The organism is Actinomycetota bacterium (genome assembly GCA_030774015.1).
Classification (GTDB): domain Bacteria; phylum Actinomycetota; class UBA4738; order UBA4738; family JACQTL01; genus JALYLZ01.
Map to the genome: position 1 here is coordinate 1 of JALYLZ010000075.1, position 56,748 is coordinate 56,748.

Annotated in this window: 52 protein-coding genes, 1 tRNA gene and 4 pseudogenes (1 of these 57 only partly in view); 19 read left to right on the top strand and 38 right to left on the bottom strand. The window is 71.1% G+C overall.

Translation table 11 applies throughout. The annotated features are described in order from the left end of the window. Positions 1–142 precede the first annotated feature (142 nt). The 5 genes and pseudogenes from prfA to rpmE all read right to left on the bottom strand — a co-directional run bounded on the left by prfA (position 143) and on the right by rpmE (position 4,601). The gene (gene prfA, locus M3Q23_07570) at positions 143–1,225 is read right to left on the bottom strand and encodes a peptide chain release factor 1 (protein MDP9341950.1); all 1,083 of its coding nucleotides are present in this window, start codon (positions 1,223–1,225) and stop codon (positions 143–145) included. An 898-nt stretch (positions 1,226–2,123) separates the two neighbouring features. Then, positions 2,124–2,447 (bottom strand): annotated as a pseudogene (locus M3Q23_07575) (DivIVA domain-containing protein). A gap of 113 nt (positions 2,448–2,560) precedes the next feature. After that, a complete protein-coding gene (locus M3Q23_07580; protein ID MDP9341951.1) occupies positions 2,561–3,436 on the bottom strand; it encodes a metallophosphoesterase in 876 nt (291 codons plus the stop codon). Between the two features lie 16 nt (positions 3,437–3,452). Next, positions 3,453–4,373, bottom strand: coding sequence for a DUF1385 domain-containing protein (locus tag M3Q23_07585; protein MDP9341952.1), 921 nt, complete (start codon positions 4,371–4,373; stop codon positions 3,453–3,455). Between the two features lie 21 nt (positions 4,374–4,394). Continuing rightward, complete coding sequence (gene rpmE, locus M3Q23_07590; GenBank protein MDP9341953.1) at positions 4,395–4,601, bottom strand: 50S ribosomal protein L31; 207 nt, start codon at positions 4,599–4,601, stop codon at positions 4,395–4,397. 106 nt (positions 4,602–4,707) lie between these two features. Between rpmE and M3Q23_07595 the strand changes: the two genes are divergently transcribed. Genes M3Q23_07595 through M3Q23_07610 form a run of 4 tightly spaced genes read left to right on the top strand, consistent with a single transcriptional unit; the run spans position 4,708 to position 7,163 of the window. Further along, entirely contained in the window at positions 4,708–4,953 is a 246-nt protein-coding gene (locus M3Q23_07595) for an AbrB/MazE/SpoVT family DNA-binding domain-containing protein (protein ID MDP9341954.1), read from the top strand. After that, positions 4,950–5,354, top strand: a complete 405-nt coding sequence (locus M3Q23_07600; GenBank protein MDP9341955.1) for a PIN domain-containing protein — start codon at positions 4,950–4,952, stop codon at positions 5,352–5,354. The genes M3Q23_07595 and M3Q23_07600 overlap by 4 nt, the downstream gene beginning before the upstream one ends. A gap of 53 nt (positions 5,355–5,407) precedes the next feature. Continuing rightward, positions 5,408–5,953, top strand: a complete 546-nt coding sequence (locus M3Q23_07605; protein MDP9341956.1) for a sigma-70 family RNA polymerase sigma factor — start codon at positions 5,408–5,410, stop codon at positions 5,951–5,953. Continuing rightward, a complete protein-coding gene (locus M3Q23_07610) occupies positions 5,946–7,163 on the top strand; it encodes a hypothetical protein (GenBank protein ID MDP9341957.1) in 1,218 nt (405 codons plus the stop codon). The genes M3Q23_07605 and M3Q23_07610 overlap by 8 nt, the downstream gene beginning before the upstream one ends. Positions 7,164–7,173: 10 nt before the next feature. On the opposite strand, the gene M3Q23_07615 is transcribed toward M3Q23_07610, so the two are convergent. From M3Q23_07615 to M3Q23_07650, 8 genes and pseudogenes are all read right to left on the bottom strand, one after another. Continuing rightward, positions 7,174–7,368 (bottom strand): hypothetical protein, encoded by a 195-nt coding sequence (locus tag M3Q23_07615; GenBank protein ID MDP9341958.1) that lies wholly within the window; start codon positions 7,366–7,368, stop codon positions 7,174–7,176. Positions 7,369–7,394: 26 nt separating this feature from the next. Further along, a complete protein-coding gene (gene rho / locus M3Q23_07620) occupies positions 7,395–9,032 on the bottom strand; it encodes a transcription termination factor Rho (GenBank protein MDP9341959.1) in 1,638 nt (545 codons plus the stop codon). Between the two features lie 4 nt (positions 9,033–9,036). Then, complete coding sequence (gene fsa / locus M3Q23_07625) at positions 9,037–9,720, bottom strand: fructose-6-phosphate aldolase (protein MDP9341960.1); 684 nt, start codon at positions 9,718–9,720, stop codon at positions 9,037–9,039. After that, positions 9,717–10,691 carry a 2-phosphoglycerate kinase gene (locus M3Q23_07630; protein ID MDP9341961.1) on the bottom strand — a complete coding sequence of 325 codons (975 nt, stop codon included), beginning with the start codon at positions 10,689–10,691 and terminating at the stop codon, positions 9,717–9,719. The genes fsa and M3Q23_07630 overlap by 4 nt, the downstream gene beginning before the upstream one ends. After that, positions 10,688–12,034 carry a 2,3-diphosphoglycerate synthetase gene (locus M3Q23_07635; GenBank protein MDP9341962.1) on the bottom strand — a complete coding sequence of 449 codons (1,347 nt, stop codon included), beginning with the start codon at positions 12,032–12,034 and terminating at the stop codon, positions 10,688–10,690. The genes M3Q23_07630 and M3Q23_07635 overlap by 4 nt, the downstream gene beginning before the upstream one ends. Before the next feature lie 60 nt (positions 12,035–12,094). After that, entirely contained in the window at positions 12,095–12,898 is an 804-nt protein-coding gene (locus M3Q23_07640; protein ID MDP9341963.1) for a metallophosphoesterase, read from the bottom strand. A 59-nt stretch (positions 12,899–12,957) separates the two neighbouring features. Then, a complete protein-coding gene (locus M3Q23_07645) occupies positions 12,958–13,497 on the bottom strand; it encodes a hypothetical protein (protein ID MDP9341964.1) in 540 nt (179 codons plus the stop codon). Between the two features lie 2 nt (positions 13,498–13,499). Beyond that, positions 13,500–13,658 (bottom strand): annotated as a pseudogene (locus M3Q23_07650) (ATP-binding cassette domain-containing protein). Positions 13,659–13,806: 148 nt separating this feature from the next. On the opposite strand from M3Q23_07650, the gene M3Q23_07655 reads away from it, so the two are divergent. Continuing rightward, a complete protein-coding gene (locus M3Q23_07655; protein ID MDP9341965.1) occupies positions 13,807–15,759 on the top strand; it encodes a glycoside hydrolase family 15 protein in 1,953 nt (650 codons plus the stop codon). A 397-nt stretch (positions 15,760–16,156) separates the two neighbouring features. Here the strand turns inward: M3Q23_07655 and sthA are convergent, their stop codons facing one another. The 3 genes from sthA to chrA all read right to left on the bottom strand — a co-directional run bounded on the left by sthA (position 16,157) and on the right by chrA (position 19,679). Continuing rightward, entirely contained in the window at positions 16,157–17,560 is a 1,404-nt protein-coding gene (gene sthA, locus M3Q23_07660; protein MDP9341966.1) for a Si-specific NAD(P)(+) transhydrogenase, read from the bottom strand. A gap of 119 nt (positions 17,561–17,679) precedes the next feature. Further along, on the bottom strand, positions 17,680–18,459 hold the full coding sequence (locus M3Q23_07665; protein MDP9341967.1) for a glycoside hydrolase family 15 protein: 780 nt from the start codon (positions 18,457–18,459) through the stop codon (positions 17,680–17,682). Positions 18,460–18,491: 32 nt separating this feature from the next. Next, positions 18,492–19,679, bottom strand: coding sequence for a chromate efflux transporter (gene chrA, locus M3Q23_07670; GenBank protein ID MDP9341968.1), 1,188 nt, complete (start codon positions 19,677–19,679; stop codon positions 18,492–18,494). 73 nt (positions 19,680–19,752) lie between these two features. Here chrA and M3Q23_07675 point away from each other — a divergent pair, with 73 nt between their 5' ends. Continuing rightward, the gene (locus tag M3Q23_07675) at positions 19,753–20,925 is read left to right on the top strand and encodes a MarP family serine protease (protein MDP9341969.1); all 1,173 of its coding nucleotides are present in this window, start codon (positions 19,753–19,755) and stop codon (positions 20,923–20,925) included. A gap of 5 nt (positions 20,926–20,930) precedes the next feature. On the opposite strand, the gene M3Q23_07680 is transcribed toward M3Q23_07675, so the two are convergent. Next, complete coding sequence (locus tag M3Q23_07680; GenBank protein MDP9341970.1) at positions 20,931–21,785, bottom strand: hypothetical protein; 855 nt, start codon at positions 21,783–21,785, stop codon at positions 20,931–20,933. Between the two features lie 19 nt (positions 21,786–21,804). On the opposite strand from M3Q23_07680, the gene M3Q23_07685 reads away from it, so the two are divergent. Then, the gene (locus M3Q23_07685; GenBank protein MDP9341971.1) at positions 21,805–22,449 is read left to right on the top strand and encodes a TetR/AcrR family transcriptional regulator; all 645 of its coding nucleotides are present in this window, start codon (positions 21,805–21,807) and stop codon (positions 22,447–22,449) included. Positions 22,450–22,477: 28 nt separating this feature from the next. On the opposite strand, the gene M3Q23_07690 is transcribed toward M3Q23_07685, so the two are convergent. The 3 genes and pseudogenes from M3Q23_07690 to M3Q23_07700 all read right to left on the bottom strand — a co-directional run bounded on the left by M3Q23_07690 (position 22,478) and on the right by M3Q23_07700 (position 25,797). Then, on the bottom strand, positions 22,478–24,679 hold the full coding sequence (locus M3Q23_07690; protein ID MDP9341972.1) for an amylo-alpha-1,6-glucosidase: 2,202 nt from the start codon (positions 24,677–24,679) through the stop codon (positions 22,478–22,480). A 71-nt stretch (positions 24,680–24,750) separates the two neighbouring features. Further along, positions 24,751–25,020 (bottom strand): Rieske 2Fe-2S domain-containing protein, encoded by a 270-nt coding sequence (locus M3Q23_07695; protein ID MDP9341973.1) that lies wholly within the window; start codon positions 25,018–25,020, stop codon positions 24,751–24,753. A gap of 456 nt (positions 25,021–25,476) precedes the next feature. Continuing rightward, a pseudogene (locus M3Q23_07700) lies at positions 25,477–25,797 on the bottom strand (DoxX family membrane protein). A gap of 104 nt (positions 25,798–25,901) precedes the next feature. On the opposite strand from M3Q23_07700, the gene M3Q23_07705 reads away from it, so the two are divergent. Genes M3Q23_07705 through M3Q23_07715 form a run of 3 tightly spaced genes read left to right on the top strand, consistent with a single transcriptional unit; the run spans position 25,902 to position 28,860 of the window. After that, positions 25,902–26,564: a response regulator transcription factor gene (locus M3Q23_07705; protein MDP9341974.1), complete on the top strand. Its 663-nt coding sequence runs from the start codon at positions 25,902–25,904 to the stop codon at positions 26,562–26,564. Beyond that, positions 26,564–27,811 (top strand): HAMP domain-containing histidine kinase, encoded by a 1,248-nt coding sequence (locus M3Q23_07710; protein MDP9341975.1) that lies wholly within the window; start codon positions 26,564–26,566, stop codon positions 27,809–27,811. The genes M3Q23_07705 and M3Q23_07710 overlap by 1 nt, the downstream gene beginning before the upstream one ends. Further along, positions 27,808–28,860: a DUF2332 domain-containing protein gene (locus M3Q23_07715; GenBank protein MDP9341976.1), complete on the top strand. Its 1,053-nt coding sequence runs from the start codon at positions 27,808–27,810 to the stop codon at positions 28,858–28,860. The genes M3Q23_07710 and M3Q23_07715 overlap by 4 nt, the downstream gene beginning before the upstream one ends. Before the next feature lie 9 nt (positions 28,861–28,869). On the opposite strand, the gene thrB is transcribed toward M3Q23_07715, so the two are convergent. From thrB to M3Q23_07730, 3 genes are read right to left on the bottom strand one after another with little or no spacing between them, the layout of a single operon-like run. Then, positions 28,870–29,739 (bottom strand): homoserine kinase, encoded by an 870-nt coding sequence (gene thrB / locus M3Q23_07720; protein MDP9341977.1) that lies wholly within the window; start codon positions 29,737–29,739, stop codon positions 28,870–28,872. A gap of 43 nt (positions 29,740–29,782) precedes the next feature. Next, positions 29,783–30,826: a threonine synthase gene (gene thrC, locus M3Q23_07725; protein ID MDP9341978.1), complete on the bottom strand. Its 1,044-nt coding sequence runs from the start codon at positions 30,824–30,826 to the stop codon at positions 29,783–29,785. A gap of 11 nt (positions 30,827–30,837) precedes the next feature. Further along, complete coding sequence (locus M3Q23_07730; protein MDP9341979.1) at positions 30,838–32,130, bottom strand: homoserine dehydrogenase; 1,293 nt, start codon at positions 32,128–32,130, stop codon at positions 30,838–30,840. A gap of 106 nt (positions 32,131–32,236) precedes the next feature. Between M3Q23_07730 and M3Q23_07735 the strand changes: the two genes are divergently transcribed. Further along, positions 32,237–33,814: an ATP-binding cassette domain-containing protein gene (locus M3Q23_07735; protein MDP9341980.1), complete on the top strand. Its 1,578-nt coding sequence runs from the start codon at positions 32,237–32,239 to the stop codon at positions 33,812–33,814. Between the two features lie 37 nt (positions 33,815–33,851). On the opposite strand, the gene lysA is transcribed toward M3Q23_07735, so the two are convergent. Both lysA and argS read right to left on the bottom strand, forming a co-directional pair. Further along, entirely contained in the window at positions 33,852–35,720 is a 1,869-nt protein-coding gene (gene lysA / locus M3Q23_07740; protein ID MDP9341981.1) for a diaminopimelate decarboxylase, read from the bottom strand. Then, positions 35,713–37,455: an arginine--tRNA ligase gene (argS, locus tag M3Q23_07745; protein ID MDP9341982.1), complete on the bottom strand. Its 1,743-nt coding sequence runs from the start codon at positions 37,453–37,455 to the stop codon at positions 35,713–35,715. Before argS ends, lysA begins: the two co-directional genes overlap by 8 nt. A gap of 64 nt (positions 37,456–37,519) precedes the next feature. Between argS and M3Q23_07750 the strand changes: the two genes are divergently transcribed. After that, positions 37,520–37,591: transfer RNA gene (locus M3Q23_07750), tRNA-Arg, on the top strand. Between the two features lies 1 nt (position 37,592). Here M3Q23_07750 and M3Q23_07755 read toward each other — a convergent pair. The 5 genes from M3Q23_07755 to M3Q23_07775 all read right to left on the bottom strand — a co-directional run bounded on the left by M3Q23_07755 (position 37,593) and on the right by M3Q23_07775 (position 41,851). After that, positions 37,593–37,784, bottom strand: coding sequence for a hypothetical protein (locus tag M3Q23_07755; protein MDP9341983.1), 192 nt, complete (start codon positions 37,782–37,784; stop codon positions 37,593–37,595). A 214-nt stretch (positions 37,785–37,998) separates the two neighbouring features. Then, positions 37,999–38,748 carry an MGMT family protein gene (locus M3Q23_07760; GenBank protein MDP9341984.1) on the bottom strand — a complete coding sequence of 250 codons (750 nt, stop codon included), beginning with the start codon at positions 38,746–38,748 and terminating at the stop codon, positions 37,999–38,001. Between the two features lie 51 nt (positions 38,749–38,799). Further along, positions 38,800–39,639 carry a hypothetical protein gene (locus M3Q23_07765; protein MDP9341985.1) on the bottom strand — a complete coding sequence of 280 codons (840 nt, stop codon included), beginning with the start codon at positions 39,637–39,639 and terminating at the stop codon, positions 38,800–38,802. Positions 39,640–39,644: 5 nt separating this feature from the next. Further along, positions 39,645–40,622 carry a DNA adenine methylase gene (locus tag M3Q23_07770; protein MDP9341986.1) on the bottom strand — a complete coding sequence of 326 codons (978 nt, stop codon included), beginning with the start codon at positions 40,620–40,622 and terminating at the stop codon, positions 39,645–39,647. A gap of 611 nt (positions 40,623–41,233) precedes the next feature. After that, positions 41,234–41,851 (bottom strand): antibiotic biosynthesis monooxygenase, encoded by a 618-nt coding sequence (locus M3Q23_07775; GenBank protein ID MDP9341987.1) that lies wholly within the window; start codon positions 41,849–41,851, stop codon positions 41,234–41,236. Between the two features lie 68 nt (positions 41,852–41,919). Here M3Q23_07775 and M3Q23_07780 point away from each other — a divergent pair. Further along, positions 41,920–43,230: pseudogene (locus M3Q23_07780) on the top strand (adenylate/guanylate cyclase domain-containing protein). A 45-nt stretch (positions 43,231–43,275) separates the two neighbouring features. Here the strand turns inward: M3Q23_07780 and M3Q23_07785 are convergent. From M3Q23_07785 to M3Q23_07800, 4 genes are all read right to left on the bottom strand, one after another. Then, the gene (locus M3Q23_07785) at positions 43,276–43,617 is read right to left on the bottom strand and encodes a YciI family protein (GenBank protein ID MDP9341988.1); all 342 of its coding nucleotides are present in this window, start codon (positions 43,615–43,617) and stop codon (positions 43,276–43,278) included. A 78-nt stretch (positions 43,618–43,695) separates the two neighbouring features. Continuing rightward, the gene (locus M3Q23_07790) at positions 43,696–43,929 is read right to left on the bottom strand and encodes a hypothetical protein (protein MDP9341989.1); all 234 of its coding nucleotides are present in this window, start codon (positions 43,927–43,929) and stop codon (positions 43,696–43,698) included. 33 nt (positions 43,930–43,962) lie between these two features. Beyond that, positions 43,963–44,148, bottom strand: a complete 186-nt coding sequence (locus tag M3Q23_07795; protein MDP9341990.1) for a hypothetical protein — start codon at positions 44,146–44,148, stop codon at positions 43,963–43,965. 185 nt (positions 44,149–44,333) lie between these two features. Next, positions 44,334–45,527, bottom strand: coding sequence for a DEAD/DEAH box helicase (locus tag M3Q23_07800; protein ID MDP9341991.1), 1,194 nt, complete (start codon positions 45,525–45,527; stop codon positions 44,334–44,336). Between the two features lie 209 nt (positions 45,528–45,736). Here M3Q23_07800 and M3Q23_07805 point away from each other — a divergent pair, with 209 nt between their 5' ends. Further along, positions 45,737–46,225 (top strand): DinB family protein, encoded by a 489-nt coding sequence (locus M3Q23_07805; GenBank protein MDP9341992.1) that lies wholly within the window; start codon positions 45,737–45,739, stop codon positions 46,223–46,225. A 33-nt stretch (positions 46,226–46,258) separates the two neighbouring features. After that, positions 46,259–47,284, top strand: a complete 1,026-nt coding sequence (locus M3Q23_07810; GenBank protein MDP9341993.1) for a flippase-like domain-containing protein — start codon at positions 46,259–46,261, stop codon at positions 47,282–47,284. An 18-nt stretch (positions 47,285–47,302) separates the two neighbouring features. On the opposite strand, the gene M3Q23_07815 is transcribed toward M3Q23_07810, so the two are convergent. The 3 genes from M3Q23_07815 to M3Q23_07825 form a co-directional block, all read right to left on the bottom strand. Further along, a complete protein-coding gene (locus M3Q23_07815) occupies positions 47,303–48,382 on the bottom strand; it encodes a beta-eliminating lyase-related protein (GenBank protein ID MDP9341994.1) in 1,080 nt (359 codons plus the stop codon). Continuing rightward, entirely contained in the window at positions 48,283–49,380 is a 1,098-nt protein-coding gene (locus tag M3Q23_07820; protein ID MDP9341995.1) for a lytic transglycosylase domain-containing protein, read from the bottom strand. Before M3Q23_07820 ends, M3Q23_07815 begins: the two co-directional genes overlap by 100 nt. 74 nt (positions 49,381–49,454) lie before the next feature. After that, a complete protein-coding gene (locus tag M3Q23_07825) occupies positions 49,455–51,251 on the bottom strand; it encodes a D-alanyl-D-alanine carboxypeptidase (protein ID MDP9341996.1) in 1,797 nt (598 codons plus the stop codon). 115 nt (positions 51,252–51,366) lie between these two features. Here M3Q23_07825 and M3Q23_07830 point away from each other — a divergent pair, with 115 nt between their 5' ends. Genes M3Q23_07830 through M3Q23_07840 form a run of 3 tightly spaced genes read left to right on the top strand, consistent with a single transcriptional unit; the run spans position 51,367 to position 54,660 of the window. Then, the gene (locus M3Q23_07830; GenBank protein ID MDP9341997.1) at positions 51,367–52,911 is read left to right on the top strand and encodes an acyl-CoA carboxylase subunit beta; all 1,545 of its coding nucleotides are present in this window, start codon (positions 51,367–51,369) and stop codon (positions 52,909–52,911) included. 40 nt (positions 52,912–52,951) lie between these two features. Further along, positions 52,952–53,728 (top strand): enoyl-CoA hydratase-related protein, encoded by a 777-nt coding sequence (locus M3Q23_07835; protein ID MDP9341998.1) that lies wholly within the window; start codon positions 52,952–52,954, stop codon positions 53,726–53,728. Next, positions 53,728–54,660, top strand: a complete 933-nt coding sequence (locus M3Q23_07840; protein MDP9341999.1) for a hydroxymethylglutaryl-CoA lyase — start codon at positions 53,728–53,730, stop codon at positions 54,658–54,660. Before M3Q23_07835 ends, M3Q23_07840 begins: the two co-directional genes overlap by 1 nt. Here M3Q23_07840 and M3Q23_07845 read toward each other — a convergent pair. After that, a complete protein-coding gene (locus M3Q23_07845) occupies positions 54,627–54,974 on the bottom strand; it encodes an antibiotic biosynthesis monooxygenase (GenBank protein ID MDP9342000.1) in 348 nt (115 codons plus the stop codon). The genes M3Q23_07840 and M3Q23_07845 overlap by 34 nt on opposite strands. A gap of 77 nt (positions 54,975–55,051) precedes the next feature. Here M3Q23_07845 and M3Q23_07850 point away from each other — a divergent pair, with 77 nt between their 5' ends. Continuing rightward, positions 55,052–56,748, top strand: the 5' portion of a protein-coding gene (locus M3Q23_07850) for a biotin/lipoyl-binding protein (protein ID MDP9342001.1). 52 nt of this gene lie beyond the right edge of the window; 1,697 of the gene's 1,749 nt are visible here — the first part of the coding sequence; the start codon lies at positions 55,052–55,054; its stop codon lies off the right edge, out of view.

A 56,748-nucleotide genomic window follows, 5' to 3' on the forward strand; every position in this document is an offset into this window, starting at 1 on the left:
CGCGCGAAGAGCCCCGCGCGGTCGGTTCCCAGCACCGTGGCCAGGAGGACCTCCGCGGAGGTCCGGGGGCTCTCGACCCCGTGCCGTTGCAGGTAGGAGGTGGCGCGATGAAGGACCTCGGATGGACGCATCAGGACACCGGTCAGTCCCGGCGGACCTCTCCGTCCCCCGCCAGCTGCTCGGTCCGGAACTTCGCCGTGAGCGCCTCCACGAACCTGTCGATGTCGCCGGAGAGCACGGCCTGGACGTCGTGCAGCTTCACGTCGACCCGGTGGTCGGCCACCCGGTTGTCGGGGAAGTTGTACGTGCGGATCTTCTCGGCTCGTTCGCCCGACCCCACCTGCTGCCGCCGGTCCTCCGCTTCCTTGCGCTGCTGCTCCTCCTGTTGCATGCGCAGGAGCCGGGCCCGGAGGTAGCGCATGGCCTTCTCCCGGTTCTGGAGCTGGGACCGTTCTTCCTGCATCTCCACCTTGATGCCGGTGGGCTTGTGGACGATCCGGACCGCGGAGTCCGTGGTGTTCACGGACTGGCCGCCGGGCCCACTGGACCGGTACACGGTGGTCTCGAGGTCCTCGGGGCGGATCTCGACCTCCACCTCCTCCGCCTCCGGCAGGACCGCCACCGTCGCCGTGGAGGTGTGGATGCGGCCGCCGGACTCGGTGACCGGGACGCGCTGCACCCGGTGGGTACCGGACTCGTGCTTCAGGCGCGAGTACGCACCCTTCCCGCGGACCTCCAGCACGACCTCCTTGAACCCGCCGAGGTCGGACGGCGACGCCGAAAGCACATCCGTCTTCCAGCCCATGCGCTCGGCGTACCGCCGGTACATCTCGAGCAGGTCGGCGGCCCACAGCGCGGCCTCGTTGCCGCCGGTCCCGGCCCGGATCTCGACGACCACGTCCTTCTCGTCGTTCGGGTCCGTCGGCACCAGCAGCCGCTCGACGCGGCCCCACAGGTCGGCGGCCCGCCGGTCGGCCTCGGCCGCTTCCTCCCGCGCGTAGGCGGCCATCTCCGGGTCGGACTCGTCCCGGGCCATGGCACGGGCCTCCTCGGCCTGCCGCGCCGCCTCCTTGTACTGGCGGTAGGGCAACACGACCTCGCCCAGCTCCGCGAACTGCTTGCCCAGCCGGCGGAGTCGCTCCGGGTCGGCCGCGACGTCGGCGGAGGAGAGCTCCGCCTCGAGCTGGCCGTACCGCGCTTCGATCTCATCCAGACGGGAATTCACGTCATCGATTATCCCGTCTGCGGCGCGCGCCGAACGGGCGCCCGGTCATCGCGTCCCCAGGCCGGGCCTACTCCCGCTCGTCGTCCTCCTCGCCGAACGAGGGGATGTCCGGCAGGGACAGCTCGATGGTCGGCGTGACCTCGGAGTCGTCCTCGGAGTCGTCCTCGGAGTCGTCCTCGGCGTACTCGCCCAGGTCGAGGGCCTCGCCGGCGGGAAGCTCGAAGGAGGCCGGCTCCCCGATGTCCGGGGCGCGCGTCCCGCCGGCCTGGAACCCGTTCGTCCCGAAGCCCGAGGGGGCCTCCACGTCGCCGAAGGTCCGTGGCCGCAGCTCCGTGTCGTCGAACAGCGGCTGGCCCGTCCCGGTTCCCTCGTAGCTCGGCCCGCCGGCGAACTCGGCGAACAGGTCGGTCTCGGCCGAGGGGACCCCGAACGGGTCCTGGCTCTCGAACGGGTCTTCCGGCCCCTGCCATGAGGCCCTTGCCTGGGGCTCGATGGGAGCCGCGGACGGGGGCCCGGTGGGAGCCGCCGACGGCTCCGGGGGCCGAGCCGCGCGCGGTGGTTCGGGCTGCTCGGGTGGCTCCGGCGGAGCCGACCACAGGTCTCGGGAACCACCCAGCGGGAACACCGGCGTGGTCTCCACGGTGGCGTCGATGCCGTCCACCAGCTCCGTGAGCCGGGTGCGGGTGGCCCGGAGCTCGGTCACCAGCATGTCCCGCTGGCCGATCAGGGCCCCGATCACGCTGTTCGCCTCGGTCCGGGCCCGCTCCAGGGTCTGCGCCGCCTCCGCCTGCGCCTGCTCCAGGGTTCGGGCCGCCTCGGTGCGAGCGCGGAGGGACTCCTCCTCCGCCTCGCGCCGCATCCGCTCCGCGCCGGACCGGGCCTCGCTCCGGATCCGATCCACCTCGGTCTCGAGGTCGTCCAGCTTGCGGCTGGCCTCTTCCTCCGCCTCGCGCTGGATGCGCTCGGCCTGCTCCTCGGCCGTTCGCATCAGCTCGGCGACGCGCGCCCCCATCCTCCCGTACGGGTCGATGGGCTGCTCCGCCCGGCGGGCCGCCGCGTCGAGCTCCTCCCGGGCCGTGTGCAGCTCCGCCTCGAGCTGCTCGATCCACCCGGCGATCTGTTCCAGGTAGGCCTGCACCTGGTCGGGATCGAACCCCCGGCGGACCACGGCGAAGCGCCGCTTCCGGACGCCCTGGGGTGTGCGGCGGGCCGAAATGTCCATGTCGAGGACGGACACTGGTGACCTCCTTTGCCGTTGGCCGGCACGTGCCGGACCGCGGTCAGGACAGGCTCAGGGGGCCGCCTGATGCCAATGTATCCCGCTCGTCCCGGATTTCAACGATTTCGGAGCACGAAGGTGTCGAGCACCGTTCCGCCGACGCCGACGGCCTGGCCCGTCAACCGGGACGCCGTGGCGCTCAGGTACAGGAACCCGTGGTCCGTGTCGTTCGCGGCGACCGGGCTCGGCGTCCCGGCCGGGCATGGGCCCACCGGGTAGAAGTCGGCGCCGCCCTCCCCGTCCACGACGTAGGTGACGCCTGACTTCGGAGCGAACCGCTGGTAGTCGTGGTCGTGGCCGTTCACCACCAGGTCGACGTGGTAACGCGCGAACAACGGGACCCACCGGGCGTCGACCTCCGGCGTGGACTGGTGGAAGCCGCAGCTGTACGCGGGCTGGTGGAACACCACCACCGTCCACGGCGCCGTGGCCGCGCCGAGGGTCCGCTCGAGCCATGCCATCTGAGAGGCATCGTCCGGCTGGTTCGCGTCGAGCACCACGAACTCGACAGGCCCGACCGTCCGCTCGTACCACCGCCCCGGCACGTGGAAGGCCCGCAGCTCCGGTGCCCCATCCGCCGTCTCCACGTCGTGGTTCCCGAGCGTCCACACCACCGGCACGCCGAGCCGGTCCACCCACCCATACGGCGCCGTCCACGCCGCGTGGAAGTCGCCGGGGCTTCCCGAGTCGTACACGTTGTCCCCGAGCGTCACCAGCCCGTCGAACGGGCGTCGGCGGACCCACTGGCGCATCGACGCGGCCACGGCGGACTCCGCCGCATCCTGGGTTCCGAAGTCGCCGATCAGGGCGAACCCGTACGCCCCCGAGTGGGGCGACCGAGGTGGGATCGGTGGCGGCGACGCGCCGGTTCCATGCCGTGGCCCGCTGCTCCCGGCGCACGCCACCAGCGCGGCGAAGAGCCCGACCGCCACCAGTCGGGTCGCGCTCCTAGGCGGGCGCACTCGCCGTCTCGGCCTCCCGGCGCAGGACTTCCTGGAACGACGCGATGGCGACCTCGATCTGGTCGTGGTCCGGCGGCTTGGTGGTGATCTTCTGGAGCCACAGGCCCGGAGCCATGAGCGCCCGCATCACCAGCGATCGATGGAACTTCGCCCCCAGGCGGAGCAGCTCGAACGCGATGCCGGCGATGACCGGGATGGCCACGATGCGCGAGAGCACCCGCCACACCAGCGGAGGGTTCCCGAACACCGCGAACACGAAGATCGTGAGGATCATCACGATCAGCAGGAAGTTGGTGCCGCACCGCACGTGCAGCGTGGAGAAGCGGTCCACGGCCTCGGGCTCGAGCGGCGCGTCATGCTCGTACGCGGCGATGGTCTTGTGCTCAGCGCCGTGGTACTGGAAGACGCGCTTCACGTCCTTCATCCGGCCGATCAGGGCCAGGTAGCCCAGGAACAGCGCGACGCGGAACACGCCCTCCAGCGCGTTGACGACGACGCTCGAATGCACCCGGTGCTGGGCGTACCGGAACAGGATCGCCGGCCCCGCGATGAACACCCCCACGAAGAACACGATGGCCACCGTCATCGACACGGCCATCTGGCGGCGGGTGAGCCGCTCCTCCTCCGGCTGCGACTGGTTCGCCGAGATCGTGAGGGCCCGGATCCCGATGGACATGGCCTGCCCCAGGGCCAGGATGCCCCGGAAGCCCGGCGCCTTGAGGAACGGGAACCGGTTGCCGATCGTGCGGACGCCGTGCGATTCCAGGTGCATCTGGCCGTCGGCCCGCCGCACCGCCACGGCCCAGTGGTCGCGGCCGCGCATCATGACGCCTTCGATGACGGCCTGGCCACCGTACAGGTGGTTCTCGCGGACCGGCTTGTCCTGGTCTGGAGCGTCCTCGGGCATGGCTACGGCGACGCCCGCCGCCTAGCCGGGCTTCTTGGCGTAGCGCCGCTGGAACCGCTCCACCCGGCCGCCGGTGTCGACCAGCTTCTGCTTGCCCGTGTAGAACGGGTGGCAGTTCGAGCAGATCTCAACGCGCAGCTCGGACTTGGTGGAACGGGTCTGGAACGTGTTGCCACAGGAGCAGTGCACCGTGGCCAACTGGTAGTCGGGATGGATTCCCTGCTTCATCGTCTCGCCTTTCGGGGTTTGAGGTCTCTATTGTGTCAAACGCCCGGGCATTCCCGCGGGCTCTTGGCCGGGCCGGTCATGGCAATGTGGATGGTACGATGCTGCCATGCGTACCACCATCGATTCGGGCGGGCGGGTCGTGGTCCCGAAGCCGATGCGCGACGCGCTGGGCCTGCGGCCGGGATCGGATGTCGAGGTGTCCATGCGCGACGGCCGCGTTGAGATCGAGCCGGCCATCGTCCCCATGCGCCTGGTGAAGCGACGTGGCGTCACGGTGGCAGAGGCCGGGGTTCCGCTCCCGCCCCTTTCCGCAGCGCAGGTCCGGGAGGTCCAGGAGCAGGCGCGGCGTTGAACGCGGTCGATACCAGCGTGGTGGTGGCTGCGTTCGCAAGCTGGCACGAATCCCACGCCCGCGCTGCGGAGGCCATCGCGGCGCGTCCCCGGTTGATCGCCCACGTGGCCACGGAGTCCTTCGCAGTCCTCACCCGCCTCCCGCCGGCGTATCGGTCCCCCGCCGCGCTCGTGGTGGAGTTCCTGGCCAGCAACTTCCCCCAGAAGGCCGTCGTCCTTCCGGGGACTGAGCACCACGGGTTCCTGAGACGTGCGGCCGATTCGGGGATCAGGGGGGGTGCGATCTATGACGCGCTCGTCGCGGCCGCCGCGAAGCACGAGGGACTCGATCTGCTCACGCTCGACGAGCGTGCCCTGCCCACCTACGAACGTCTGGGCGCCACCATTCGCTTCCTGGGGTGAATCCGCTCGGGCTCTTGAACAATGCGCCCGGCCGCGCGTTCATGTATCGGTCGATGCCATCGGGGAGGAGCGACGCTCGGAACGAAGCCGCCGAGACCGAACCTGCCCCGGCGGGGTCGGCCGACGCCGAGGTGGAGCGGCTGTTCCGCGCCGAGCACCGGCGGCTGCTGCGGGCCCTGTACCTGCTCACCGGCGGCGACCGGGCCGAGGCGGAGGACCTCATGCAGGAGGCGTTCGTGAGGGTGCTGCAGCGGTGGGACCGGATCCGGCGGATGGACGACCCGACCGGCTACCTGTACCGGACGGCGATGAACGCGTTCCGGAGCAGATGGCGGCGCCGCGGGGTGGAACGGCTGCGCCGACCGACGCCGGTGACCCCGCCGGATCCCATCCAGGCGGCCGAGGACCGCGACGCCATCCTGCGGGCCCTCCGGGAAGTGCCTCCCCGGCAGCGCCTGGCCCTGGTGCTGACCGAGTTCCTGGACCTGCGGCCACCCGAAGCGGCCGCCGTCCTCGGCGTCGAGGAGGTCACGGCCCGCAGCCTGGCCTCCCAGGCCCGGGCTCGGATCCGTCGAGCGCTGGAGCTCGCCGATGAGTGACCTCCGAACCCTCCTCGAGCGGGCGACCTCCGGCGTGGAGCCTGGGCCCGACGCGTGGGACGGCATCCGGGCCCGGGAACGCCGGCGCCGCCGGAATGGGAGGCTCGTGGCCGGGACTGTCGCGGTCGTGGTCGCAGCGGGCGGGCTGGCCGCGGCGATCGTCTCGCTTCACCCTTCCTCGCCGCCCGCGGCGACCGCCCCGACGACCGCGCCTCCCTCGCCCGAGTCTCCCCCGCCTTCAGCCACCCCCGTCAGCGTGACCGTGCACGCGCAGGGCTTCCCCGCAACGTGCACGGCGACGCTGGCCAGTTCGCAGGTCCGTCCGGGCGACTCCGTTTCCATCGCCTATTCCGTCCAGAACGGTTCGGACCGGACCCTCTACGCAGGTCGGTTCGACCCGTTCGACGCGACCTTCGGGCGTCTCCGGGTCGAGGACCGTTCTGGAAGCGTCCTATTCGACACGCAGACCCGCCACTTCGGCCAGGAAGGTCCCGGTCCGACGCCACCGCAGCCGCTACAGGCCGGGGACTCCATGGAGCTCAGCAGCGAGTCGGTGGTCGTTCGGTGGGCGGGTCCCCTTCGTCTCCTCGGTTCCTGTCCGGCCGTCGAGCAGAGCACGTCGGGCTCGGACCCACTCATGTGGCCGGCGTTTGCGCCGTTCGATCTCACCGTCATTCCGGAGGGCCCCGCGCCGGAAGCGCATGCGGCAATGGCCCGGGCGGTGGCGGCGACAGGAGGCTTGTTGAACTCCTGCCGACCGGGACCGAATGGCGAGCCTACGGACGGCATCCTGTACGCGCCGGCAATCGGAAGCGGCGCCCCGCTGCGTTTCCAGCCCGTGCCGTTGGAGACGACGTGCTGGGCCGACGTCCGGCCCGGCCCCGGCTTCGTCGACATCACGCTCTTCTTCTCCAGCCCGCGGGGCACACCCCCGCCCGCGCCGTCGGGACCGACGGGAATACCATCGCTGGGTCCCGGACGGCCCGCGGAGGTCGGCCGATGGGAGGTCGTGGTAACCCCCTCTTCTGCGGTCACCGCCGAGTTCCCAAGGTCGATCGGGCGATCGCCCGACGGCGGGGACATCGACTATGCGTTCACCGACGGCAGATGGGAGATCGACGGGACGGGATGCGGCGCCGGCAGCTTCTTCGCCGGGCCGGTGGTGTTCTTCCCGCCGCCAGGGGAACACGCCTGCGACGCGCTGCCGTGAGCATTCCCCTTCAGCTGTAGCTGAGGCCGTAGTCTTCCATCAGCCCTTCGACGTAGCGGTGGAACGCCAGGTGGTCGCTCCGAAATTCCCGCTCCTCCCCGTCCTTGCGGGCGGTGACGACGTCGAAGGACGTCGAGCCCTCGCGCTCCTCGCGGATGGCGACCGGTTCCCAGCCATCGGCTATGGCCGACTGGAGCTCCGCCATCACAGGGTCGTCGCCCCAGCCGGCCACTAGCTCACCGGCGCCTTCGCGATCTCCTTGAGGAACTGCTCGTTGGACTTGGTGGCCCGGATCTTGTCGATGAGCAGCTCCAGCGAGGCGCCCGGGTCCAGCGCGTGCAGCACGCGCCGCAACCGCCACACCAAGGCCAGCTCCTCGGTCGACATGAGCAGCTCCTCCTTGCGGGTGCTGGAGGCCTCCACGTTGATGGCCGGGAAGATGCGCTTCTCCGACAGGCCCCGGTCCAGGCGGATCTCCCAGTTCCCGGTGCCCTTGAACTCCTCGAAGATGCCCTCGTCCATCCGGGAGCCCGTCTCCACCAGCGTCGAGGCGATGATGGTGAGCGAGCCGCCCTCCTCGATGTTCCGCGCCGCCCCGAAGAACCGCCGGGGGGGGTACAGCGCGGTCGAGTCGATGCCGCCGGACAGGATCTTGCCCGACGCCGGCGCGGCCAGGTTGTAGGCCCGGGCCAGCCGGGTGATCGAGTCGAGCAGGATGGCCACGTCCTGGCCCATCTCGGCCAGGCGCTTGGCCCGTTCCAGCACCAGCTCGGTGACCTGGATGTGCTGGTCCGGTGGCTTGTCGAAGGTCGAGTAGACGACCTCGGCCGCCTCCACCGTCCGCTGCCAGTCGGTGACCTCCTCCGGCCGCTCGTCCACCAGAAGGACGATCAGGTGGATGTTGGGGTCGGCGCTCAGGAAGCCGTTCGCGATCTGCTTCAGCACCGTGGTCTTCCCCGCCTTGGGCGGGGACACCACCATGCCGCGCTGGCCCTTCCCGATGGGGGCGATGAGGTCGATGATGCGCTCGCTCACCCCGGTCGGGTTGTGCTCCAAGCGGACCCGCTCGTCGGGGAACAGCGGCGTCAGCTTCTCGAACACCGGCCGCTGCTTCGCCTCCTCGGGGTCCATCCCGTTCACGTTGTCGATGCGAAGCAGCGCGAAGTACTTCTCGTTGTCCTTGGGCTGGCGGATCGCACCCGTGACGGTATCGCCCTTGCGGAGGGCGAACCGGCGGATCTGCGACAGCGACACGTAGACGTCGGTTTGGCCCGGCAGGTAGCCGGAGGTGCGCAGGAAGCCGTAGCCCTCGGGCAGGACGTCGAGGATGCCGGTGCGGACCGGGGCCTCCGCGAGCTCCTGCTCGCGCTGCTCCATCTCCCGCTGCCGGCGCTCCTCGCGCTGACGGCGCCGCTCCTCCCGGGTGGGCCGGCGGTTGCGGGGCCCACCGGGACGCATGTCGCCGTCCTCCGACTGACCTCGCTGCTCGCGCTGCTCCCGAGGTTCACCCTCGCGAGTCTCCGTGTCGACCGACCCGGAGGGCTCCGGCGAGCCGTCGCCGTCCGATTCGGCCTCGAGCGCCCCGCCGGCCTCGCCGTTCGGGCTCTCCGGCCGCTCGGTCGTGTCGACCTCGGTGGCCACGCCGCCCGAGCTCGCCTCGGCAGCGGCGGAAGCCGACGCGGTCGCAGCGCCCTGCCCGTCGCCGTCCTCGGACCCCCCGTCTCGGGAAGCCCGGTCGACGATGGCCTGGATCAGCTCACCCTTGCGCATTCTTTGATGTCCCTCGAGACCGAGGCTCTCCGCGATGGTCTGAAGCTCGGAGATCACCTTCCCCTCGAGGACGGATTTGTCCAGCATGCGGGACTCCACGTTCTTAAGCTCCTTCCTTGGTGCCTGGCGGGACCACCCCGAGCTCCTGATGGAGCTTCTCCCAGTCGGCCGTGAACTTGGCCAGGCCGATGTCGGTGAGCGGGTGGCTCACCAGCTTGGTGAACACGTCATATGGCATGGTCGCGATGTCCGCCCCGGCCAGGGCGGCATCCACGATGTGCATGGGGTGCCGGAGCGAGGCGGCCAGGACCTGCGTCTCGTAGCCCTGGATGTCATAGATGTCGCAGATCTGCCGGAGGGCATGCATCCCGTCGGCGGCGGCGTCGTCGATCCGGCCCAGGAACGGCGACACGATGTACGCCCCGATCTCGGCGGCCAGGATGGCCTGGGCCGGGGAGAACACCAGCGTCACGTTGATGCGGATGCCCTCGCCGCCCAGCCGCTTGCCGGCCTCAAGGCCCGCGGGGGTCATGGGCACCTTCACCACCGCGTTGTCGCCCATCGCCGCAAGCTTCAGGCCCTGCTCGTACATGGGCCCGGCCTCGGGCTCGGTGGTCTCCAGGGACACGTCGCCCTGGACCTCGGCCAGGATCTCCTTCCATACCCGCTCCACGTCCTCGTGCTCGCGGGCCACCAGCGTGGGGTTGGTGGTCACGCCCGAGAGCACCCCCCACCGGTTGATCTCGCGGATCTCCTCGATGTGCGCGGTGTCGAGAAACAGCCTCATCCCGTCCTCCCGTCGAACTCCACGATCCGCCCGGCTCCGTCCCCGGCCGCCGCCTCCTGCGGGGCACGCCGGGCGGCCCGCTGCACCACCAGGTCGATGACCGCCGCGATGGCCTGGTCCAGGTAGTGGTTGGAGATGATCGGCACGCCGTGGGACAGCGCCTGGCTCTTGATGTACTTCTGGACCTTCCTGATCTTGTCGAACCCTCGCTCGTAGCGCTCCACGGGCCGGGTGGGCATCTCGGCCGACCGCACCGCGAAGTGCAGGCGGTGCGTGGGCTCGTCGTCCACCGACACCACGCACTGCACGGCCAGGCACCGGTCGGCGTACGCGTCGATGTCGATGAACCCGGGAACGATGTGGGCACCCTCGAGGATCAGGCTGGTGCGCTCGACGACGGCCCGCTCCATGAGCGCGTTCAGCCCCACCGACACCGTTGCCGTCTGTTCACGAAAACCAACGATCACCTTGTCCGTATTCCGCATCGGGGGTTCCCGCAGCGCCGTGTCGGCGTCGAACGAGGACGTGTGCAGCGTGGGCATGAGCTCCCGGGAGAACATGGCCCGCATGACCTCCCGGATGGCGTCGGTGGCCACCACGCGCACGATCCCCAGCCGGGCCGCCAGTTGCGTGGCGATGGTGGACTTGCCCACGCCGGTCGCTCCCCCGATCAGCAGCACGAGGGGGGTGTCGAGGCGCTCCACCTCCTGCCACCGCAGGTAGTTCTTGGCGTAGCGCTCCCCGGCCACCTCCTCCAGGACGCTGACGGTCACCTGGTTCAGCTCATGGCTGGTCACCGAGGGAACCGGGCGGTCGAGCAGCACCTCCTCGATGCGCTCGGCCACCTGGTAGGCGCGATAGGGCGCCAGCCCGGTGACCATGACCCGCGACGCCATCAGGCCCTTGGAATAGGGCAGGCCCTGTTCACGGTCCGAGATCACGATGTGGGAGCTTCGCTGGTCGTTCTTCATGGATTTCGTCTCGCGTGCCGGGCCACCGCGCGCTCCAGGGTCTCCTCGAGCAGCGCGGGGAGCTCGGGTCCGTCCGAGACCGTCACTGCGCGGTTGTCCACGAACACCACCTCCGCCCCGCGGGCCATGGCTCGCTCGGAGGCCACGTCCACGGCGGCGGCTTTCAATTCGGTCAGCAGCATGTCGTAGCCTTCGGCCCGCTCCAGGTCCTCCACCAGTGCCATCCGGTCGGCGAGGTGGGTGCTGTGTCCCACCACCCGGCACCCGAACTCGGATTCCAGATGGGCGACCTGCCTTGCAGCCACCTCTTCCGGCGCTGTTGTGGTGAAGTACACGGCCCTTCCCCGCACATCTCGGAGCGGCGCCGGTTGGAAGTCCGTGACGACGAACCGGGCATCCCCGTTGAGCCGCTGGACGTGGGATTCGAGAGCGAAGAGTTTCTTCGGCCCGGAACTCGGGCCTGAAGCCATTGTAACCACGAACAGGTCCGATAGCAATATCCGGAACGGGCCCAGGTACCCGCCGATGTATTCCTCGGGAACCTGCGCCGGCGCGACCAGCACGGCGGCATCCCAGGGGATGGGCGGGACGGCGGAACCGCTTCCCTCCAGGATGATCACGCCCGCTCCCAACTCCAGGGCCAGGTCGGCCGCCTCGCGGACGTTGGTGACGAACGGTGCGCCGGCCAGGCCACCGCCGCTCCGCCGCGCCCCCACCGTGGGGACGCCCGTGAACAGCGCGTCCTCCAGGTAGTCGGAGGCTGCGTGCTGGCCCCGGCGCACCAGGTCCAGCAGGGACTCCACGGTCACGCTGCCCGCTTCGGCCACCTGCGGGGCGGCCGGGCCGCCGCGCCCCATGGCCACCACGACCGGATGGAGGCCCGCGGCGTCCGCCACCCGGGCGGCCTCTCCGGCGATGGCGGTCTTGCCGGTGCGCTTCCCGGTGCCGATGACGGCGAGGGTCGGGACCGGGAGCGGGGCCGCCCACACCGGCGGGTCCAGCCGGAAGTCCGGTCCCAGGTAGGGCACACCGCGCGACAGCGCCACCGCCGCCAGCTCCATGCGTTCCCGGTACCCCAGGATCGGTTCGTCCGAGAGGTCGAGCACGGCCTCGGGGCGATCGGGCTCGTCGGTCCCGAGGGCCGCGGCCAGCGAGGCCATCCGGTCGGCGCCGGCGGCCACGGTGGGGACGCCGAGGTCGGGCGGCTCGGCACCGGAGACCTTCTCGGTCCCGCCCAGGAACAGCGCGCCGACCACCTCGTGGCCCATGCTGCGGGCGGCCTGGATGCCCCACCGGGTGACCGGCGGATAGTGCTCACCGTCCACCAGGACCAAGACCTTCATCGGACGATCCCCCGCCCCCGCCTGCGCTGCGCTCGCTCGGGGCGCTCGACCCCGGGTCCGCTACTTCCGCGGACCGCCGCTGCGCGCCTCGACCGGCTCCTGGATGAGCTTCTCGATCTCGCGGTAGTACTGGTGCCCGGTCGACAGGGAGAAGTGCGCCAGCACCGTCTGCCCCCCGAACGGGTACCTCCGGGAGATCTTGACCTCGTCTCCCTCGAACTCCAGGACGTTGTAGCAGGGCTTGGTGTGGCCGCGAAGGCGCAGCGAGGACACCGTGCCCGCGTTCGCGACGTAGATGGTCTCCAGCCGCCACACGTACGGGACATGTTTGTGGCCGGAAAGCACCACGTTCACCCCGGAGGTGATCAGGACCTCCAGCAGGTCGCCCGCATCCATCACCGTGCTGCGCTCCCGCCCCGTCCCCGGGACGGGGAGCAGGTGATGGTGCAGCGCGAAGACCTTGAGGTCGGCCGGGGCGGCGAAGTTCTCCCGGATCCACTCGTAGCGCTCGCGGCCGATCTGGCCCTCGTTCAGGTCCGGCTCCGAGGAATCCGCCCCCACCACCCGGACCCCCCGCACGTCGCGCACCCAGTACCGCTCCCCGATCAGCTCCTCGAAGTGGACATAGCCCACGTTCCGGGCGTCGTGGTTGCCGGGGACGATGTGGACCGGGGCCCGGATCCGGGAGAGGTAGGCGATGCAGTTCTTGTACTCCTGGCGGTAGCCCTCGTTGGTGAGGTCGCCGGTCAGGATCACGGCGTCGGGCTCGAGCTCGTTGAGCTCGACGATGACGCGGTTCATCAGGTTCGGGACGAAGAAGGGCGATCCCACGTGCGGATCGGAGATGTGGGCGATGGTGACCACGCCAACAGTGTATCCGCGGAAGGCCGGGGCCTAACGCGGCCGGGGCGTCCCGCCGGGCCTCAGTTGTCCGGCTTGCGGGGGCGGATCCGCTGGAGGGTCCGCCGGGCCCGGTGCTGGCGATGGCGGATCTCCGCGTCGCGGATGGCCCGGACGTCCTCCTCGAAGGACCGCCGGCCGTGCTCCGCGAACAGCTCCCTCCGGCGCTGCTGCACCCACAGGAACAGGTCGCCCTCCCGGGCTCGGGGAAACAGCTCGAACAGTCCCGCGTTGTGGATGGCGACCACCCCGGCCAGGTAGACCCAGTCGTACCAGTCCGCGGCGATCTCCTCGGGAGGGAGGACCTCGCCCCGTTCCATCATCAGGTGGTAGCCGTGGATCTTGACCTGCTCCAGCAGCTCGACGTACCCGTCGGGCCGGCTGAGGTCGATGTGGGCCTCGGGCCGGGCCCGCTCGAGGCCGCTCTCCTCCATGAACAGCCCCTCCTGCTCCCGGAAGATGATCCGGGCGATGTCGGCGTCCGGAGGGAGGGGGAACCGGGTCCGAAGGCGCGTGACGTCCGCGTCGATGAACTCCGTGCCGAGCTGCTTGGCGATGGCCACCCGAGCCCCGCCACCATGCGTAGGGCGGTGGTCTTGCCGCAGCCGGACGGGCCCACCAGCACCATGAACTCGGCATCCTCGATGCCGAGGCTCATCGAGAAAACGGCCTGTGTGCCGTCCGGGTAGACCTTGTCGATCTTCTCGAGCGCGATCTCTGCCATCGCCCTCCCCGACCCCGCGCGGATTTCGTCATGGAACACCACCGCCCACAGACCGTCAAATCAACGCGGCCGAGAGGAAGCATCGCCTCGGTTCCCTGCCAGACCGGCGCCCCTTCGCGTCCTACAATGGCAAGCGATCACGCCACCCATGGGCGACGACGACTCCCTTCCCCGGAGCACCGCCGTCCCGCCACCGGACGAGCTCTGGCGGGCCGACCTGCCTGTCCGCCGCAGCCCGTTCCCGCCGATCGCCGAGTACGGCTTCCTGGCCGACGGCGAGGCCACAGCGCTGGTGGCCCCGTCCGGGAGCGTGGAGTGGCTGTGCCTCCCCCGGCCCGACAGCCCCAGCGTGTTCGGGGCGATGCTGGACCGCGCGGCGGGGTTCTTCCGCCTGGGCCCGGCCGACCAGATGGTCCCCAACTCGCGCCGGTACCTCCCGGGGACGATGGTGCTGGAGACGAGCTGGGGGACGCGGGGCGGCTGGATCATCGTGCGCGACGTCCTGGTGATGGGACCGTGGCACGACGAGGAGGAGCGTTCCCACACCCATCGGCGTGCCCCCACGGACTACGACGCCGATCACGTGCTGCTGCGCATGATCCGGTGCGTGAACGGCGAGGTGCAGATCACGCTCGATTGCGAGCCCGCGTTCGACTACGGACGCACCCCCGGGTCGTGGGAGTACGAGGGGGACGGCTACCACCGGGCGGTGTGCCGAGCGGACGGCGTCGATGTCGAGCTCCGGCTCACCACCGACCTGCGGCTGGGGTTCGAGGGCCCCCGGGCCATCTCCCGAACCCTGGTCAAGGAGGGCGACGTCCGCTTCTGCGCGCTGTCCTGGACCGAGCACCCGTCGCCCACGTCGTACGGGGATGCCTACAAGCGGCTGGTGTGGACCGCCCACCACTGGCAGCACTGGCTGGACCGCGGGGATTTCCCGGACCATCCCTGGCGGACCCATCTCCAGCGGAGCGCGCTCACCCTGAAGGGCCTCACCTACACCCCCACCGGGGCGCTGCTCGCGGCGGCCACGACGTCGCTGCCGGAGGCCCCCGGCGGGGAGCGGAACTGGGACTACCGCTACAGCTGGATCCGCGACGCGACGTTCGCGCTGTGGGGGCTGTACACGCTCGGCTTCGACTGGGAGGCGAACGACTTCTTCTACTTCGTGGCGGACGCGGCAGAGGGCGAGGAGAACCTCCAGATCATGTACGGGGTCGGGGGGGAGCGGGAGCTGGAGGAGCGGGAGCTCGACCACCTGTCCGGGTACGAGGGGGCCCGCCCCGTCCGGGTGGGGAACGCCGCCTACAAGCAGCGACAGCACGACGTGTGGGGCGCGTTCCTGGACTCGGTGTACCTGCACGCGAAGTCACGGGACCACCTGCCGGAACGGGTGTGGCCGCTGCTCGTCAAGCAGGTCGAGAACGCCATCGCCAACTGGGACAAGCCCGACCAGGGGATCTGGGAGGTCCGGGGCGACCCCAAACACTTCACGTCCTCCAAGCTGATGTGCTGGGTGGCGTGCGACCGGGGGGCCCGGCTGGCCAGGCTCCACGACGAGTTCGACCTGGCGGAGCAGTGGCAGAAGGTGGCCAACGAGATCCACGCCGACATCTGCGAGCACGGCCTCGACGAGCGCGGCGTGTTCGTCCAGCACTACGACACGAACGCCCTCGACGCGTCGCTGCTGCTGATGCCGCTGCTGCGGTTCCTGCCTCCGGAGGACCCCCGCATCCGCGAGACGGTCCTGGCGATCGCCGAGGAGCTGACGGAGGACGGCCTGGTCCTCCGGTACCGGACCGAGGAGACCGACGACGGCCTGTCCGGGCGAGAGGGGACCTTCACCATCTGCTCGTTCTGGATGGTCTCCGCGCTGATCGAGATCGGCCAGTTCGTCGAGGCGCGCGAGCTGTGCGAGAAGCTGCTGTCCTACGCCAGCCCGCTGGGGCTGTACGCCGAGGAGATCGACCCCCGGACGGGCCGGCATCTGGGGAACTTTCCGCAGGCCTTCACCCACCTGGCCCTGATCAACGCCGTGATGCACGTCATCCGGGCCGAGGAAGGCGAGGAAGGCGGTTTCGAGCCCGCCCGAACGTATTAGCCCTCAGAGCGACGCGTCACCCGGGCCCATCGGTCAGTCTCTCTCCTCTCGGACGTATCAAATGCATGTCCTCTCTAGGTGAGCAACTTGACTGACCTAGGACCGGTGATCTCGCTTACCTGACGCATATGAATACGCTGCGAGCACGTAGCCACCGAGCAGTCCCGCAGTTGCTATCCAACCCGGAGCGGTATGCGCCGATCTGGTGGAGCGACGAATCGGTGCCCCCGTCAGGCGCGCCGGATTGACAGACGTGACTCCCACCTGGACTTGTCCCATTTGGGCAGACATACGACGCTGGGTACAGGCAGCAATGCAGAGGGCGACAACAAAGACCGCTATGCCAATGCCACCAACAACTTGCGGCCTGAGCGTGGACGATCCCCGCCTCATGGGCTCACCCCGCCAGTCGGCTCACCGCGTGGAGCTTGTTGTGCGCGTCCAGCGCCGCGACCTTGTAGGACTCCGCCAGCGTGGGGTAGTTGAACACCGCGCCGGTCAGGTAGTCGAGCGTCCCGCCGTTGCCCATGACGGCCTGGCCGATGTGGACCAGCTCGGTGGCGCCGGTTCCCAGCACGTGGACGCCGAGCAGCGTGCGGTCCTGCGGCGACACCAGGATCTTCAGCATGCCGTAGGAGTCGCCCAGGATTTGGCCCCGCGCCAGTTCCCGGTAGCGGGAGATGCCCACCTCGTAGGGGATGGCCGCGTCGGTCAGCTCGGCCTCCGTCTTCCCCACGAAGCTGATCTCGGGGATCGTGTAGATGCCGATCGGCAGGAGCTCCTGCATGTCGCTGACCTCCTGGCCCAGGGCGTCCAGGGCCGCGATCCGCCCCTGCTCCATGGCCGTGGCGGCCAGGCTGGGGAACCCGATCACGTCGCCCACCGCGTAGACGTGCGGGACGTCGGTCCGGAAATGGCTGCCCACGCGGATGCGGTCGCGGTCGTCGGCGTCGAGTCCCGCCCTGGCCAGGTCCAGGGCGTCGGTGGCGCCCTCCCGGCCGGCGGAATACAGCACGGCCTCCGTGGCGATCCGCTTCCCGCTGGCCAGGACCACCAGTGCCCCCTCGTCCAGGGACTCCACGGCGGTGACCTCCTCCCCCAGCCGGAAGCTCACCCCGAGGTCCCGGAGCTGGTGCTGGAGCCCCTCCACGATCTCGTCGTCGCAGAACTCCAGGATCCGCCGGCGCATGTCGACCACGGTCACCTTCGTGCCGAGCGCGGCGAACATGGAGGCGTACTCGATGCCGATCACACCGCCGCCCACCACCACCAGCGCGCCGGGGATGCGCTCGATGTTCACCAGCCCGTCCGAGTCGAAGATGGTGCGGTCGTCGAACTGGACCGACGGCGGCCGGGAGGGCTTGGTGCCGGCGGCGATGACGATGTGCTCGGCGCTGATCTTCCGCTCTCCCCCGTCGCTTCGCTCGACCTGCACCGTGTTCGGGTCGACGAACCGTGCCGTGCCCTCCAGCAGCGTGACGTGGTTGCGAACCAGCTGGTCCCGGATGACCTCGATCTCCCGGCGAATGACGTCGGCGGCCCGGCTCCGGAGGTCCTCGATGGTGATGTCCTCCTTGACCCGGTAGCTCTGGCCGTAGATCCCGCGCTGGCTGAGCCCCGTCAGGTGCAGGACGGACTCGCGGAGGGTCTTCGACGGGATGGTCCCGGTCATCACGCAGACGCCCCCGACCTGCCGACGCTCCACGATCGCGGCTCGCCGGCCCAGCTTGGCCGCCTGGATCGCGGACTTCTGTCCCGCAGGCCCACAGCCGATCACGAGGAGGTCGAACTCGAAGGTCACGCGTGCCTCCTTCAGCGGGACGCCGTCGGCCTGACCTTACGGCGAGGGATTCGCCGCGAGCAAACGGCCGCCCGCGGCGGCAGCCGCACACCGGGCGGCCGGCCGCGCGGACCGTGGTCCTACGCCACCGCCCCTCGCGCCAGCACGTACATGGCGTGGGACCATAGCAACGGCGTCGCCACCGGCCCCCACCGCTCGACCCACGGCTGGAAGCGATCCGGCTTCAGCAGATGACGGGACACCTGCTCGGGCATGTTCCCGTCGCCGTCGGCGGCTTCCGTGGTGCCGCGGGCCATGACCCGATCGAGGATCCGCTGCGCGAGCGCGCCGGGTCCGGCGTCGTCGAGGAGGGCCGCCGCGTGCCGGAGCCCCCCGGCAACCGCGGCGAGCGTGGCCGGGTGCGCCCGGTCCGGGAACTCCTCCCAGCAGTCGTAGCAGGGCCGCTCCCACAGCATGGCCAGGTACCGGGCTGCCAGCCCCACCGCTGGAAGGAACTCGTCGCCGCGGCCGGCGCGCCGGAGGTGCCGAGCGAGGGCGGACAGCCAGTAGCCGTACCCGTCCAGCTGGAAGTTGGCCCACCACTCGGACCCCTCCTCACCCTCCAGGGTAAACCGGGTGTGCAGGATGTCGCGGTCGGTCAGCTCGAGCGGCGCGTTCGCTTCGACTCGCTCGATCCGTGGCCGGTATCGCTCCACGACGCCGGCCACCCATCGGTGGAAGGCCCCCGCCCGCTCGTGGTCACCGGCCTCGTCCAGGGCCGCGGCGATGAACGAGCCGTCCCGGATCCAGGAGTACCGATAGGTGGGGAAGGTGGGCGACGCCACGAAGGCGCCGCTCCGGTGCTGGCCCCGCGCCATCACCTCGACGCTCACGCGATACAGGTCCGCGTCCGCACTCATGCACTCATGCACTCATGCCCATGAGCCCCGGTTCATCTCGCCAGCAGCAGGCCCGCCAGGCCCGACAGCACGACCACCAGCGGCTCCTTGAACCGGAAGCGCCGGAGAGCGAGCAGCAGGGCCAGGCTCCCCACGGCGACCGCGGCGGTCCGGAGGTCCACCACCGCCTTGCGGGTCAGCACGATGGTCGCGCCGGCGATGGCTCCCGCCGCGGCCGCCGTCGCCCCCTTCACGAAGCCCTTCACCCGGGGGTCCTCTCGGTGCCGGGCGAACCAGGGTCCCGGCACCACCACTCCCAGATAGATCGGCAGGAAGATGGCGACGGTCGCCACCCCCGCCCCGGCCAGCCCGCCGACCAGATAGCCGATGAACGTCGCCGTGATCACCACGGGCCCGGGCGTGATCAGGCCGATGGCCACAGCGTCCAGGAACTGGCGTTCGGTGAGCCAGTGATGCTGCTGCACCACCCCTTCTCGCAGGAAGGGCACGATGGCCAGCCCGCTTCCGAAGATGAAGGCGCCCGCCTTCAGGAAGAACAGGCCGAGCGCGACGAGCGTCCCGCCGCCGGCCACGCCCAGGAGGATGCTCCGCCCAGGCCCGGCCGCGGTCGCGACGATTGGACCCGCCACCATGGCGGTCCCGGAGCCGCCTCGGCGAAGGAACCGGGGCGGCGCGTCCCACAGCAGCATGACCAGCCCCGCACCCACGAACAGGAAGGCGATCTCCGCCCCGGTGACCGCCGTGACCGTGAGCGTGACCGCCGAGATGGCCCAGAGCCGGGGGTCCGTTCGGTTGGTGAGCCGGGCCAGCTTCACCGCAGCGATGGCGATGATGGCCATCACCCCCGGGGCCACGCCGTAGAAGATCGACTGCACCCAGTCCAGGCCCTGGGAGCGGACGTAGAACACCGCGATCGCCAGGACCGCGGCGAACGACGGGAGGATGAACGTGCCCGCGGTGGCCAGCGCCCCCAGGGCCCCGGCTCGCACGTACCCCACCCACATCACGACCTGCGCGGCGAGGGGACCCGGCATGGTCTGGCCCAGCGCGACGCCGTTCAGGAACTCGGGCTCGCTCACCCACCCCCGGTCCTCCACCAGGTCCCGCTGCATGTAGCCGACGGTGGCGATGGGCCCGCCGAACCCGAACGTCCCCAGCCACAGGAAGTACCGCAGGAACCGCCGCAGGCCGGCGTCGCGGTCGTCCGAGCCAGGCGTCACCGATGGGTCGGGGTCGAGCTTGCGGGATCGGGGTCGTTTGGTCCCCACGGCCTCGTGGGACGATACACCTGCCGTGAACCTCCTCGATCTGTTCCTGATCGTGCTCATCGTGTTCGCGGCGATCAGCGGGTTCCGCCGCGGCGCCCTGTTCCAGATCTTCACCTTCGGCGGCCTCCTGGTCGGCCTGGTGGTGGGGGCCTCGGTGGCACCGAAGCTGGCCGGCCTGGTGTCGAACCCGAGCTCGCAGTCGATCGTGGCCCTGGTCAGCTTCCTGGCCATCGCGGCGCTGGGGGACGCGGCGGGGTGGATGGTGGGAGCCAAGGTGTGGGCGGCCACGCGGACCTCCCGGCTGGCGCCCCTCGACGCCGCCGGCGGCTCGATGGTCTCCGTGGTGGCGGTGCTGCTGGCGATCTGGTTCATCGGGCTGAACCTGGCGAACGGTCCCTTCCCCACGCTGGCCCGCGAGATCCGGAGCTCCGCGGTGGTGCGCGGGCTCGCCGACACGCTGCCGCCGCCGCCGTCGCTGCTGGGCCAGGTCCGGAAGTTCCTCAACGAGTTCGGGTTCCCGGAGGTCTTCGCGGGGCTGCCCCCCGCTCCGGGCGGCGCGGTGAAGGGGCCCACCAAGGGACAGGCCCGGCACGCGTTCGACGACGCCAAGGACTCGACGCTTCGGATCGTGGGGCAGGCCTGCGGCCGGATCGAGGAGGGCAGCGGGTTCGTGGTGGCTCCGCAGTACGTCATCACGAACGCCCACGTGGTGGCGGGCGAGCACTCCATCTCGGTGCAGACCTCGGGCGGCGCCTCGCAGCCGGGCGTCCCGGTGCTGTTCGACCCCCGGATCGACGTCGCGGTGCTCCGGGTGGCCAGCACGTCCGAGCCGGCGCTGCACCTGGCCGGCCACGAATTCCAGCACAGAGCGGTGGGCGCGGTCCTGGGCTATCCCGAGGGCGGGGGGCTGAAGGGCGTGGGGGCGGCCAGCCGGCGCATTATCCACGCCGTGGGCCGCGACATCTACGGCCGCGGCACCGTGACCCGGGACATCTACGAGCTCCAGACGGTGGTGCGTCCGGGGAACTCGGGTGGGCCGTTCGTGCTGGCCAATGGGGAGGTCGCGGGCCTCGTCTTCGCGGCGTCGACCACCGACCCCCGCATCGGCTACGCCATCACCTCGACGGAGGTGGGGCCGGATGTCCGCCGCGCCATCGGCGAGACCGCCCCCGTCTCCACCGGCCCCTGCACGCGGTAGAGGGGTCAGCCGACCGGCGAAGCCGAGGCCGCCCGCTTCCGCTGCCGCCAGAAGAGCAGCAGGCCGATCGCGATGAGTCCCAGCGAGACCAGGGCTGGCCACATCTCCGAAGGCTCGCGCTGGAGGCATCGATAGACGTGATGGGGGAGGTCGATGAACTCGTTCTGGCACTGGGGAGCCAGCCATGCCCGGAGCGTGAACGGGGCCGTGACCAGACCGAAGCCGGTCAGGACCAGGGGCCATCCCTCGGCTCGCCTGAGGGCGAGCACGACGACCAGGACCACCAGCAGGAGCAAGGCCGGGATGGCCAGGAACCAGGCGAGCAGGGCCGCCGCGAGCGCGGCACCCACCCCGAGCCACCGCCATGGGTCCTTCCCCGAGCCGCTTGCGGCGGCGGGCGTCCGCCCCCCGAGCCGGACGATCAGCAGGCGGGAGACGCTCCATCCGGCGACCGCGAACAGCAGCCCGGCGACCAGGGCCGGCACCAGGCTCGGGTTGTAGCCGGCGCCCTCCGCGTAGTGCAGGCCGATGGCGTTCGTGCAGACCGTGTGGGCCTGTGGAGCCGGAGCCAAGCCGCCGGTCGCGCGTGCGACCGCGCTCGTGGTGCATCCGAGCGGGGCAACGAGGAGAAAGCCCAGGAAGAAGGCCGCGATGCCCACGAGCGGGGGCCAGAACCGTTCCGGCGCGTTCCGGCTCGGCGTCAGCACCAGGAGGGCTAGGCCGAGGACCAGGAACGGCAGGCCGATGCTGAGGATGCCCAACACGCCGAAGCCCACGAGCAGCCCGGCCAGGAGCCAGTACGCCGGGTTGGGTCGAGAACCGCTTCCAGGCCGGTGACCGTCCCGCTCGTGACCGTCCACGCCTGTATCATACGAACGTATGAATGAATCCAGCAACTCCGGGCAGGAGGCGTCAGAGGCCCCGCCGACCGATTCTCGCTCTGCCGAGACCCGCGCCCGGCTGATCGAGGCGACCCTGCGCGTCCTGGGGGAGCGGGGCCGCCATGGCACGTCCTCCCGGGCCATCGCCACGGAGAGCGGCGTCAACCTCGCCGGGATCACCTACCACTTCGGTTCCAAGGACGAGCTGATCGCCCAGGCCCTGATCGAGGCGGTGCGGGGGTGGCTTGCGCCGGCCCTGGTGGCCCTCCGGGCCGACGCCGACCCCGCCTCGCGGATGGTCCGGGCCGTCCAGGCGCTCCAGGACTCGCTCACCCGGGCGGGCGACCTCCTCCCCGTCTACCTGGAGGCGCTGGTGCACGCGCCGCGATCCGACACCCTCCGGCGTGGCATCGACGGGCTCCTCCGGGAGCTTCGGGACTATCTGGCCGGCGAGATCCGCACGCTGCAATCGACCGGGTTCCTTCCGGCGTGGATCGATCCCGATCCCATGGCGCTGCTCATCGTGGCCACCGGAGACGGACTGGCGCTGCACACCGCGCTCGACCCGGAGTCCGTGCACCCTCAGGCCGTGGCGGGTCAGACCATCCAGCTCCTCCTGGCCGCGAGCACCAGGCCCGCCTGACGCCGCGGCGAGCTCCCCGGCCCGGTTCCTACTCCTCCATGACCACGCGGACGTCGCCCTGTCGGGAGAGCAGCGAGAAGCCGGTGATCTCGCCCTCCCGGCGGAACACCAGCGAGATCCGGCTGTCGCCGACCCGGAGGCCGCGGAGCTCGACGGTGTTCAGCCACGGCGGCAGCTGCGGCTTGTTGATGGTGAGGAGGTTCTGATGGGCGCGAGCGGAGATGCCCAGCATGGCCTGGAGGATCAGGAACGGCGACCCCGCCGCCCAGGCCTGCGGAGAGCACGCGATCGGGTAGCTGACCGGCCGGTTGGGGCTGCGCCTGGTGAACCCGCAGAACAGCTCGGGCAGCCGCATGTAGTCAGCGCCGATGGCGGCGTCGAACAGGGCCGTGGCCACCCGGTTGGTGTCCCGGACGAAGCCGTAGCGCTTCAGGCCCGCGGCGATGAGCGCGTTGTCGTGGGGCCACACCGAGCCGTTGTGGTAGCTCATCGGGTTGTAGCTCACCGCCGACTTGCTCATGGTCCGCACGCCCCACCCCGAGAACATGTCAGGCGCCAGGAGCCTGCGGGCCAGGTGCTCGGCCTTGTCCTGGTCGACGATGTCGCAGTACAGCGCGTGTCCGGGGTTCGAGACGATGCTCCGGACCTGCCGTTTGTCGCCGTCGAGGGCCGCCGCGAAGTAGCGCTCGTCCTCCATCCAGAAGGCGTCGTGGAACCGCTTCCGGAGCGCTGCGGCTTCCCGGCGGAGCCTGTCGCCCCGGTCGGGGTCGCCGAGGACCTCGAACACGTCGGCCATGCGGAGCTTGGCCAGGTACACGTAGGCCTGCACCTCCACCAGGGCGATGGGCGGCTCCGCCAGGGTGCCGTCGGCATGGACGATGGAGTCGCCGGAGTCCTTCCATCCCTGGTTGCGGATGCCGTTGGCGGAACGGCTGAGGTATTCCACGAACCCGTCCCCGTCCAGGTCGCCGTCCTCGTCGATCCACCGGAGCGCCGCCTCCGCCGCCGGCAGCAACGAGCGGGCCAGCTCGACGTCGCCGGTCCACCGGAAGTACTGCGCGAACAGGATCAGGAACCAGGGCGTGGAGTCGACCGAGCCGTAATAGGGGGTGTGCGGAACGAGCCCCGCCCGCGCCAGCTCGCCGTCCCGGACCTCGTGCATGATCTTGCCGGGCTCCTCGTCGCGCGAGTCGTCCCGAACGGTGCCCTGGTGGGCGGCCAGGTACCGCAGGGCGTCGCGGGCCAGCCTCGGGTTCACCGTGAGCATCTGATGCGAGGCGATGAGGGCGTCCCGCCCGAACATGGTCACGTACCACGGGATCCCCGCCGTCAGGATGCCCCCGGTGGGGGTCGGCGTGTACAGCTCCCGGAGGTCGCGGAGACCCCGATCCAGCAACTCGTTGAAGAGCTCGTTGTCCGTGACCAGGCGGGTCGATTCGCGTTCCCATTCCTCGTAGGAGCGCCGGAGGGAGTGGACGGCGGCGTCGAGCTCTCGCTCGGGCGGCCGTTCGTCGCCCACGAGGGGCACCACCGTCATGGCCACCGTGCGGGTCTGATTGCCGCCGATGGTGAGCCGGAAGCTCGCCTGGACCAGGTCTCCCACCGCCTCCAGTCGGGCCGGATCGGAGCCGAACTCGATCCGGGTCACCCGCCGGGTCCCGTCGCGGCCCAGGTAGGCGAACTCCACCAGCCGGCCCTGTGCCCGGGGGGGTTCCATCTGCCCGGAGGTCGCCCGAGCCAGCCCGCGCACCTCAAAGATGTCGGCGAAGTCCGCGCCGAACGAGAACTCCAGGTCCACGGCCACAGGGAACGGGTTGTAGTTGCGTACCCGGACCCGCTCGAACAGGCGTCCGTCGATGACCCGGATGCGCCGCACGTTGAGGGTCTGCTGCGGGACCATCCGCCGGCCGTCCTCGTAGAGGTCGAGGTTGGTGAGGTCGACGAACGCCATGTAGGAGCGCTCCGCAGACGAGGACAGCAGCACCGGCTGGCGCCCCGACAGCCGCATCATGAAGTGCGACAGGAACCGGGTGTCGTGGTGGTACAGGCCCAGGCCGTAGTCCTTGCGGTCGTCCAGGTTCCCCTCGGTGTCGGAGTACAGGAAGGTCTCCCCTTCCTTCACGGCGAGGGTCTTGTTGGCGAGGTCGGTGACGAGGACGGGAACCCCGGCGACCTGCGGCCGGGGCGAGTCCTCGAACGAAGACGTGTCGGTGTCGATGTCGGTGTCCACGGCGCGCGAACGGAGCGCGCGCCCGGGGGTCAGTCTAGGGCCGGGCCGGATGCGGCGATACCGACGGGTCGTCAGCCCAGCACGACGTTGCCGCCGCGAATGGCGACCCGGATGCGCGGGAGCGCGGAGGGCGCCGGGCCGGCCACCGGCTGAGCGCCGCGGGCGGGGTCGAACTCCGCCCCGTGGCACGGGCAGTACAGGATCCGGGACTGGGCATCGTAGCCGACCAGGCACCCCGCGTGGGTGCACACCCGGCTGTACGCCACGACCTGCTGCTGCCCCAGGCGCACCAGCACGGCGGGATCACCGCCCGGCGCGGTGAACCCGACCGCCTGCCCCACCGGGACCCGGTTCAGCCCGGTGATGACCTTCCCACCGGGATGGTGGCCGGCGTGGCCTCCGCCGGGAGGAGTCGGGCCGGAAGGGCCCGTCGGCGCCGTGGGGCCGGTCGGACCGGTGAGGCCGGTCGGACCGGTGAGGCCGCTCGCCGCGCTCGCGGCCGCGGGCTTGCCCGCCGCTGCGCGGGCCATCCCCGCGAACATCAGCGTGACGGCGCCGACCAGGGCACCGCGGATGACCTCGCGGCGCGTGATGTCCTCGGGTTGCATCCGGGCGGTCTGCCGGCGGTTTCGAACCGAGCGCCTGCTCCGGACCTGCTGCTCCCACATGGCCACCAGATACACCGCCCAGGCCACGGCGTAGATGGAGTCGGATCCCAGGAAGTACGGGTGCACGTGCCACGTGGCCGAGAGGAACAGCACCAGGTTGACCGCGAAGCCGATGGCCGCCATGGCGAACGGCGCCACCCCCAGCAAGGTCCCCACCCCGACCGCGATCTCGGCCAGGGCGACGGTGATCCCCGTGAGGACCGCCGCGTGCGCCAGCACACGGAGCAGCCCCCCGATCGGGCTCCCCTCGGCGAACGCCTGGAGCTGTGAGCCGATGTAGTCGTGGGTCCCCGCGTGCAGGAAGTTGGGGTCGGCCAGCTTCTGGACCCCTGCGTACAGGAACGTCACGCCCAGGAACGCCCGCAGCACCCGGATGGACAGGGGCTGCGCCCTCCAGCTGGCGGCGAGGCTGGACGGCGCGAGCAGGTTGTCCGGCCGGTGGGTACCCATGGCCATCCGAGTGTGGTGCCCCCGAATTGGGGATCGGCTGGAGCAAGGTTTGCGCCCGGTAAGAAAAGCACGTGAACCCGGTGTGGATGCGAGACCATGGCCAGATGCAGATCCTGCTGGTGGAGGACGACCATCGACTGGCCACCCTCCTGGCCCGCCGCCTGTCCCGGGAAGGCTACGAGGCGACCCCGTGCTTCACGGGCCCGGACGGCCTCGAGCTCGCCACCTCCGGCCGGTTCGACCTGGTGGTGGTGGACGTCATGCTTCCCGGGATGGACGGCGTCGCCGTGACCAGCGCGCTTCGCGAACGCGGGAACCACGTGCCGGTCCTCATGCTGACCGCGAGGGATGCGGTGTCGGACCGGGTGAAGGGACTGCGTTCCGGCGCCGACGACTACCTGGTCAAGCCGTTCGCCTTCGCGGAGCTGCTGGCCCGGATCGAGGCGCTGACCCGGCGCCTGGGCCGGGACCGCAAGCTCACCTTCGGAAATCTGGTCCTCGATCCGCCCGCCCGCCGGGTCAGCGTCAACGGGACCGCGGTCGACCTCACCGCGAAGGAGTTCGACCTGCTGGAGTGCCTGATGCGCCACGCCGGCCGGGTGCTCACCCGAAGCGAACTGAAGGAATACGTGTGGGACTTCTCGTTCGACGCCCGCACCAAGGTCGTCGACCTCTACGTCCACTACCTCCGGCAGAAGCTGGAGAAGGTGGGGGCACGGGACGTCATCGAGACCATCCGGGGCGTCGGGTACGCCATCGGACGCTGATGCCCATCGAGGCCCGGGACCCGATGCGCGCGGAACGGCGCCTGGTGTTCCGCTCGCTGCGGGTCCGCATGGCCGTGAGCCACGCCGCGGTCATCGCCGTGATCCTGCTGGTGCTGGGCGGGATCGGGCAGGCCCTGCTGGCCCGGAGCCTGGATCGCAGCGCCACGGCCAGCGTGCTGGCCGCCGCCCGGGAAGAGGTGGCCCGCGTCGTGGAGTCCGGCTCGCCGAAGAACCCGCCCGACTCCGACGTGCCCTCCCGTTCGGCCATCCGGATGGAGTTGTTCCTGCCGTCCGGACGGCCGCTCGACACCGACGAGCGGTTGCTGCCGTGGCTGCGGCCGCATCCGCAGACCGTGACCGACGTGGTGGCCAGCGGGGAGCCGGTCCGGATCATCACGCTGCCGGCGCGGGCTCCCGGAGGCGGCCTCATCGCGACGGTGGTGGCCGGACGGTCGCTCGCTCCGGAGCGGGGCCTCATCCGCCGGGTCCGCCTGCTGCTGCTGTTCGGCGGCGCCGTCGCGGTGGCGGCCAGCATGGCGGCGGGCTGGTGGCTGGCCGGGCGGGCGGCCCGGCCGGTCCGCCGCGCCTACGAGGCCCAGGCGAACTTCGCGGCCGACGCCTCCCACGAGCTCCGCACGCCCCTCACGTTCGTGCGCTCCGCGGTGGAGGAGCTGGCGGAGCGCGACCCGGAGCTGGGGACCGAGATCCTCTCGGAGATCGACTACCTCACGGCGCTGACCGAGCGGCTGCTGCTGCTGGCCCGCACCGACAGCCGGACCCTCCGGCTGGCCCCCGAACCCATCGAGCTGGAGGACGTGTGCAAGGAAGCCGCCCGCCGGGGGCGGGGGGCGCACGGGCTGGACCTGGAGCTGGTGCCGGGCAACGGGGTCCGGGCCCTGGCGGACCGGGTGGCCACAGAGGCAGCGCTCGACGCGGTGCTGGAGAACGTCGCCGTGCACGGCGGGGGGAAGGCCACCGTTCGATGGGACGACCGGGGCCAGGAGGCGGTCATCACGGTGCAGGACCACGGGAGCGGACTTCCCGCCGGGCACACGGCTTCGGCGTTCGAGCGGTTCTTCCGGGCCGACCCGGCCCGGACTCGGGACGGCGGGGGCGGCGCGGGCCTGGGGCTTCCCATCGCCAGAGCGCTGGTGGAGGCGCAGTCCGGGCGGATCTGGCTGGAGGAGTCGCCGGGCGGCGGCCTCACCGCGCGCATCGCCCTTCCCGCGGCCCGCCACGAGTCGTGACGGACACGGCGGCGGCCGACCTGTCGAGGGCTCTGCGCGAGCAGGCCGCCGCGTGCGACCTGATGGGCTCGCCCCTGTACGCGCGGCTGCTGGAAGCGACGGCCGCCGATCTCGAGGCGGACGGGCCGTCGTGGGAGGTGCTGCGCGGGAAGCTCCTCGACACGCCACTCCGGTTCATGGCGGCGATGCATCGCCTCGTCCTCACCGGCCGGGCCCCCGAGCTGGCCGGGCACTACCCCTCGGCAGGCGGTGGCGCCACCGGGGACCCCTGGCTCGTGTTCCGGCAGACGCTTGTGGAGCACCGGGACGAGATTCGGAAGCTGCTCGACCTGCCGTGCCAAACCAACGAGGTGGGCCGCAGCGCCGCGCTCCTGGGCGGGTTCCTGCTGGTGGCCCGGGAGACCGGGCTCCCCCTCGCGCTGGCGGAGATCGGCGCCAGCGCCGGGCTGAACCTGCGGTGGGACCGGTACCGCTACGAGTCCGCCGGCGCCGCGTGGGGAGACCCCGACTCGCCCGTGGTGTTCCCCGACGCGTTCACGGACTCCCACCCGCCGTTCGACGTCCGGGTCAAGGTGCGGGAGCGGCGCGGATGCGACCTCGCGCCGCTCGATCCCGGGTCCGCCGAGGACCGGCTGGTCCTGCGCTCGAGCGTGTGGGCGGACCAGGTGGAGCGGCTCCGGCGGCTGGAGGCGGCCCTCGGTGTGGCCGCGCGGGTCCGGGCGGTCGTCGAGCGCACGGAGGCCACCGAATGGCTGGCTCGGCGGCTGACGGACACCCGACCGGGGAACGCCACGGTGGTGTTCCACTCGATCGTGGAGGTCTACCTGTCGCCGGAGCGGCGGGCCAGGATCCGCGAGCTGATGGAGGACGCCGGCACTCGGGCCACCCGGACGTCGCCACTCGCGTGGCTGCGCTTCGAACATGCGTGGGACGGTGACCTCGGCCTCGAATGCGAGGTGACCCTCACCCTTTGGCCGGGAGGCGAGAAACGGAACCTGGGCAGGGCGTTGCCACACGGTCCTCCGGTCCGGTGGCTGGCCCAGCCGTAGACCGAGCGGTCAGGCCTCCTCGATCTCCGCCCCCGCGGCCCGCACTCCGACTCGGAGCACCCGCCATCCCGGCCCCAGCTCGGACACCGTCCGCTCGCCGTCCTCGAACGCCAGGAGGGTCGGACCGGAACCGGCCACGCACACCGGGATCCCCGCCTCCTCCAGGTCGGAGAACAGCGCCCTGCTGGCCGGCGCCAGCCGCAGCCTGGCCTGCTGATGGAGCCGATCCTGGAGCGCTTCCCCGAGCAGCTCCGGGCGACGGGTCAGCGCCGCCACCAGGAGCGCCGCCCGGGCCACGTTGAAGGACGCCGCGCTCCGGGGGACCTCGAGGGGAAGCACCCGTCGGGCCTCCTGCGTCGACACACGCTCGTGCTCCGGGATCAGCAGGACCGGGCGGAGCCGGTCCGACGGCTCGAGCGGCTCCGCCTTCCACCCGGACGACGAGAGGTACGCGATGACCGCGCCGCCCCGCAGCGCCGCCGCCACGTTGTCCGCGTGCCCCTCCAGGTCCACCGCCAGCCCCAGGACCCGGTCGTCCGACAGCCCCGCCCCCAGCAGCCGGTTCCCCAGCAGCAGCCCCGCCACCACCGCGGCGGCCGACGACCCCAGGCCCCGCTCCAGCGGGATCCGGTTCGAGCATCGCAGCGAGAACCGCGGGAGCCTTCCCCCGGCCTCCCCGGCCAGATAGGCCATGGTCCGCACGATCAGGTTCGAGTGGTCCTCGGGCAGCTCACCCGCCCCCTCGCCGTCGATGGCGACGCCGGCGGATCCGTCCGTGTCGAGCTCCACGGCGTTGACGAGGTCGAGCGCCAGCCCCAAGCAGTCGAACCCGGGGCCGAGGTTGGCCACGGTGGCGGGGACGCGGACGGTGAGCCTCACGGCCGAAGCGGGGCGCCGGCCGCAGCGGTCATGGCGGACGCGGTCACAGGCCGAGCTCCGCGGCCACGGCCACGGCGTCGGGCGCGACGACGGGAGGGCGGGCGGCGAGGGCCATGGCCCACTCGGGGTCCTTCAGGCCGTGCCCGGTCAGCACGCACACCACGGTCGAACCAGCCCGGAGCCGGCCGCGCGCGGAAAGCTGCAGAAGGCCGGCCACCGAAGCCGCCGACGCCAGCTCGGCGAACAGGCCTTCGGCGGCCAGCCGCCGGTACGCGGTCAGGATCTCCCGGTCCGTCACGGCGTCGATCCCCCCTTCCGACTCCCGCGCCGCGGTCTCCGCCTGCTCCCACGAGGCCGGGTTCCCGATCCTGATCGCGGTGGCGATGGTGGAGGGCCGCTCCACCGGATGGCCGAGCACGATGGGCGCAGCGCCCGCCGCCTGGAACCCGTGCAGCGCAGGCGGCTCGGCGATCACGCCCGCCTCCAGGTACTCTCGGTAGCCCGTCCAGTGGCTGGTGATGTTGCCCGCGTTGCCCACGGGGGTGATGTGGTAGCCGGGGGCCCGGCCCAGCGCATCGCAGATCTCGAACGCCGCGGTCTTCTGGCCCTCCAGCCGGAACGGATTCACGGAGTTCACCAGGGTCACCGGGAAGCGCTCGGCCAGGTCCCGGGCCACGTCCAGCGCGGCGTCGAAGTTCCCCTCGACCTCGAGCACCCTGGCCCCGTGGATCAGGGTCTGGGCCAGCTTGCCCGCCGCCACCTTCCCCGAGGGCACCAGGACCGCGCAGGTCAGGCCGGCCTTGCCCGCGTACGCGGCGGCCGACGCGCTGGTGTTCCCGGTGGAGGCGCACACCACGGCCTTCGCGCCCTCCTCCACGGCCTTGGACATGGCGAGGGTCATGCCGCGGTCCTTGAACGAACCGGTGGGATTGGCCCCCTCGAACTTCAGGAAGACGTCGCAGCCCGTCTCGGCGGACAGGCGGTCCGAGCGCACGAGCGGCGTTCCGCCCTCGCCCAGGGTGATCACCGGCGTGTCCGGCGAGACCGGAAGCCGTTCGCGGTACTCCTCGATCACCCCGCGCCACATCCGGGCGGCCACTACTCGGTCCCTTCGACCCGGAGCACGTTGCGGACCGCCGTCACCGGCGCCAGCTCCCGGAGCTGGCGCACCGTGTTCTGGAGCGAACCCTCCCGCGCCCGGTGCGTGATCAGCACGAGTAGCGCATCGTGGCCCGATCCCTCCTGCCACACGCTCTTGATAGAGACCTCGTTGTCCCCGAACACCCCCGCGATCTGGGCCAGGACGCCGTGGCGGTCCTCCACCTTCAGCAGGAGGTAATAGGCCGCTTCCATGTCGTCCATGGGCCGGATCCGCCGGTCCAGGTAGCAGGTGCATCCGAGGGACCGTCCGCCCAGGGCCAGGTTCCGGGCCACCTGCACCAGGTCCCCCACCACCGCGGTGGCGGTGGGGTCGCCGCCGGCGCCGCGCCCGTACAGCATCAGCTCCCCGACCCGGTCTCCCTCCACGAACACGGCGTTGAACGCGTCCCGGACCGCCGCCAGCGGGTGGTTCGCCGGGATCATCGCCGGGTGGACCCGCACGGCGACGTCCTCGTCCTCGAGCTCGGCGATGGCCACGGGCTTGATCACGTAGCCGAGGGTGCGGGCGTTCCGGATGTCCTCCTGCGCCACCGCCCCGATCCCCTCCCGGTACACGTCGCTCGCCACCACGCGGGTGTTGAAGGCGATCGAGGCCAGGATGGCGCACTTGGCCGCGGCGTCGTGGCCGTCCACGTCGGCGGCCGGATCCGCCTCCGCGTACCCGAGGGCCTGCGCTTCCGCCAGCGCCTCGGGGAACGAAAGCTCGTCCTCCGACATCCGCGTCAAAACGTAGTTGGTGGTCCCGTTGACGATCCCCACCAGCCGGCGGACCCGCTCGCCGGCCAGGGATTCCTTGAGGGGCCGGACCAAGGGGATACCCCCGCCCACGGCGGCCTCGAAGGCCAGGTCCACGCCCGCGGCCTCGGCCCGGTCGAACAGCTCCCGCCCCCACGTGGCCAGGAGCTCCTTGTTCGCGGTGACCACCGGCTTGCCCGCCTCCAGCGCGGCCAGGATCAGCCCGCGCGCCGGCTCCACGCCCCCCATCACCTCGCAGACGACGTCGACGTCGGGGTCCTGGACGACCTTCGTCGGATCGTCGGTGAACCGGGACGCGTCGAGGGGGACGTCTCGGTCGCGGGCGGCATCCCGGACCGCGACGCAGACGATCTCCAGGCGGATGCCCGCGCGCTGCTCCACGTCGCCCGCGTGCTCGGCCAGGAGCCGGGCCACGGCGGACCCGACGGTCCCGCAGCCGAGCATCCCCACACGAACCACTCGCGGCGCGCCCATGGAGCGAGGGTACCGCGGCGGAGGGGCGCGGAGGGACCTCCCGGGGAACGGGACGCGGAGGGTCCCCGCGGAGGGCAGGTCGTCCGGCGGTACCCTCTGGCTCGCCGTGGGCTCCATCGAGGTCGTCGACGTCGAGCACTCGTTCCCCGGAAGGACGCTGTTCTCCGGGGTGTCCTTCCGCGTGCCCTCCGGGAGCCACGTCGCGCTGGTGGGCGCCAACGGGGCGGGAAAGACCACCTTGCTCCGCATGGTGGCGGCCGAGGAGGTTCCGGGCTCCGGCTCCGTGCGGATCGACGGGCGCCTGGGCTACATGCGGCAGTTCGTGGCCTCACACGATCCGGAGGCGACCGTGCGGGACTTCCTGGCCGGCCTCGCGCCGAAGGCCGTGCACCTGGCCCACGACGAGCTCCGCCACATGGAGTTCATCGTGGCCGGACCGCATGGTGGCTCCGCCCGGGACCGGTACGCGCACGCCCTCGCGGCCTGGGGCGACGCGGGCGGCTACGCGTACGAGGTGCTGTGGGACACCTGCGCGCAGTCGGCGCTGGGCGCGGGGTTCGATCGGGTGGGCTTCCGCCCGATCACGACGCTTTCGGGCGGGGAGCAGAAGCGCCTGGCCCTGGAAGCCTTCCTGCGCTCCGAGGACGACGTGCTGCTGCTGGACGAGCCGGACAACTTCCTGGACATCCCGGGAAAGCGGTGGCTCGAGAACCGTCTGAACGCCTCGCGCAAGACCATCCTGTTCGTCAGCCACGACCGGGCCCTGCTGGCGGAAACGGCGCACGCCATCGTCACCATCGAGGGCGGGACCGTGTGGACGCACCACGGCGGCTTCGACACCTACGCCACGGCTCGGGCCGACCGGCTGGAGCGGATCGACGACGAGCGGCGCCGCTACGACGAGGAGCACGAGCGGATCGTTGCGCAGATCCGCGAGTTCAAGCGGCGGGCCGCCCTGAACGAGAAGTTCGCCAAGCGGGCCCGAGCCACCGAGAAGAAGCTGGAGCGCTTCGAGCGCGACCGCGCGCCGCGCACGGCCGTCCGGGAGCAGGACGTCCGCATGGACCTGAGTGGCGGGCGCAGCGGGAAGGTCGTCGTGCGGGCGCGAGGTCTCGCCATCCCGGGCCTGGTGCAGTCGTTCGACACCGAGATCCACTTCGGCGAGCGCGTCGGCGTGGTCGGCTCGAACGGCACCGGCAAGACCCATTTCATGAAGCTCCTGGCGGGCGAGGACATCCGCCATGAGGGCGAGTGGATGCTGGGTGCCCGAGTGAACGCCGCGCTCTTCTCGCAGCTGCACGAGCGGCCGGAGCTGGCCGAGCTCACGCCCGTCGAGGCGCTCCAGAAGGAGGCACTGGACTTCGGGCAGGCCATGCGCGTGCTGAACCGCTACGGCCTGGCCGAGGTGGCCCGGCTGCCGTTCCGGATGCTTTCCGGCGGGCAGCAGGCGCGGTTCCAGATCCTGCTCATCGAGGTCCAGGGGTCCACGCTGCTCCTGCTGGACGAGCCGACGGACAACCTCGACATCGACTCGGCCGAGGCGCTGGAGGAAGCCATCCTGGACTACGAGGGGACCGTGCTCGTGGTGACCCACGACCGGTGGCTGATGCGGTTGCTGGAGCGGTTCCTGGTGTTCGGCGACGACGGCTCCGTCACCGAGGCGCTTGAGCGCCCCTACGTCTGAGTCGCTCCACGGCTCGTCGGGAGGCCAGCCGTCGCGATCACCCGCCGTCGGCGGGCGGGACGAGCCACCGTGACATCAGCATCTCGTCCTCGTAGCCGTAGGACTTCCTGGACTGCCGGTGCAGCCGGCCCTCCTCCACGAATCCGAACTTCCGGTACAGGGCGATGGCCGCCCCGTTGCTCGGGTAGACCTCCAGGCTCACCTTCTCGATGCCCTCGGACCTGGCCCAGCGAAGGGCCGCGGACATCAGCGCGCTGCCGATGCCCTGGCCTCGCCACGCCGCGTCGACGGCCATCCCCAGGGTGGCCACGTGGCGGTTCACGGGATGGGCCAACCGCTCGATGACCAGGTTCCCCACCACGTTGCCCCACGCCACCGCCACCAGCCGGGCGTGCTCGTTCGTCACGGGCTGGCGGAACAGGCGACGGTACCCCCGGGCGGTGAACCGAACCGTCTCCGTGCGGACCCACCGCCGCTCCGCCACCACCGCCCCCCACATCTTCAGGTAGGACACAGCGTCCCTCGGACTGGCGGGCCGGACCACGACGCCGTCGGGTGGCCGTGCGTCGGCCTCCCGCGGGGCCGAGACCTCCAGCCGGTCGAGGTCCGAGGCGTCCTCCCGCCGGAGGAGGAGACGGGCCTCGCCCTGGCGCACCGCCACGACGGCCGGTCGTCCGACCTTGTTGTAGTTGCTCGCCATCGAATACGTGTAGGCCCCGGTGGTCGCGACGGCCACCAGGTCCCCCGAGGTGAGGTCCGCCGGCAGCGGCACGTCTTCCGCCACGACGTCTCCCGACTCGCAGTGCTTGCCCACCACCGTGACCGGCACGGCTTCCGCGGCGCTGGAGCGGCCGGCCAGCGCGAGCGTGTGGCGGGCCCCGTACATCGCCGGCCGGATGTTGTCGGACATCCCGCCGTCCACGGCCGCGAGGGTCCGCCCCGCCGGCGTGCGCTTCACGGAGCCCACCCGGTACAGCGTGAGCGCGGCGTTCGCCACCAGGGCCCGCCCCGGCTCCACCACGACCTCCGGCGCGAGGAGTCCCCGAGCCGCTGCGCCCTCGCGAACGTGCGCCAGGAGCGGGCCGGCGACGTCACGTGGTGCGGGCGAGACCTCGTCCGTGTATGTCGCCCCGAACCCTCCTCCCAGGTCCAGCACCTCTACGCCCACTCCGACGTGTTCCCGGATGTCGACGGCCAGGTCGAGCAGGACGTCCGCCTCCGCCAGAAAGGTCGCCGCGTCGAGCAGCTGCGAGCCCACGTGGGCATGGAGCCCCCGGAACTCGACCCCCGGGAGCGACACGGCCTTCCTCACCGCCTCCAGGGCCTTCCCCCCTTCGATCGGCGTCCCGAACTTGGACTCGGTGCCGCCGGTGTCCACGTACCGGTGGGTGTGGCCCGAGATCCCGGGCGTCACCCGAAGCAGGACCGGCACGGGAGGTCGCCCGTTCCGGCGCGCCACCGCGTCGAGGCGCTCCAGCTCCTCGGCGTTGTCGGCCACCACCACGTCGACGGCCGTTGCAACGGCCAGGTCGAGTTCCTGCAACGACTTGTTGTTGCCATGCATTGCAATTGCACCAGGCGGCGCTCCCGCCCGAAGGCACGCCTCCAGCTCGCCGCCGGTGGCCACCAGCAACCCGAAGCCCTCCGACAAGGCGATCCGGATGAGCTCGTGGGCGGGGAACGCCTTCACCGCGAACAGGACACGCGGGAATGCTGCACGGAAGGCCCGGCATCGTGCCCGAAGGTCGTCCTCGTCCACCACGAGCAGCGGTGTCCCGAACCGTTGGGCGAGGTCCGTGGCCGCCACTCCGGCCACCGACAACCCACTGTCGTCGAAGTTCGCCCCCGCCGGCCAGGGACCGGCTCCCACCACGTCGGGACCTCCCGGCCCCGGCGGCTCACGCACCGGTGCCGGAGCCCTCCGCGGCGCCGGATCTCTCAGTGACGCCGGAGTCATCGGTGGCCTCGGTGTCCTCGTCCACCCGCTCCATCGCCTCCGGCGCGGAGACGCCCAGCAGCCCCAGCACGTTGGCGATGGCCTGCTTCGCCGCCACGCACAGCCACAGCCGGGCCTGGGTGAGCGCGGCGTCGTCCGTGACCACCCGGCACTCCGTGTAGAACCGGTGGAACAAGGCGGCCAAGTCCTCCACGTACCGCGCCAGGCGGTACGGCGCCCGGAGGTTCGCGGCGACCTCCACCTCCTCGGGTAGCTCCGAGATCTTCCGTAGCAGGTCGAGCTCGGCCTCCGCGTCCAGCCGCTCCAGATCCACGGAGTCGATCGGCGCGAGGTCGATCCCCCGCTCCGACGCGTGGCGGATGATGCTGGCGATCCGGGCGTGCGCGTACTGCACGTAGTAGACGGGGTTCTCCAGGCTCTGGCGGGAGACCTCCTCGATGTCGAAGTTGATCGGGGAATCACTGGATCGCGCCAGCAGCGCGTATCGCGCGGCGTCGGCCCCCACCTCGTCCAGCAGCTCGTCGAGCGTGATGAGGTCCCCGGCCCGCTTGCTCATCTTCACCGGTTGGCCCCCGCGGTACAGCGAGACGAACTGGTAGAGGACGAACTCCATGGCCTCCGGGTCGTACCCGAGGGCCTGGGCCGCGCCCCGCACCCGTACCACGTCACCGTGGTGGTCGGCGCCCCACACGTACACCAGCCGGTCGAATCCCCGGCCGAACTTGTCGCGCAGGTACGCCACGTCCTTGGCGAAATACGTGGGAGCGCCGTTGCTCCGGATCAGGACCCGGTCCTTGTCGTCACCGAACTCCGTGGAGCGGAACCACACCGCGCCGTCGGCGTCGTACGCGAACCCCTTCTGCCGCAACAGTTTCACGGCCTCCTCGACCGCGCCCGACTGCTCCAGGTAGGCCTCGGAGAACCACGAGTCGAAATGCACGCCGAACCGGTCCAGCGTCGACCGGATCCACTCGATCATGCGCCGGCGGCTCTCCTCCACGAACCACTTCCGCCGGGCCTCCGGTTCCTCGTGCACGAACCGGTCGCCGACTTCCTCCGCGATCTGCGCCGCGACGTCGTCCACGTACTCGCCGTGGTAGCCGTTCTCGGGGACCTCGGCCGGCACACCGAATCGGGCCAGGTACCGTGCCTCCACCGACTGGCCGAGGAGCTCCATCTGGGTCCCGCTGTCGTTCCAGTAGTACTCGCGCTCGACCCCGAACCCCGCCGCCTCGAGGATGGATGCGATGGCATCGCCGAGCGCGGTGTTGCGCGCGTGCCCGACATGCAGTGGCCCGGTGGGATTGGCCGACACGAACTCGACCTGGGCCCGCTCCCCGGTCGGATCCAGCAGTCCGAACGAGTCGCCCCGCGCGACCACCTCCCGGAGCACGTCGTACAGCCACAGGTGCACCACGTGGAAGTTGATGAAACCGGGCGGGGCAACCTCGGCGGAGGACAGGAAGTCCGCTTTCGGCATCTGGTGGACGATGGCCGCCGCGACCTCGCCGGGGTTCCGCTTCAGCCGGGCCCCCCACGCCATGGCCACGTTCGTGGAGAAGTCCCCGAACCGCTTCTGCGGGGGCCGGATCAGCTCGATCTCGACCGGCGGTTCGGCCCCGAGGTCGGCGGCCGCCCCCGACACAGCTTCACGGATGAGCGCCTTCAGCTTCTTCTCGATCACGGTGGAATCTCGAGGACCTCCGGGACGGACGGGCGCTGAGAGGCCGGTTGCTACACTGGCCGCGGCCCCCGTAGCTCAGAGGATAGAGCACGCGCCTCCGGAGCGCGGTGCGCAGGTTCGAGTCCTGCCGGGGGCACCTACGAAAGGGACGAACGCGGACCCGCGTCGTTCGGTCCCATCAACCCCGGCGCCAGCACCACCTTGACGGCGAGCTGCTTGTTGCGCGGGTCGTATCGAGCCTCGAGGTTGAGCGCTTGGAGGAGCGCACGAAACTCCGCCTCCTCGAGCAGCTCGAAGTCGACATCGACGAGCGGGAGCACGTCGAGCAACTCTGCGGCCTGCTCCGGATCGGGATGATGTGAGGCCGCCCGCTCGGCCGCCTCAATCTGCTGCTGCCGCTTCGCCTTGAGCTGAGAGAGCTCCTCCAGACGCCGGGGATCTCTCCCGGCTCTCTGTCTCGAGGTTCGCGACCTGCCGGCGGATCCGCAGCGTGAGTTCGTCGATCTCGGCTCGGAGGCGATCCACGTCGTGACGTCCCTCGGCTTACGGGTCAGAGCCGGTGAGCGCCTCTCGAAGCAATGGCACGCGATCGGAACCGAACACCCGGTCGGCGAGCCCGTAGAGTTCGCGCCCGGCGTCGGTAAGCACGCGGAGCGGTCCATCCTTCCGCCAGCTGGCAGTGCCCTGGCAGAAGCCAGCCACCCCGCGGGGGTCGTACCCCTCCTGGATAGCGAAGGCTCGAGCATCGTCCTCGTGGAGACGGCCCTCGGGCGCGTCGTAGAAGCGGGGCAGATAGCGGAGCATGCGCTGGAACCGCCAGCCGTATTCGCGGTCCTCCTCTGGCGGGACCGGCTCGATCACCTCGCCGATGAGAGCGGCGAGGTCATCGGCCTGCAGGCACTGGGAGGGATCGGCGCGCCTATCAGGACCGAAGTGAATGCCTTCCGCCTGGAGGACGTCGTGGACGTCGCGAGTGTCCGTCGGATCACTCCAGTGGAACGCGTCGGCTACTCGACCTCCCGCTTTGAGCACCCGATGTGCGTTGAGGACGCCAGGGGTCGTTGCGAGGTGTTGGCCGATGGGCACCTGATGGGAGCCGATGAGCTCGGCTACGTCGCTGTAGGAGGTCCAGGCTCCCAACGGCAGCGCGGCAAGAGCCGCATGCAGACGGCTCCAGTCCCCCCCGCGTGAGGGCTCCTCCACTCCGGCGAGGGGGCCGGGCCAAAGTTTGATCGCACAGCAACCCGCCGGTTCGATCGGGTCGACCGGAAGACAGACGGACAGGTGATGCACGAGTGCGACCCACCCTCACGATCCGGCCGAGGTCGCCCTTCCGCTCTCTCCCTAACCGGACAGCAGCTCGAGTCGACGTGCGGCCGCTTCGAGGTCGGCCCGAAAATCGGCCAATCCGGAAAGCGTGTAGAGGCCGTCGATCGAGCGCTTGTCCCAGAGACTGTGAATCCGACGGAGGTCGGCCTGGCGGCTGAGCCAGCCGATGCCGTCCACCACGGCGAACACGTACTGGTTCGGGAGCCGCACCTCGGCCATGGCCTCGATCTCCCGAGCTGCGTCGGTCAGCTTGCTCCCTGTGGAGTCGAAGCCCTTTATCCCGCAGACGATCTGGGCCCGCTGGCCGCCCTCTGGTATCGCGAGATCGCAGGGCGCCGTCTGGCCCCCACGGCCTCGGAATTGGGTCCGCATCTGCCTGGGCAGTTCGAGATCGTCGACGATCCTCTCGACCTGGTCCTCGACCCTTCGTCCGCGACCGATCGAGCCAGCCGCGCGGAGGCGGGACGCGTAACGCTCAGCCAGAACGTCTGCGAATGACCACCGCCGGACTCGCTGATCCTTCAGCCGCTGAACCAAGCGGAACTCATCGTCGAGAAGGCTCACGAGCTCGGCCGCCTTGGTCTTCGCGAGGCCCTCCCATCCGGGGCTGCCGAATCGATACCTCAGAGTGTTCCGCAGTTGCTCCTGCGTGAGCCCTACGGACAGCCCGAGGATCGGAACCCAGTCGGGGTGCTCACCGATGAGGCTGGCCAGGCTCTTGACGGTGACGCGCGGCATAGCCTCGAGCGTTCGTGCCGCTTCCTCGATCCACGCCCGGGTTTGGTCGTCCAGCTCGACGATGCCGCCAAGGCGACTGATCCCCGCGAGGAAGTCCTCGAAGGGGATGGCGTCCACCTGAGCTACCGGGCCACGAAGATGTACTCGTGCGCCTGCCGGCGCAGAGCGGAAGCGTGCGTGCCGAAGTGGTAGCGGTGCGGGACGGCGTAGCAGTCAACCCGCCGCTTCACCTTTCTCAGGAGACGGCGGATCTCCTCCTCGTCCGGCACTGACTGGGAGTTATAGGAGAGCACGATGATGCTGTCGCTGAATCGGTCGAAGAGATCCCCCAGAGCCTTGACGATCGTGCGCTTGTAGGCGAACGGCGTGAAGCGCTTGCGGAGCTTCTTCGTCGCGGTGTGCTCCATGATCTCCTGCCCCCGCCAGTACACAGAGAGCCCCTCGAGGAAGTGGTAGCGCTTGATGTAGTCGTTGTCATCGCGCGGCGGGGCATAGGGCGGGTCGAAGTAGACGAGGTCGAATCCAGAGGGGTCCACCTCGAAGATGTCCTGGCAGAGGGCGCGGCAGTCCTGTCCGTTGTCGAAGACCACGGTGTTGTACGCCTCTGCCGTCAGGCGGAACTGGTCGCGGAGAGGCATGTGGAGGTTCCGCCGGCCGTCGTCGTAGCGCAGGTCGGTGACCGTGAACACTCCCCGAGGCTGCTTCCTCGCGGCGGCCAGGCACAGGGCGGCGAGAGCGATGTCCCGCTTGTAGGACGGCAGCGACTCGAGGTGGGACCAGGCTCCGTCCAGGAAGGCGTGATCCTCCTGCGAAAAGTAGAGCCCCTCGAAGGTCTTGCGGATGAAGTCGCGGTCGTCGGCAGGGGGTCCGACGATCCGCTCGATGTCCTCGGCCGCGAGCAGCACCTCGGCGTTCTCGACGGTCGCTCGGGCCACGACGGCGGAGAAGTTGAGGAAATCGTTCGTCGTGACCCGCTTCCCCATGGCCTTGAGCGCGTATGATACCACGCCGCTCCCGCTGAAGGCGTCCAGGGCGGAAGAGAAGGGCAGGCCGGCAAGGACGTCGACAAGATGGGGCACGACTCGGTACTTAGAGCCCATGTAACGCAGTCGCGGGAAGACGGACACGCGTGCGAGGGCTTCCTCCACATCGGCCCCGGCTTTCGGCCGTTCCCCAAGTACCTGTGCCATCGATCCCGCCTCAAGCCCGAATGACATCTGTGTAACTTCTACACCGTCCCCCGTCCGGTTGCAAAGCCCGGAGTGCTCCATCCCCTGGCCGGATGAGGCCGGCGTCTCGTATTGCCAGGTAGGCATGCAACCCACTCAAGCAGGTGCCAGTGACACCTCAATCCGGCAGGCGATCTACCTGCGCCCTTTCGACCGTCCGGGCCCTCCCCGAGGGGCCTGTTGCCGCCACGGATGTATCGTCTGGATGCCTAGGACCGGACGAGATCCCGATGTGGGGGACTGGGCGAGACCGCCTCCTGCTTCGCCTCGGACGAAGGGCCCGGCCCTTGCAGGCAGAACGGGTGATGAGCCAAAGAAGGAGAGTGACGTAATGGCATCAACCACGGTGCCGGCCGCAGAAGTAAGGCGCATTCGCACACAGGACGTCGCGGCGAACCCTCACAACCCCGCGCCTGTTCGATGAGGAACCGAGGAGGATCCTGGAAGAGTCGATCCAGAAGCTTGGGATCCGCTCGAGCCGGTCAGGGCTCTCCTTGGGAGCCGCCGCCCGCGGGCCGCAGCCACCGGGCGGCCAGGCGCGTGACCACCGGCATGACCACGTAGGTCATGAGGGTGAGCAGGCAGAACGGGAGCAGCGCCGCCCGGGCCACGAGGGGCCACCCCTTCACGTGCGGGGCGACGAGCGCCAGGAACAGCAGCGCCAGCGGATACAGCGCAGCCAGCGAGACCAGCCACATCTTCCACCGAGGCGGCGGCTTCATGGTGGGGACCCCCGCGCCCGGCAACGTGAACCAGGTCTCCAGGCCGGTGGTGTGCTGGACCCCCCGTTCGGCTTCGATGACGCCCTCGAGTCGAGCCAGCCACTCCTTCCGCTCCCCGGACTCCATCCAGGCGTCGAGCCGTGATCGGTCGGTGAACTGGAACAGGACATGGTAGTCCCGGCTGCCGGGGTCGTGGAGCACGCTGGCGCTCAGATGCCCCGGGAACACGGAGGAGGCCTCGATGATGCCGTGGACCCACTGCCCGAAGTCTCCCTCCCTGCCCGGCCTCACCGTCCGGCTGATCACCGTGGTGACCCGTTCCCCCACCGGCCCGGTGCGGGGCTCGGGGACGGATCCACCCGGCCTCTCCGACGACATGGCGACAGTGTCGCAGCCTGCGCGCGTTGCGAGACACTCTGCCCGTGGTACCCGAGACCCGATACGCCATGGCACCCGACGGCGTGTCCATCGCGTACCAGGTCGTGGGCCAGGGACCCCGCGACCTGGTGTGGGTGCCGGGATGGGTGTCGCACCTGGAGGCGGCGTGGGACGAGCCCACCATGGCCCGGTTCTTCGCCCGCCTGGCCACGTTCAGCCGGCTGATCCTGTTCGACAAGCGTGGCACCGGGCTCAGCGACCGGGTCTCGGAAGCGGAGCTGCCCTCGCTCGAGACGCGGATGAGCGACGTGCTCTCGGTGTGCGACGCGGCCGGGTCGAGCAGCGCGGCGCTCCTGGGCGTGTCGGAGGGCGCGCCGATGTGCGCGCTCTTCGCGGCCACCTACCCCGACCGGACCACGGCCCTCATCCTGTACGGCGGGTACGCGAAGCGCCTGCGGGACGACGACCACCCGTGGGGCGTCACCGAGGAGGACCATCTGGCCCTCCTCGACGAGATCCGCACGGGGTGGGGCGGCCCGGTGGGCCTCGACGTCCGGGCGCCCCACAAGGCACACGACCCCCGGTTTCCCGAGAACTGGGCCCGGTATCTCCGGCTCGGGGCCAGCCCCTCGGCAGCGCTGGCGCTCACCAGGATGAACGCCGAGATCGACGTCCGTGCCGTCCTGCCCACCATCCGTGTTCCCACGCTCGTGTTGCATCGGACGGACGACCGGGCCATTCCGGCCGGGGCAGGCCGCTAGGTGGCGGAGCACATCTCCGGCGCGAGGTACGTGGAGCATCCGGGAGACGACCACCTGCCGTGGGTGGGCGACGCCGAGCGGGTCCTCGGGGAGATCGAGGAGTTCCTGACGGGGATCCGGCCGGGGCCGAGGCCGGACCGGGTCCTGGTCACCGTCCTGTTCACCGACATCGTCGGTTCCACGGACTGGGCCACCCGGCTCGGCGACGAGGCCTGGTCCGACCTGCTCCAGGCGCACCACGACCGCGTCCGGGACCAGCTGGCCGCCCACGCAGGACGGGAGATCGTGACGACCGGCGACGGCTTCCTGGCCGTCTTCGACGGGCCGGCCCGGGCCGTCTCGTGTGCCCGGGCCATCGTGGATGCCGTCCGCGGCCTGGGACTGGAGGTCCGCGCCGGCGTGCACACCGGGGAGGTGGAGCTGGCCGGCGACGACGTGCGCGGACTCGCCGTCCACATCGGGGCGCGGATCGCGGCGCTGGCCGGTCCGGGCGAGGTGCTGGCGTCCCGGACGGTGAAGGACCTCGTCGTCGGCTCGGCCCTGCGGTTCGAGGACCGCGGCACCCACCGACTGAAGGGCGTGCCGGACGAGTGGCAGGTGTTCGCCGTCGTGAGCTGACCTCCGACACCCCGCCGATCGGCCGGGCCCGCGCGTTCGCGCCTGTTAGGACGGCTCGGAGACCGGGCGGCCCGGGCGGACCATGGTCCCGGGTGGGCACAGCCAGGTCATGACGTCCACCGCCAGGCGGCCCGCGCGGACGGCGGGGTCCTGCTCGGCGAGCCGGCGGGCCTCCTCGAGCGACCCCGTGCGGTAGAACGTGATGCCCCGCAACGATGGATCGGGCTGGTCCAGCACCGGACCGTTGGTCACGATCCGCCCCGCGGCGCGAAGGGACTCCTGGTACGCGAGATGCTCACGCTGGATGCGTTCGAGGGTCTCCTCGTCGTACGAGGCGGCATCGGGCGGCCTGCGCAGGATGACCAGCTCGAACGCCTCGAGCTCCATGGAATCGAAGTCTATCCGGCGGCCGTTCCGCGCCGGCGCGGGCTCGAGTCAACTCGGGGAGGCCGCCGGATGGCGGCTTCAGGGAGTGTCGGGATCCGACGGTGCGTCGGACTCGTGCGCGTCGGACTCGTCGGTGTCGTCGACGTCCGTTGGCGCGTCGGGGTCATCCGGCACCACGTACTCCTCCGGCGGCAGCAGGCCGGCGGCCCGGAGGTCGCGGCGTTGGCTTCGGGCCAGGCGGCGCTCCTCCCGAGCGGCGATCTTCCGCTCCCGGACGTTCCGCCGTTGGCGTTTGCCGTATGTCTCTGGCATCGGATGCCTCCCCCCGTGGGGATGGGCGATCGGCTAGTAGCGCGGGACCGGCCGGCGGATCGAGGGGGCGCTGTGGAGCCAGCACGTCGGCGATTCGTTGTAGACGGACAGCACGGTGCTACAGCCCGGATACTCGCAGGCGCGGCCCTTGGCGGATCGCCGCTGGGCCTTGCCCGGAGACGCCGAGCCGTATTCGATCCCGTGCGCCGTCTTCGCCATCGTCGATGACTCCCCTCTGGCCGAGGCCGAGTTTTAGGTCGGTCGAGAGCCAGGGCGATGCGAGATCCACCCGTGGCAGCTCGGCGCGAACCCTCGAAGGGCCTTCGAGGAATCCAGCGTACTAGGTTGCCCGGCCCCCGGCGGGCGAGGTGCGAACCCCGGCCGGAACGCGCTCGGCGGCGTGCTCAGCGTCCTCGTCCGGGCCGCCCGTGCAGGAGCGACCGGCGGCCGCGCTTGGAGGTGAACACCGTCCGGGCAGGCGCGACCGTCATGCCGTCCTGGCGGAACTCGTCCTCCAGCTTCAGCTTTGCGGCGATCCTGCTGACGTCGGCCTGCTGCTCGGGGAGCACCAGCGTCGTCCCGATGCCGCTGCGCCCCGCGCGGGCCGTACGGCCCACCCGGTGCACGTACGCAGTGTGGTCCTCCGGCGGGTCGTAGTTGACGACGTTGGCGATGCCGTCCACGTGGATGCCCCGGGCCGCCACGTCGGTGGCCACCAGCGCCTGTACCGCGCCGGAGCGGAACCGGGCCAGCGCCCGCTCCCGCTGGGACTGGGCCAGGTCACCGTGCATCGCCGCGGCCTGCACGTCGTGGGCGCGGAGCCGTTGCACCAGGCGGTCGGCTCCACGCTTGGTCCGGACGAACACCAGCACCGGGCCGGACTCGTTCTGGATCAGGCGGGCCAGCGACGCCACCTTGCCCTCGGCCGTCACCGGAACGAACCGATGCTCGGCCTCGTCCACGGTGACCCGATCGGATTCCACCTCGTGGAGGACGGCGCCGGGTGCGAACCGGCCGGCCAGCCTGCCGACCTCGCCGTCGAGGGTGGCGGAAAGGAACAGGGTCTGCCGCTGGGCCGGGATCCGCCGCACGATGGCGTCGACCTGGGGCAGGAAGCCCATGTCGAGCATCCGGTCGGCCTCGTCGAGCACGAGGATCCGTACCCCGTCGAGCGAGACGAGCTTGCGGGTGGCGAGGTCCTCCAGGCGTCCGGGCGTCGCCACCAGGATGTCCGCCTTCCGGGCGGCGTCGCCGGAGGCCTTGACCCCGGTGCCGCCGTAGGCCGCCGCGACCCGCAGGTTCCTGGTCGCAGCGAGCGGCCGGATCTCCTCCAGGATCTGCACGGCAAGCTCGCGGGTGGGCGCGAGGACGAGCGCCACCGGCCGGCCTGAGCCGCGCTCGATGCGCTGGACGATGGTGACGGCGAACGCGAGCGTCTTGCCGGAGCCGGTTCGGGAGCGGGCCAGGATGTTCCGCCCGGCCAGCCCGTCCGGAAGGACCATCGACTGGATGGGGAACGGCTCCTCGATGCCGCGGCGCTTCAGATCGCGCACGATGGATTCGGATACGCCGAGATCGGCGAACGAAGGGGACTGCATGGTTCCAACCTTTCCTGCGGCACACGACCGCGGTGTCGGGAGGGTTCAACTTCGACCCGGACCGCCGGAAAGGAGGTACTGGAGAAGAGAAACCTCACGGGGCGACGGCGCCGCCCCTCGGGAATCAGGATACCCGGTTCGAGGGGCCGTGCCTCGCATTCCTGCCACGTTCATCGGGCGATCCGGAGCTTCCCTGTAGGCTTCGGGGTGTGGACCCAGCACGCCGAGAGGCACTGATCGCGCGGTACCGGGAGGGACCGGCCGTGGTGACGGCCGCCCTGGAAGGGGCCGGCGACGAGGAGCTCGACCATCGGCCGGCGGATGGTGGGTGGTCCCCCCGGGAGGTCGTCCATCACCTGGGGGACAGCGAGATGACCTCGGGGATCCGGCTGCGCAAGCTCTTGGCCGAGGACGCCCCGACGATCCAGGGCTACGACGAGGCGGAGTACGCCCGCCGCCTCCACTACGCGTCGCGGCCCATCGGGCCGTCGCTGACGGCGATGCAGGCGGCCCGCGAGGCCACCGTTCCGGTCCTCGAGCTGCTCGGCGAGGTGGACTGGAGCCGCGCGGGGACCCACGAGGAGAGCGGCCCGTACTCGGTGGAGACGTGGCTCGAGATCTATGCCGTGCACGCGCACGATCACGCCGAGCAGATCCGCCGCGCCCTCGCGGAGAGCCGCGCCGCCCGGGCGCGCTGAACGCCGCGCGCCGCGCGCCGGGAGCTGTGGCCCGTGGGCGGGGGGCAGGAGGACGTCGAGGCGAGGGCGAAACGACGGCGCCGGCTCCTGTTCCGCGTCGCGCTCCAGCTACTCGCGCTGGGGGCCGTCGCCTTCGTGTTCCTGCGGGAACGCCACCTGTTCGCCGGATTCGGCTCCACCATGTCCCGGATCACCTGGTACTGGCTGGTGCTGGCCCTGGTCGCCGAGCTGGCCTCCATCGTTCCCCTGGCCGAGGCCCAGCGCCCGGTCCTGTCGGTGGGCGGGGTGTCCGCGCCGCGTGGACAGATGATCCTGGTCACCCTGGCCAGCAACGCCATCTCGATGTCCGTGCCCGGTGGGGTGGCCGTGGCGGAGGGCTACGCGTACAACCGGTACCGGCGGTTCGGCGCGAGCCAGGCGGTGGCGGCGTGGGGGGAGCTGGCGGCGGGGGCGCTGGCGTTCTGCGCGCTGGCGGGCATCGCGCTGACCGGCGCGATCATCGACGCCGGAGGCATCGCGGCCGTCCTGCTCCCCGTGCTCTCGGTGGTGTTCGCGGGGTCGGCCGCCGCCGCCGCGGTCTTCCGCCACCCTCACGTCCTGGTGGCGTGGGTGGAGTGGATCGAGGGACACCTCGGCAGGCACCTCGGAGGCCTGGTGGCCCGGGCCAGCACCCGGGTCCGCGACATCGCCCGGGGGCTCCGGGGCGTGCACCCCACCGTTCCTCAGTGGGTGGCGGCGTTCTGGCTGTCCGCGTTGAACTGGCTCCTGGACGTGGCCTGCCTGGCGTTCGCGTTCCTGGCGGTGGGCGGCCCCGTCCCGTGGGGCGCGGTGTTCCTCGCCTTCGCCGGGACCAAGGTGGTCTCGAGCATCGGGATCACCCCGGGCGGGCTCGGCATCGTCGAGGGCGGGCTGGTGGCGACGTTCGTCGCCTACGGCGCGGACGGCGCGACCGCCGTGGCCGCCGTCGTCGTGTACCGGGCCCTCACCCTGGTTGGCCTGGTCGGGGTGGGCTGGGTGGTGGTCGGGGTCCAGGCCCTGCGGGCGAAGCGGCGGTCGTGAGGCCCTTCGCCCGCCGGGTCAGGCCAGTAGCACTTCCAGGACGTCTCGAACCTCGGCCGGGTCGAACTCGAGGGTGGCGTCGCCGACCTCCAGCTCGACCTCCTGGACTCCGGGGGCGGCGGTGGGCTCCGGGCGCGGCCACGTCCAGATCCCGTCCTCGCGGGCCAGCCGGAGCGAGGCGGCGCGCAGCCGGTCGGCCGGCGCGTGGAGCAGCAGGTGCATCGTCCCGGCCGGCGGCGGATCGGGAACGACCTCCAGGCCGGGCAGGTCGCCGACGGCCGCGGCGATGGCCCGGGCGTGTTCGACGTACCTCGGCATCGAGGGAAGGCGGCGGCGCATGCTGGCCAGCGCGGACGCCGCGTAGGGCCACAACGCGAACAGGGTCCCGCCGTGGCGCCGCCGCCACTCGCGGACCTCGGCCACGATGTCCTCCGGGCCGGCCACGCAGGAGCCGGTGATGCCGCCGAGCTGCTTGTAGAACGACACGTAGACGGTGTCGAACGGCTCGGCGATCTCGGCCAGGGTCCGCTGGTAGAACGGCCCGCAGCCCCACAGCCGCGCGCCGTCCATGTGGACCGCGGCGCCGCGGCCGTGCGCCCATTCGACCTGCGCGACGAGGTCGTCCCAGGCGGGAAGCGGTCCCCCGATCTCGCGCTGCGGGAGCTCCAGCAGCAGCGCGGCGGGTCGCTCGGCCACGCCCTGGAGGTCCTCCAGCGCCAGCAGCCGGTGCGCGTCCCCCGCGGGCCGTCCGACCAGCCCGTGCAACCGCTCGTATCCCTTTCCCTCGTGCACGTCGAGGTGGCAGGTGGGGTGGAACACCACCGTCCGGCTCCCCCGGCGGTCGGCATGGACCCGAAGCGTGATCTGCTGGGCCATGGTCCCGCTGGGCAGGAACACGCCCGCGGGCTTCCCCAGCAGCGTGGCCACCTCGGCCTCGAGCTCCGCGACGACCCCGCCCTCGCCGTAGCGGTCGGGGGCGATCTCGTCGGGAAGCTCGCTCAGCAGGTCCGCAGGGGACCGGAACCCGTGGCCGTACAGGAAGCGGGTGCACGACGCGCGAAGCGCCTGTTCTTCCTGGGCGGAGAGGTCCGTTTCCACTTCGACCGAGAGGCTACCCCGTACCGGAGGCCCCGGGTCCGGTGAGCCGCCGGTCCCCGGTCGCCGTGAGGACGAACACCTGCCAGTTGTAGTACTCGAAGAACGCGCGGGGGTCGTTCGCCATCCGGCGCGCGTACAGGAGCACGGCGGACACGTACGGGAGCGCGTGGTTGTACGCGTACAGCGCGCGCGTAGTCGCCGGGCGCGCCGGAGGCGTGGAGGTAGTTCGCGGCCCCGAGGATCGCGTCGTGCGGGTCGTGGACGTCACCGCCCAGGCCGTACGCCGCCCAGGTGGACGGGATGAATTGCATGGGCCCCTGGGCGCCCGCCGAGCTGGCGGAGACGACCCGGCCAAACTTCGACTCGATGTAGTTCACCGCGGCCAGGACGGTCCACGACACGTGGAACCGCCGCTGGGCCTCGCGGTAGTAACCGAGGAGCACGCGCGCCGGCAGAGGTGCCTCGGTCCGCAGGGCCACCGGCGTGCGGTGGGTGGGACGATGGGCCAGCGAGAACAACCGCATCCCGGCGGCCACGTCGGTCCGGGCCTCTGAGGCAAGGCCGTCCGGGAGGCGGGCGATGACCCGGCCCGCCAGCGTGGGGTCTTGATCCAGCTCGCGATAGATGCGCTGCTGGAACAGCGCCAGCAGGACCACGGGCCGGGGCGGCGGCCACGAATCGACGCCTCCTCCCGACCGCCAGTCGTCGATCGCGGCGCGCAGGGCGAACGTGGTTCGGGCCAGCACGCGGGCCAGGGCGGCCGGGTCCCCCGGGATCGGTTCGTCGGCCTGCGAGAGGGACCGCGACGGGCGCGGGACGGGAGGGTTCGACGTGGCCGGGACCTGGGGAGTGGGCGACGGGACGTCGAGCGTCCCGGGCGCCGCGGGGGTTCGGTCCGCGGGACCCGGCGCGACGGACCCGCACCCGGCGGCGAGCACCAGCGCCGCCCCGAGCACAGCACAGGGGAGCCGGATCGTGGCGGCCCGGAACCGGATCATGGCCCCCCATTGTCTCGCCGGGTCTCGCCGGGGCGAGGAGCGAGGGGGACGCGGTGCGGCCCCTTCGCGACCGGCTACGCGGCCGAACGCCACACCGTGCGGACGAGAGCGTCCTCGATGTCCTTCTCCACCGACGTGGAGAAGCCCGAGGACAGGATGGAGAACTCCGCCCACTCCCCCGTCCGCTTCAGCAGCACGAAGCCCGACAGCGCGGAGATGTTGTCGAGGGTCCCCGTCTTGGCCTGGACCGGCACGCTTCCCAGCCGGTCCTCGAGCGTCCCCTCGCCGGGTTGCGGCAGCGAGTCCCGGAGGGCCTGTCCCCACGGCGCGGTGTCCGCGAACTCCAGCAGGTGCACCATCCCCGCCGCGGTCACCCGGTCCGCGTAGGACAGGCCCGAGGAGTCGTAGGAGGTCACCGTCGCGCCGTGGGCGGCGGCGAACGCCTCGATGGCCGCGGCGCCCTTCGAGATGGTCCCGGGGACTCCGGACCGGGCCACGCCCAGCAGCTTCCCAAGCACCTCGGCGTCGAAGTTCACGGAGTCGAAGTTCTGGTGGGCCAGCAGCACCTCGAGCGGCGCGGACAGCACGCTGGTGATCGGCTCGAGGTGTCCGCCGGGCTGCCCCGCCCCCGGCTTCCCGACCACCTGCACGCCGTGGTTCCTCAGTCGCCGGGTGAGATCGGCGGCGGCGAGGCGCTCCGGGTCGGAGACATGCGTGCCGTGGACCTGGTTCCCCTGGAACGTGAGCGCGGATGGCAGCGCCACCTCCTCCGCCGGGAACTCCGGCTTCCATCCAGGGGCGAACCAGTCGTGCGAGAAGAACCCCGTGCTGCCCATGACCGAGCCCTGGATCGTCCGGATGCCGGCGGCGGCGATCTGGGCGGCCAGCCGGCTCATGGTGGGCTTGCGGACCTCCGGGTTGCCGTGGCCGAGGATCCACAGGTCGCCGGGCACGACCCCCTGGTCGACCTGGGAAGCGGCCGCGGTGGTGGGGATGCGGTAGTCGGGTCCCAGCTGGTCCAGCAGGGCCAGGGACAGCAGCAGCTTCTCGTTGGAGGCCGGCGGGTGCGCCACGGTGCTCTCGCGTTCGAACACCGTCGATCCGCTGCTCGCCACCAGTACCGAGGTCGAGTGCCCGGCGGTCAGGCGGTCGATCCGCACCATCCAGGCGGCCTCGACCACGCTGAGGGTGCGTGTCGAGCTCACGCCGTCGGTGTTCAGATCGTCCTGGTGGGTCCACACGGCGCGAAGCGGAACCTGGGTGCCGATGGCCGACCATCCGTAGCAGAGCTTCGCGCTGGTTGCGGAGGAGGGATCGAGCGTCTGCTGCGCGATGCCCTGCCATCCGGAGGACCCCGGCCCCTGGTCCTGGATGGAGACCGCCTGGCCCGGGCGCGGCGGCGCCACGGTGACGTCGATCGTCGTGCAGTTCCCCGCGCCGAGCGGGTTCCGGCTGAGCCGGGCAGTCACCCTCGCCGAGACCTCCGTCACCGCAGCGTTCGATGTGACCGCGTCGCACGCCCCGCTCGGCGACGAGGCAGCCGGCAGGGACACCTGGTAGCTGCTGGAGAACTGGGGCTTCTGGTAGAACGCGAAGGACCCGTCCGCCGCGGTGGTCTTCGTGGCCAGGACGGTCCACGTCGTTTGGCCCGGCTGCTGGCCCTGGAGCTGGGCCTGCCGGTCCGCCACGCACGACGGGTCCGACTGGATGGCACCGGTCAGCCGGACGAATCCGCCGAACCTGATCTGGCCGCTCGATGCCGTGAGCGAGGCCGAGCCCGGCTGCACGGGCCCGGAGGCGACCGCCGCCGAGGTCGCCGGCAGCACCATGGCCAGCGTCAGGGCGACGGTCAGCAGCGCGCGGCGCAGCACCTGCGAATTCCCCCCCAGCGAATGGACATTTCGCCGCATTCTGCCCCGAGATGGCCCGTTGCTCAAGGGGGCATTCGGGCCAATCTCGGGTCCGGTCGGTGACTACACTGTGCCCGTGGCCGACAGGACGAGCACGGGCGAGGCCATCGCGGAGGCCGTGGAGCGGGCCCGGTCGGGCGGTCCCGAGAAGTACCACCAGAAGCTGGCCGAGCAGGGGAAGCTCTTCGTCCGGGAACGTCTTCGCCTGCTGCTCGACGACGAGGGCTCGTTCGCGGAGGAAGGACTCCTGGTGTCGGCGCTGGCCGGCGAGCTCCCCGCGGACGGGGTGGTGACCGGAGTCGGGCTGGTGGGTGGACGCCCCGTCGCGGTCATGGCCAACGACCCCACCGTGAAGGCCGGCTCGTGGGGGCCGGGAACGGTCGAGAAGATCATCCGCATCATCGAGCTGGCCCGCCAACGCAGGATTCCCATCGTCTATCTGGTTGACAGTGCGGGGGCACGCATCACCGACCAGGTCCGGATGTTCCCGGGCCGCCGGGGCGCCGGGAAGATCTTCTTCAACCAGGTCCAGGCCAGCGGTCGCATCCCGCAGGTGTGCTGCCTGCTGGGACCCTCGGCGGCCGGGGGCGCCTACATCCCCGCGTTCTGCGACGTGGTGTTCATGCAGGAACGGAACGCGTCCATGTATCTGGGCTCGCCCCGCATGGCCGAGGAGGTCATCGGCGAGAAGGTGTCCCTGGAGGAGATGGGCGGGGCCCGCATGCACTGCGAGGTCAGCGGGTGCGGCGACCTGCTGGTGCCCGACGACAAGGCGGCCATCGAGGCGGCCCGCGCATACCTCGCGTACTTCCCGTCGAACTACTCCGAGCAGCCGCCGGTGGTGGAAGGCCGCCCCGCCGCATACCGCGGCTCGCTGGCCGGCCTGGTCCCCGAGGACGAGTCGAAGTCGTTCGACATGTACGCGCTGATCGCCGGTGTGGCGGACGAGGAGTCGTTCTTCGAGGTCAAGCCGGCCTACGCGAAGGAAGTCATCGTGGGGCTGGGCCGCCTCGACGGACACGTGGTGGGCGTGGTGGCCAACCAGCCGTTGCACAAGGGCGGCGTGCTGTTCGTGGACTCGGCGGACAAGGCGGCCCGGTTCATCTGGCTCTGCGACGCGTTCAACATCCCGCTGGTGTTCCTGGCCGACGTCCCGGGGTTCATGATCGGGTCGGCCGTGGAGCGGCAGGGCATCATCCGCCACGGGGCGAAGCTCATCACCGCGGTGTCGGAGGCCACCGTTCCGAAGCTGTGCGTCGTGGTTCGCAAGGCCTACGGCGCGGGGCTGTACGCGATGGCCGGGCCGGGGTTCGAGCCCGACGCCACCATCGCGCTGCCCACCGCCCGCATCGCGGTGATGGGCCCGGAACCGGCCGTGAACGCCGTGTACTTCAACCGGATCCAGGCCATCGCGGAGCCGGCCGAACGCGAGGCGTTCGTCGCCGACAAGCGCCGCGAGTACGAGGAGGACATCGACCTCCTGCACCTGTCGTCGGAGAACGTGGTCGACGCGGTGGTGCAGCCGGACGAGCTCCGGGGCGAGCTGATCCGCCGGCTCGCCTACACGTCCGGCAAGGAGCGGCACTTCAGCGGACGCCGCCACGGGGTGCCCCCGGTTTGAGCTCGCATCCGTTTCACGGCGGCGGGCCGGAGTCCGGGCGGTGAGCTTCGTCACCAGAGAGGACCACGGCCACGTCGCCGTGGTCACCCTCTCCCGTCCCGAGGCGCTCAACGCGATCTCGGGCGAGGTGGCCGACCAGCTGGCGGGCGCGTTCGTGTCCGCCGCGGCGGACCCGGGGGCGTGGGTGGTGGTGCTGGCCGCAGCCGGGGAGAAGGCCTTCTGCGTCGGGGCCGACCTGAAGGAACGCAACCAGCTGGACGACCGGGGATGGATGCGGAACCGCGTGCTGATGCGGGGGCTGTTCGAGGCCATCCGCTCGGCGCCGCAGCCCACCGTCGCGTCGGTGTTCGGCTACGCCCTGGGTGGGGGGTTCGAGCTGGCCCTGTCCTGCGACCTCATCGTGGCATCTGACGACGCGATCCTCGGGCTTCCCGAGGTCCGCGTGGGGATCGTGCCGGGCGGGGGCGGGACCCAGCTGCTGGCCCGTCGGGTGGGGCCGTCGCGAGCCAAGGAGATGATCTTCACCGGGAAGCGGATCCACGCGGGGCAGGCGTACGACGCCGGCCTGGTGGCGCGGGTGGTCCCGCGTCCACAACTGGGAGCGGCCACGCTGGAGCTGGCCGAGGAGATCTGCCGCTCGTCGCCGGTGGCAGTCCGGGAGGCCAAGAAGGCGATCGACCGCGGGGGTGAGATCCCGCTGGAGCACGGCATCGAGATCGAGGACCAGGCCTGGCGCAAGGCCGTCGCCTCGGAGGACCGCGCGGAGGGGATCGCCGCCTTCAACGAGAAGCGCGAGCCGCGGTGGAAGGGCCGCTGATCGGAGGGCTCCCCGCGCGGGTGACCATCCGCGAGGTGGGGCCTCGCGACGGGCTTCAGGCCGAGGCGCCGCTCCCGGTTCACCAGCGGGCGGGGCTCATCGACATGCTGACCGGGGCGAACCTCCCGAAGATCGAGGCGGTCTCGTTCGTGTCTCCCAAGGCGGTCCCGGCCATGGCGGACGCCGGGGAAGTCTGGCGGCTGGTGCGGCGGCGGCCCGAGGTCGCCTACTCGGCCCTGGTCCCCAACCGTCGCGGCGCCGAGGCGGCTCTGGAGGCGGGCGGGTTCGCATCGCTCCAGGCCTTCGTCGCGGCCTCCGACGGCTACAACCTGCACAACGTCGGAAAGACCGTCGAGGAGTCGCTCGGCGACGTGCGGGAGGTGATCGAGGCGGCGGCGACGGCCGGCGTCCCGGTCGAGGTCTCGATCTCCTGCGCCTTCGGCGACCCGTACGAGGGAGCGGTGCCTGTCGAGCGGGTCGTCTCGGTGGCCGAGCGCGTGGCCGGGCTCGGGGCCGTCGGCGTCTCGCTGGGAGACACCACCGGGATGGCGAACCCTCGCAAGGTGTGGGACCTGGTTCCAGTCCTCAGGGATCAGGTCCCGGAGCTCCGCCTGAACCTCCATTTCCATGATGCGCGGGGAGCGGCCCTGGCGAACGTGCTCGCCGCGATGCAGGCCGGCGTGGACGAGTTCGACGCCAGCATCGGCGGTCTGGGCGGCTCGCCGTTCGCCCCCGGCCAGGCCGGCGCGAACGGGAACGTCCCCACCGAGGACCTCGTGGCCATGCTGGTGGGGATGGGCATCGACACCGGCGTGGACGTCATGGCTTTGTTCACGGCGGCCCGGATGCTGGAGGGGATGGTGGGCCATCCCGTCCCCGGCCGGGCATGGCGGGCCGACTACCCGGAGCTGGGGTGGGCCTCGCCGGTGTAGCCAGCTTCGAGTCCGCCCTCGACGCGGGCCACCACGCGGAACGTTCCCGGCTTCGCCTCGTCACACAGCGCGGCGAGCCGCGCCAGGGCGCCGGGCGTGTCCGGGGCGGACCGCATCATCGCGATGTCGTCGAGGCTCCTCCACGGACCGAACGAGTAGAACAGGCGCGGATCATCGACGCTCTGCACCAGGGTCCCGGGCCCGGGTGGGTTGGGGAGGTTCCGGAAATAGCCCCCCAGACGCCTCCACGCTTCCACGAACTCCGATTCCTTCCCCTCCCTGACCCGCCATACGCCGAGCGTGTAGACCTCCATGACCCACTCCCTGGTGCGTTGGTCTGACGCGCGACACCCTATCCTCTCGGTGCGCGTCCGCAGCGCCAGGAGGATCCGTGTTCTCGAAGGTCCTGATCGCCAACCGTGGTGAGATCGCCGTGCGCATCGCACGGACCTGCCGCGAGCTCGGGGTAGCGACGGTGGCGGTGTTCTCCGACCTCGACGCCAACGCCCGCCACGTCGCGCTGGCCGACGAGAGCGTCCATCTCCCCGGTGAATCGGCGGCCGAGACGTACCTCAACCTCCCCGCCGTGCTGGAGGCCGCCCGGCGTACCGGCGCGCAGGCCGTCCATCCGGGCTACGGCTTCTTCTCGGAGCGGGGCGACGTGGCCGAGGCCGTTGAGGAGGCCGGGCTGGTGTGGATCGGGCCGCCTCCCGAGGCCGCCCGTGCCGTGGGCGACAAGGTTCGCGCACGTCAGCTGGCCTCCGGGGCGGGAGTGTCAGTGGTGCCCGGTACGCTCCAGCCGGTCCAGGAACCGGGGGAGGTGCACGCCTTCGGGGAAGAGCACGGATACCCCATAGCGATCAAGGCGGCCGGGGGCGGAGGCGGCCGGGGACTTCGGGTCGCCGCCGGACCCGAGGAGGTCCCCGAGGCGTTCGCCGCAGCCACCCGGGAGGCCGAGGCCTGGTTCGGCTCGCCCGGCGTGTACCTGGAGCGGTACCTCGAACGGCCCAAGCACGTCGAGGTCCAGGTGCTCGCGCCCGCCGCGGGCGAGGCCATGTGGCTGGGCGCGCGGGACTGCTCGCTCCAGCGCCGCCACCAGAAACTCGTCGAGGAGACCCCTCCGCCGCTGCATGCCGGCATCGTCCCGGCCATGGGCGAGGCCGCCGTCGCGGTGGCCAACGCCTGCGGGTACGTCAACGCGGGCACCGTCGAGTTCCTGGTGGACGAGGACGGGCGCTTCTACTTCTTGGAGGTGAACGCCCGGCTCCAGGTCGAGCACACCATCACCGAGGAGGTCCTCGGCCTGGACCTGGTGGCCTGCCAGCTCCGCATCGCCGCCGGCGAGCCCGTCGGGTTCACGCGCGAGGACCTGGCGCCGCGGGGCCACGCCATCGAGTGCCGGATCAACGCCGAGAACCCGGCCCGGCGCTTCCTGCCCGGTCCCGGCCGCATCGAGCGGTACCGGGAGCCCGGCGGCCTCGGCGTCCGCGTGGACTCCGGGTACGCGGAGGGCGACGAGGTGCCGCGGGCCTACGACAGCCTCCTGGCCAAGCTGGTGGTGTGGGGCCCCACGCGGGAGGAGGCTCGCCGCCGCATGCTCAGGGCCCTGCGCGAATTCGACGTGGCCGGCGTCCCCACCACGATCCCGGCGCACATCGTCTTGCTGGAGCACCCGGCATTCGTGGACGGCTCGTACACCACCCGGACCGTGGAGGGCGGAGCGCTGGATTCATTGGTCGAGCCGAACGCTCCTGCCCGGGGGCCAGCGAAGGCAGCCGACTGTGCCCCGAGCAATGCGGCCGTCTCATCCGAGGCCGCCGCATCCGAGGCCGCCGTCCTGCTGGTGGCGGGCCAGGCCGTGCGGCTGTGGAATCCCGCGATGGCCGCCGAGGCCGCCGCCTCCACGGCCACGCGGGCGGTCGCCGGCGACGGCGTCGTGCGCTCGCCCATGCACGGGACGATCCTGAAGCTGGAGGTCGCGAAGGGCGACCAGGTCCAGGCGGGCGACCCGGTGGCCATCCTGGAGGCCATGAAGATGGAGACCCAGGTCAGCGCCCCCGTGTCGGGCTCGGTCACGGCCGTGCACGT

Bases quoted from the DNA above. Each gene is read 5' to 3' on its own strand.
- M3Q23_07730 (MDP9341979.1), bottom strand. From the start codon at position 32,130: ATGGGCGCGCCGCGAGTGGTTCGTGTGGGGATGCTCGGCTGCGGGACC.
- M3Q23_07775 (MDP9341987.1), bottom strand. From the start codon at position 41,851: ATGTCGTCGGAGAGGCCGGGTGGATCCGTCCCCGAGCCCCGCACCGGG.
- M3Q23_07665 (MDP9341967.1), bottom strand. From the start codon at position 18,459: ATGAGTGCGGACGCGGACCTGTATCGCGTGAGCGTCGAGGTGATGGCG.
- M3Q23_07635 (MDP9341962.1), bottom strand. From the start codon at position 12,034: ATGAAGGTCTTGGTCCTGGTGGACGGTGAGCACTATCCGCCGGTCACC.
- rpmE (MDP9341953.1), bottom strand. From the start codon at position 4,601: ATGAAGCAGGGAATCCATCCCGACTACCAGTTGGCCACGGTGCACTGC.
- M3Q23_07800 (MDP9341991.1), bottom strand. From the start codon at position 45,527: ATGCAGTCCCCTTCGTTCGCCGATCTCGGCGTATCCGAATCCATCGTG.
- M3Q23_07615 (MDP9341958.1), bottom strand. From the start codon at position 7,368: ATGGCGGAGCTCCAGTCGGCCATAGCCGATGGCTGGGAACCGGTCGCC.
- fsa (MDP9341960.1), bottom strand. From the start codon at position 9,720: ATGAGGCTGTTTCTCGACACCGCGCACATCGAGGAGATCCGCGAGATC.
- thrC (MDP9341978.1), bottom strand. From the start codon at position 30,826: ATGTGGCGCGGGGTGATCGAGGAGTACCGCGAACGGCTTCCGGTCTCG.
- M3Q23_07585 (MDP9341952.1), bottom strand. From the start codon at position 4,373: ATGCCCGAGGACGCTCCAGACCAGGACAAGCCGGTCCGCGAGAACCAC.
- M3Q23_07705 (MDP9341974.1), top strand. From the start codon at position 25,902: ATGCAGATCCTGCTGGTGGAGGACGACCATCGACTGGCCACCCTCCTG.
- M3Q23_07685 (MDP9341971.1), top strand. From the start codon at position 21,805: ATGAATGAATCCAGCAACTCCGGGCAGGAGGCGTCAGAGGCCCCGCCG.
- M3Q23_07785 (MDP9341988.1), bottom strand. From the start codon at position 43,617: ATGGAGCTCGAGGCGTTCGAGCTGGTCATCCTGCGCAGGCCGCCCGAT.
- M3Q23_07820 (MDP9341995.1), bottom strand. From the start codon at position 49,380: ATGATCCGGTTCCGGGCCGCCACGATCCGGCTCCCCTGTGCTGTGCTC.
- M3Q23_07845 (MDP9342000.1), bottom strand. From the start codon at position 54,974: ATGGAGGTCTACACGCTCGGCGTATGGCGGGTCAGGGAGGGGAAGGAA.
- M3Q23_07795 (MDP9341990.1), bottom strand. From the start codon at position 44,148: ATGGCGAAGACGGCGCACGGGATCGAATACGGCTCGGCGTCTCCGGGC.
- M3Q23_07605 (MDP9341956.1), top strand. From the start codon at position 5,408: ATGCCATCGGGGAGGAGCGACGCTCGGAACGAAGCCGCCGAGACCGAA.
- M3Q23_07770 (MDP9341986.1), bottom strand. From the start codon at position 40,622: ATGGGCTCTAAGTACCGAGTCGTGCCCCATCTTGTCGACGTCCTTGCC.
- M3Q23_07790 (MDP9341989.1), bottom strand. From the start codon at position 43,929: ATGCCAGAGACATACGGCAAACGCCAACGGCGGAACGTCCGGGAGCGG.
- M3Q23_07655 (MDP9341965.1), top strand. From the start codon at position 13,807: ATGGGCGACGACGACTCCCTTCCCCGGAGCACCGCCGTCCCGCCACCG.
- M3Q23_07710 (MDP9341975.1), top strand. From the start codon at position 26,564: ATGCCCATCGAGGCCCGGGACCCGATGCGCGCGGAACGGCGCCTGGTG.
- M3Q23_07610 (MDP9341957.1), top strand. From the start codon at position 5,946: ATGAGTGACCTCCGAACCCTCCTCGAGCGGGCGACCTCCGGCGTGGAG.
- M3Q23_07630 (MDP9341961.1), bottom strand. From the start codon at position 10,691: ATGAAGAACGACCAGCGAAGCTCCCACATCGTGATCTCGGACCGTGAA.
- M3Q23_07595 (MDP9341954.1), top strand. From the start codon at position 4,708: ATGCGTACCACCATCGATTCGGGCGGGCGGGTCGTGGTCCCGAAGCCG.